General features: G+C 70.1%; 52 protein-coding genes and 3 pseudogenes (2 of these 55 cut by a window edge). 15 read left to right on the top strand and 40 right to left on the bottom strand.

Features of this window, described 5'->3' with window-relative positions; all coding sequences use genetic code 11:
• The 4 genes from ASG63_RS02295 to ASG63_RS02280 form a co-directional block, all read right to left on the bottom strand.
• A protein-coding gene (locus tag ASG63_RS02295) for a cysteine synthase A (RefSeq protein ID WP_056211659.1) crosses the window boundary here: on the bottom strand, nt 1-226 show its 5' portion. It extends 824 nt beyond the left edge of the window; the window shows 226 of its 1,050 coding nt (coding positions 1-226); the start codon lies at nt 224-226; the stop codon falls past the left edge of the window.
• Nucleotides 227-266: 40 nt separating this feature from the next.
• Complete coding sequence (locus ASG63_RS02290; RefSeq protein WP_055946868.1) at nt 267-632, bottom strand: response regulator; 366 nt, start codon at nt 630-632, stop codon at nt 267-269.
• Between the two features lie 157 nt (nt 633-789).
• Nucleotides 790-1,359 (bottom strand): hypoxanthine phosphoribosyltransferase, encoded by a 570-nt coding sequence (gene hpt, locus ASG63_RS02285; RefSeq protein ID WP_056211657.1) that lies wholly within the window; start codon nt 1,357-1,359, stop codon nt 790-792.
• 12 nt (nt 1,360-1,371) lie between these two features.
• Nucleotides 1,372-2,178, bottom strand: a complete 807-nt coding sequence (locus tag ASG63_RS02280) for a zinc-ribbon domain-containing protein (protein ID WP_056211655.1) — start codon at nt 2,176-2,178, stop codon at nt 1,372-1,374.
• A gap of 225 nt (nt 2,179-2,403) precedes the next feature.
• Here ASG63_RS02280 and ftsE point away from each other — a divergent pair, with 225 nt between their 5' ends.
• From ftsE to ASG63_RS02265, 3 genes are all read left to right on the top strand, one after another.
• Nucleotides 2,404-3,102: a cell division ATP-binding protein FtsE gene (gene ftsE / locus ASG63_RS02275; RefSeq protein WP_156394047.1), complete on the top strand. Its 699-nt coding sequence runs from the start codon at nt 2,404-2,406 to the stop codon at nt 3,100-3,102.
• Nucleotides 3,099-4,115, top strand: coding sequence for a cell division protein FtsX (locus ASG63_RS02270; RefSeq protein ID WP_407067283.1), 1,017 nt, complete (start codon nt 3,099-3,101; stop codon nt 4,113-4,115). The genes ftsE and ASG63_RS02270 overlap by 4 nt, the downstream gene beginning before the upstream one ends.
• A gap of 142 nt (nt 4,116-4,257) precedes the next feature.
• Nucleotides 4,258-5,067: a YdcF family protein gene (locus ASG63_RS02265; protein ID WP_056211650.1), complete on the top strand. Its 810-nt coding sequence runs from the start codon at nt 4,258-4,260 to the stop codon at nt 5,065-5,067.
• A 27-nt stretch (nt 5,068-5,094) separates the two neighbouring features.
• Here the strand turns inward: ASG63_RS02265 and ASG63_RS02260 are convergent, their stop codons facing one another.
• The 9 genes from ASG63_RS02260 to ASG63_RS02220 form a co-directional block, all read right to left on the bottom strand.
• Nucleotides 5,095-5,439 (bottom strand): hypothetical protein, encoded by a 345-nt coding sequence (locus ASG63_RS02260; RefSeq protein WP_443189765.1) that lies wholly within the window; start codon nt 5,437-5,439, stop codon nt 5,095-5,097.
• Entirely contained in the window at nt 5,436-5,903 is a 468-nt protein-coding gene (gene ptsN, locus ASG63_RS02255) for a PTS IIA-like nitrogen regulatory protein PtsN (RefSeq protein ID WP_055946855.1), read from the bottom strand. The genes ASG63_RS02260 and ptsN overlap by 4 nt, the downstream gene beginning before the upstream one ends.
• A gap of 118 nt (nt 5,904-6,021) precedes the next feature.
• Nucleotides 6,022-6,633, bottom strand: a complete 612-nt coding sequence (hpf, locus tag ASG63_RS02250) for a ribosome hibernation-promoting factor, HPF/YfiA family (protein ID WP_056211646.1) — start codon at nt 6,631-6,633, stop codon at nt 6,022-6,024.
• Between the two features lie 236 nt (nt 6,634-6,869).
• Nucleotides 6,870-8,432 carry an RNA polymerase factor sigma-54 gene (gene rpoN / locus ASG63_RS02245; protein ID WP_082559143.1) on the bottom strand — a complete coding sequence of 521 codons (1,563 nt, stop codon included), beginning with the start codon at nt 8,430-8,432 and terminating at the stop codon, nt 6,870-6,872.
• 368 nt (nt 8,433-8,800) lie between these two features.
• Nucleotides 8,801-9,589 (bottom strand): LPS export ABC transporter ATP-binding protein, encoded by a 789-nt coding sequence (lptB, locus tag ASG63_RS02240; protein ID WP_244479792.1) that lies wholly within the window; start codon nt 9,587-9,589, stop codon nt 8,801-8,803.
• An 83-nt stretch (nt 9,590-9,672) separates the two neighbouring features.
• A complete protein-coding gene (locus tag ASG63_RS02235; protein WP_443189768.1) occupies nt 9,673-10,404 on the bottom strand; it encodes an LptA/OstA family protein in 732 nt (243 codons plus the stop codon).
• 38 nt (nt 10,405-10,442) lie between these two features.
• The gene (locus ASG63_RS02230) at nt 10,443-11,240 is read right to left on the bottom strand and encodes a hypothetical protein (protein ID WP_056211642.1); all 798 of its coding nucleotides are present in this window, start codon (nt 11,238-11,240) and stop codon (nt 10,443-10,445) included.
• A gap of 242 nt (nt 11,241-11,482) precedes the next feature.
• On the bottom strand, nt 11,483-12,109 hold the full coding sequence (locus ASG63_RS02225; RefSeq protein ID WP_056211640.1) for a ribonuclease D: 627 nt from the start codon (nt 12,107-12,109) through the stop codon (nt 11,483-11,485).
• A 168-nt stretch (nt 12,110-12,277) separates the two neighbouring features.
• Complete coding sequence (locus tag ASG63_RS02220) at nt 12,278-12,640, bottom strand: helix-hairpin-helix domain-containing protein (protein WP_056211638.1); 363 nt, start codon at nt 12,638-12,640, stop codon at nt 12,278-12,280.
• A 389-nt stretch (nt 12,641-13,029) separates the two neighbouring features.
• Between ASG63_RS02220 and rpmF the strand changes: the two genes are divergently transcribed.
• Nucleotides 13,030-13,218: a 50S ribosomal protein L32 gene (gene rpmF / locus ASG63_RS02215; protein WP_055946842.1), complete on the top strand. Its 189-nt coding sequence runs from the start codon at nt 13,030-13,032 to the stop codon at nt 13,216-13,218.
• Between the two features lie 130 nt (nt 13,219-13,348).
• On the opposite strand, the gene ASG63_RS02210 is transcribed toward rpmF, so the two are convergent.
• Both ASG63_RS02210 and phaR read right to left on the bottom strand, forming a co-directional pair.
• Nucleotides 13,349-13,597, bottom strand: a complete 249-nt coding sequence (locus ASG63_RS02210; protein WP_056211636.1) for a hypothetical protein — start codon at nt 13,595-13,597, stop codon at nt 13,349-13,351.
• Nucleotides 13,598-13,754: 157 nt separating this feature from the next.
• Complete coding sequence (gene phaR / locus ASG63_RS02205) at nt 13,755-14,378, bottom strand: polyhydroxyalkanoate synthesis repressor PhaR (protein WP_056211634.1); 624 nt, start codon at nt 14,376-14,378, stop codon at nt 13,755-13,757.
• A 317-nt stretch (nt 14,379-14,695) separates the two neighbouring features.
• Between phaR and ASG63_RS02200 the strand changes: the two genes are divergently transcribed.
• Both ASG63_RS02200 and phbB read left to right on the top strand, forming a co-directional pair.
• The gene (locus ASG63_RS02200; protein ID WP_056211632.1) at nt 14,696-15,877 is read left to right on the top strand and encodes an acetyl-CoA C-acetyltransferase; all 1,182 of its coding nucleotides are present in this window, start codon (nt 14,696-14,698) and stop codon (nt 15,875-15,877) included.
• A gap of 134 nt (nt 15,878-16,011) precedes the next feature.
• On the top strand, nt 16,012-16,740 hold the full coding sequence (gene phbB, locus ASG63_RS02195) for an acetoacetyl-CoA reductase (protein WP_056211631.1): 729 nt from the start codon (nt 16,012-16,014) through the stop codon (nt 16,738-16,740).
• 91 nt (nt 16,741-16,831) lie between these two features.
• Here phbB and ASG63_RS02190 read toward each other — a convergent pair whose 3' ends face one another.
• Nucleotides 16,832-17,392 (bottom strand): c-type cytochrome, methanol metabolism-related, encoded by a 561-nt coding sequence (locus ASG63_RS02190; RefSeq protein ID WP_056211629.1) that lies wholly within the window; start codon nt 17,390-17,392, stop codon nt 16,832-16,834.
• Nucleotides 17,393-17,646: 254 nt separating this feature from the next.
• Here ASG63_RS02190 and yddG point away from each other — a divergent pair, with 254 nt between their 5' ends.
• The gene (gene yddG / locus ASG63_RS02185; RefSeq protein WP_056211627.1) at nt 17,647-18,537 is read left to right on the top strand and encodes an aromatic amino acid exporter YddG; all 891 of its coding nucleotides are present in this window, start codon (nt 17,647-17,649) and stop codon (nt 18,535-18,537) included.
• Between the two features lie 3 nt (nt 18,538-18,540).
• Here the strand turns inward: yddG and ASG63_RS02180 are convergent, their stop codons facing one another.
• The 3 genes from ASG63_RS02180 to ASG63_RS02170 are packed head-to-tail and all read right to left on the bottom strand — an operon-like array spanning nt 18,541 to nt 20,154.
• Nucleotides 18,541-18,990, bottom strand: a complete 450-nt coding sequence (locus ASG63_RS02180) for a cupin domain-containing protein (RefSeq protein ID WP_056211625.1) — start codon at nt 18,988-18,990, stop codon at nt 18,541-18,543.
• Nucleotides 18,991-19,012: 22 nt separating this feature from the next.
• Entirely contained in the window at nt 19,013-19,843 is an 831-nt protein-coding gene (locus tag ASG63_RS02175; RefSeq protein WP_156394043.1) for a hypothetical protein, read from the bottom strand.
• Entirely contained in the window at nt 19,843-20,154 is a 312-nt protein-coding gene (locus ASG63_RS02170) for a hypothetical protein (RefSeq protein WP_056211623.1), read from the bottom strand. The genes ASG63_RS02175 and ASG63_RS02170 overlap by 1 nt, the downstream gene beginning before the upstream one ends.
• Before the next feature lie 330 nt (nt 20,155-20,484).
• Between ASG63_RS02170 and ASG63_RS02165 the strand changes: the two genes are divergently transcribed.
• Complete coding sequence (locus tag ASG63_RS02165) at nt 20,485-23,400, top strand: phosphoenolpyruvate carboxylase (RefSeq protein ID WP_056211809.1); 2,916 nt, start codon at nt 20,485-20,487, stop codon at nt 23,398-23,400.
• Nucleotides 23,401-23,461: 61 nt separating this feature from the next.
• On the opposite strand, the gene ASG63_RS02160 is transcribed toward ASG63_RS02165, so the two are convergent.
• The 5 genes from ASG63_RS02160 to ASG63_RS02140 form a co-directional block, all read right to left on the bottom strand.
• On the bottom strand, nt 23,462-24,943 hold the full coding sequence (locus ASG63_RS02160; RefSeq protein ID WP_082559141.1) for a phosphomannomutase: 1,482 nt from the start codon (nt 24,941-24,943) through the stop codon (nt 23,462-23,464).
• A 135-nt stretch (nt 24,944-25,078) separates the two neighbouring features.
• Nucleotides 25,079-25,513 (bottom strand): NfeD family protein, encoded by a 435-nt coding sequence (locus tag ASG63_RS02155; protein WP_056211621.1) that lies wholly within the window; start codon nt 25,511-25,513, stop codon nt 25,079-25,081.
• Entirely contained in the window at nt 25,510-26,490 is a 981-nt protein-coding gene (locus tag ASG63_RS02150; RefSeq protein WP_056211619.1) for an SPFH domain-containing protein, read from the bottom strand. Before ASG63_RS02150 ends, ASG63_RS02155 begins: the two co-directional genes overlap by 4 nt.
• A gap of 103 nt (nt 26,491-26,593) precedes the next feature.
• Entirely contained in the window at nt 26,594-27,745 is a 1,152-nt protein-coding gene (locus ASG63_RS02145) for a hypothetical protein (RefSeq protein ID WP_056211617.1), read from the bottom strand.
• A 122-nt stretch (nt 27,746-27,867) separates the two neighbouring features.
• Nucleotides 27,868-28,782 (bottom strand): hypothetical protein, encoded by a 915-nt coding sequence (locus tag ASG63_RS02140; RefSeq protein WP_056211615.1) that lies wholly within the window; start codon nt 28,780-28,782, stop codon nt 27,868-27,870.
• 415 nt (nt 28,783-29,197) lie between these two features.
• Here ASG63_RS02140 and ASG63_RS02135 point away from each other — a divergent pair, with 415 nt between their 5' ends.
• Nucleotides 29,198-30,121 carry a lipid kinase gene (locus ASG63_RS02135; protein WP_056211613.1) on the top strand — a complete coding sequence of 308 codons (924 nt, stop codon included), beginning with the start codon at nt 29,198-29,200 and terminating at the stop codon, nt 30,119-30,121.
• 101 nt (nt 30,122-30,222) lie between these two features.
• Nucleotides 30,223-30,972 (top strand): TerC family protein, encoded by a 750-nt coding sequence (locus tag ASG63_RS02130; RefSeq protein WP_056211611.1) that lies wholly within the window; start codon nt 30,223-30,225, stop codon nt 30,970-30,972.
• Here the strand turns inward: ASG63_RS02130 and ASG63_RS26750 are convergent.
• The 6 genes and pseudogenes from ASG63_RS26750 to ASG63_RS02100 form a co-directional block, all read right to left on the bottom strand.
• The gene (locus ASG63_RS26750; RefSeq protein ID WP_274534708.1) at nt 30,876-31,304 is read right to left on the bottom strand and encodes a TonB-dependent receptor; all 429 of its coding nucleotides are present in this window, start codon (nt 31,302-31,304) and stop codon (nt 30,876-30,878) included. The two genes, ASG63_RS02130 and ASG63_RS26750, sit on opposite strands and share 97 nt — an antisense overlap.
• Before the next feature lie 112 nt (nt 31,305-31,416).
• Nucleotides 31,417-31,641, bottom strand: a pseudogene (locus ASG63_RS26745) (TonB-dependent siderophore receptor); the annotation flags it as partial.
• 405 nt (nt 31,642-32,046) lie between these two features.
• Entirely contained in the window at nt 32,047-32,907 is an 861-nt protein-coding gene (locus ASG63_RS02115; protein ID WP_056211605.1) for an acid phosphatase, read from the bottom strand.
• Between the two features lie 257 nt (nt 32,908-33,164).
• A complete protein-coding gene (locus tag ASG63_RS02110; protein WP_244472684.1) occupies nt 33,165-33,959 on the bottom strand; it encodes an anti-sigma factor family protein in 795 nt (264 codons plus the stop codon).
• 111 nt (nt 33,960-34,070) lie between these two features.
• Nucleotides 34,071-34,691, bottom strand: coding sequence for a sigma-70 family RNA polymerase sigma factor (locus ASG63_RS02105; RefSeq protein WP_056211603.1), 621 nt, complete (start codon nt 34,689-34,691; stop codon nt 34,071-34,073).
• A 57-nt stretch (nt 34,692-34,748) separates the two neighbouring features.
• The gene (locus ASG63_RS02100; RefSeq protein ID WP_056211601.1) at nt 34,749-35,861 is read right to left on the bottom strand and encodes a patatin-like phospholipase family protein; all 1,113 of its coding nucleotides are present in this window, start codon (nt 35,859-35,861) and stop codon (nt 34,749-34,751) included.
• 353 nt (nt 35,862-36,214) lie between these two features.
• Between ASG63_RS02100 and ispG the strand changes: the two genes are divergently transcribed.
• A complete protein-coding gene (gene ispG, locus ASG63_RS02095; RefSeq protein WP_056211599.1) occupies nt 36,215-37,522 on the top strand; it encodes a flavodoxin-dependent (E)-4-hydroxy-3-methylbut-2-enyl-diphosphate synthase in 1,308 nt (435 codons plus the stop codon).
• 215 nt (nt 37,523-37,737) lie between these two features.
• Nucleotides 37,738-39,687, top strand: coding sequence for a potassium transporter Kup (locus ASG63_RS02090; RefSeq protein ID WP_056211597.1), 1,950 nt, complete (start codon nt 37,738-37,740; stop codon nt 39,685-39,687).
• Nucleotides 39,688-40,256: 569 nt separating this feature from the next.
• On the opposite strand, the gene ASG63_RS02080 is transcribed toward ASG63_RS02090, so the two are convergent.
• The 3 genes from ASG63_RS02080 to secA all read right to left on the bottom strand — a co-directional run bounded on the left by ASG63_RS02080 (nt 40,257) and on the right by secA (nt 44,509).
• Nucleotides 40,257-41,111, bottom strand: a complete 855-nt coding sequence (locus ASG63_RS02080; protein WP_056211594.1) for a cell wall hydrolase — start codon at nt 41,109-41,111, stop codon at nt 40,257-40,259.
• A gap of 93 nt (nt 41,112-41,204) precedes the next feature.
• The gene (locus tag ASG63_RS02075; protein ID WP_056211805.1) at nt 41,205-41,609 is read right to left on the bottom strand and encodes a GNAT family N-acetyltransferase; all 405 of its coding nucleotides are present in this window, start codon (nt 41,607-41,609) and stop codon (nt 41,205-41,207) included.
• A gap of 5 nt (nt 41,610-41,614) precedes the next feature.
• Nucleotides 41,615-44,509, bottom strand: a complete 2,895-nt coding sequence (gene secA / locus ASG63_RS02070) for a preprotein translocase subunit SecA (RefSeq protein WP_056211592.1) — start codon at nt 44,507-44,509, stop codon at nt 41,615-41,617.
• A gap of 612 nt (nt 44,510-45,121) precedes the next feature.
• Here secA and ASG63_RS02065 point away from each other — a divergent pair.
• Complete coding sequence (locus tag ASG63_RS02065; protein ID WP_056211590.1) at nt 45,122-46,042, top strand: peptidylprolyl isomerase; 921 nt, start codon at nt 45,122-45,124, stop codon at nt 46,040-46,042.
• Between the two features lie 44 nt (nt 46,043-46,086).
• Here ASG63_RS02065 and ASG63_RS02060 read toward each other — a convergent pair whose 3' ends face one another.
• The 6 genes and pseudogenes from ASG63_RS02060 to ASG63_RS02035 all read right to left on the bottom strand — a co-directional run bounded on the left by ASG63_RS02060 (nt 46,087) and on the right by ASG63_RS02035 (nt 53,389).
• Nucleotides 46,087-47,262, bottom strand: coding sequence for a GGDEF domain-containing protein (locus ASG63_RS02060; protein WP_056211588.1), 1,176 nt, complete (start codon nt 47,260-47,262; stop codon nt 46,087-46,089).
• A gap of 152 nt (nt 47,263-47,414) precedes the next feature.
• A pseudogene (locus ASG63_RS02055) lies at nt 47,415-48,708 on the bottom strand (HlyC/CorC family transporter).
• Between the two features lie 64 nt (nt 48,709-48,772).
• A pseudogene (locus ASG63_RS26925) lies at nt 48,773-51,408 on the bottom strand (PAS domain S-box protein).
• 57 nt (nt 51,409-51,465) lie between these two features.
• Complete coding sequence (locus ASG63_RS24880; protein ID WP_156394042.1) at nt 51,466-51,624, bottom strand: hypothetical protein; 159 nt, start codon at nt 51,622-51,624, stop codon at nt 51,466-51,468.
• Entirely contained in the window at nt 51,621-52,739 is a 1,119-nt protein-coding gene (aroB, locus tag ASG63_RS02040; protein WP_056211584.1) for a 3-dehydroquinate synthase, read from the bottom strand. The genes ASG63_RS24880 and aroB overlap by 4 nt, the downstream gene beginning before the upstream one ends.
• Nucleotides 52,736-53,389 (bottom strand): shikimate kinase, encoded by a 654-nt coding sequence (locus tag ASG63_RS02035; protein WP_443189764.1) that lies wholly within the window; start codon nt 53,387-53,389, stop codon nt 52,736-52,738. Before ASG63_RS02035 ends, aroB begins: the two co-directional genes overlap by 4 nt.
• A 226-nt stretch (nt 53,390-53,615) precedes the next feature.
• Here ASG63_RS02035 and ASG63_RS02030 point away from each other — a divergent pair, with 226 nt between their 5' ends.
• Both ASG63_RS02030 and ASG63_RS02025 read left to right on the top strand, forming a co-directional pair.
• Complete coding sequence (locus tag ASG63_RS02030) at nt 53,616-53,768, top strand: hypothetical protein (protein ID WP_055946764.1); 153 nt, start codon at nt 53,616-53,618, stop codon at nt 53,766-53,768.
• Between the two features lie 83 nt (nt 53,769-53,851).
• Entirely contained in the window at nt 53,852-54,793 is a 942-nt protein-coding gene (locus ASG63_RS02025; protein ID WP_056211801.1) for a site-specific tyrosine recombinase XerD, read from the top strand.
• A 69-nt stretch (nt 54,794-54,862) separates the two neighbouring features.
• Here the strand turns inward: ASG63_RS02025 and ASG63_RS02020 are convergent, their stop codons facing one another.
• Nucleotides 54,863-55,552 carry the 3' portion of an AI-2E family transporter gene (locus ASG63_RS02020; protein ID WP_056211582.1) on the bottom strand. 567 nt of this gene lie beyond the right edge of the window, so the window shows 690 of its 1,257 coding nt (coding positions 568-1,257); the start codon falls outside the window, past its right edge — the gene reads right to left on this strand; the stop codon is at nt 54,863-54,865.

Raw genomic sequence — 55,552 nt, 5'->3', positions numbered from 1 at the left:
TGCCCTCCACTATCGTGCCGCCGGGCCGGATGGCGCCCCGGGCCTCGGCGTCGCGCACGATGGAGAGCGCCGCCCGGTCCTTTACCGAGAGGCCGGGATTCAGGAACTCCGCCTTGCCCAGGATGGTGCAGCCGGTCTCCTCCGAGGCGCGCGCCAGGCGAATCAGAGGCGTGGCGCCGATGGCCGAGAGGATGTCCGGCAGAGGACGATCAGAATGGAGGATCATGCGCGGGATTCCGGGGGCAAGGCGGCGGACCCGGCGCGTGTCAGGCGGCGAGGGCCCGATTCACCGTGGAACGCAGGTCGGCCAGCGAGAACGGCTTCGTCAGGACGTCGGTCACGATGGCATCGAGGCCCCGCGCGCGCTCGCGCTGGTCGGCGAAGCCGGTCATCAGCAGGATCGTGAGATTGGGAAAGTCGCGCTTGGCCGCGAGCGCCAGGGCGATCCCATCCATCAGCGGCATGCGGATGTCGGTGAGCATGAGGTCGAACGCGCCATCCGCCTCGGTCAGCCGGTCGAGCCCGTCGCTGCCGTCCGTGGCCGTGACCACGGCGTGGCCGTCGATCTCGAGGCCCCGCTTGAGGAAGCCCCGCACCGTCTCTTCGTCATCCACCAGGAGGATGCGGGCCATCGTTCGTCTGTGTCTCTCTCGGGTCCGGGCGCTCAGTCACGCAAGCGCTGAGGCGCCCTGTCAAGGGATCGTCGGACACAGCAAGCCCTTTAAGGGCCAAATCTTTCATATTCTCTGGCGCGCCAGAGAAATTCCGCGGATCGTGGGCGGTCGCGCCTCAGGTGCCGCCGAACAGGTCGGGCTCGCGGCTGTCGTAGTCGACGAGGCCGACGAAGGGCAGCTGGCGGTAGGCATGGGCGACATCCATGCCGTAGCCGACCACGAACACGTCCGGGCAGGTGAAGCCGACGAAATCCGCGTCGATGGTCACGGCCCGCTTGCCGGGCTTCTCCAGGAGCACGGCGGTGAGCACCCGCTTGGCGCCCCGCGCCATCAGCAGATCCTTGGCGAACACGATGGTGCGGCCGGATTCGAGGATGTCGTCCACCAGGAGGACGTCGCGTCCGCGCACCTCACTCTCCACGTCGCGCAGGATCTCGACCTGCCCCGAGGAGACCGTGGCGGTGCGGTAGCTCGACAGGTGGACGAACTCGGCCTGCGGCTCCAGCCCGACCCGGTGCAGGGCGCGCAGGAGGTCGGCGGCGAACATGAAGCTGCCCTTGAGCACAGCCACCACGAGCAGGTTCTCGGGGTTGGCGGCGGCGATGGCCGCTGCAAGTTCCTCGGTGCGCCGGGCGATGGCGGTTTCGTCGAAGAGGACGCGGACGCGTCGGGAAGCGCTGGTCATCCGCGTTCCTTATCACGGGGCCGGAGCGCTGGCACCGGCCTTCGGCATGGTCTCGCCCGCCTCGGCGGCGGCAAAATGCACGCGGACCGAGCGGCCCTGCGCCGGCGGCGCCGACAGGCTCGCGCGAAAGCGCGCGGTCTCGCTCTTCTCGAGCGCCGTGCGCGGGGGCGCGATGCGCCAGCGATAGAGCGGCTGGTCACGGCCGTCCCGGACCTCCACCTCGATCGGCGGCACCGTGGCCTCGGCGGCGACACCGACGAGATCGCCCTCCACCACGAGTTGGCCCTGCGCGCCCTCTCCCGGGCTCTGGAACGCCACGACGTCGCGGAATTCGACGCCGCGCAGGTTCACCGGGAAACCGACGCGGGCATAGAGCCCGGCGCTCTGGGGCATCGCCCGCACCACCGTGGCGCGTCCGAGAACGGCGAGGCCGAGTCCGCCCACCACGGCGAGCCCGAGGGCGGCCCCAGGCGACGCCAGGGGGAAGCCCGTGCGCTTCGGCTTCACGGGCTTGGCCCGCGCCCGCGGGCGCGGCGTCTCGGGCGGCGATGGAACGGGCTCGGGTTCGGCGGCCAGGGCCGATTCCCAGGCATCGAGATCGGCTTGGGCCGAGGCGCGGCTCTGCGCCGCGGCGGGGCCGAGCTCGGAGGCGGCCATCATGGCGGCGGTCATCTCGGCCTCAAGGGCGGCGGAGACGTCGTCGGGGGAGATGAACCAGGTCTCGCGGCAGGCCGCGCAGCGCACCGAGCGCCCATCCGCGCCGACGCGGTCCACGTCGATCTCGTACTCGCTGGCACAGGACGGGCAGACGATCAGCATGGCGTCCGTGGGCCTCGGATCTCGATGGACGGTTGCCGACGGGGGCAAAAAGACTCAAACGGTTCTCGGCCAACACGGTTAACCGTCCGTGAAGCGGACGGCCTATAACCCGGATGCGCGGGGCCGTCGCAAAAGGGCCGACTGTGTTGGGCAGGCTTGGTCAGGCAGGCTTGGTCAGGCAGGACCTCGGTTAGGCAGGACCTTGGGGGGATCGTGGCGGATCGGGTGAACACGCAGTCGCTCCTCTCAGGAGCCGAGGAGCCGGTGGTCCAGTTCGAGAGCGTCGGCATGCGCTACGGTCTCGGGCCGGAGGTGCTGAGCGATGTCAGCTTCCAGATCGCGCCGCGCTCGTTCCAGTTCCTCACGGGGCCGTCCGGTGCGGGCAAGACCACCCTGCTGCGCCTGATCCTCCTGTCGGTGCGCCCCACCCGCGGCCTCGTCTCGGTCTTCGGCGAGGAGGTCAGCGACATCTCCAGCGAGGCGCTGACCGGCCTGCGGCGGCGCATGGGCGTGGTCTTCCAGGATTTCCGCCTGCTCGACCACCTCACCACCTACGAGAACGTCGCGCTGCCCCTGCGTGTCCAGGGGCGCTCGGAAACGAGTTACCGGGCCGAGGTCGTGGAGCTCCTGCGCTGGGTCGGTCTCGGCGAGCGCATGCACGTGCTGCCGCCCCTGCTGTCGGGCGGAGAGAAGCAGCGGGCCGCCATCGCCCGGGCGCTCATCGCCCGGCCGGAACTGCTCCTGGCCGACGAGCCCACGGGCAACGTCGACCCCGGCCTCGGCCGCCGCCTTCTGCGATTGTTCATCGAGCTCAACCGGCTGGGCACCTCGGTGCTCATCGCCACCCACGACTTCGCCCTGATGGACCTCGTCGATGCCCGGCGCTTCGTCCTCGGCGAAGGGCGCCTGACGGTCGAGGCATGATGGACGAGACCGACACTCCGTCCCCCGCGCCGGCGCACCGTGCGCCGCCCCGCACCGACGACCGGCCACCGGTGAAGCCGCCGGCGCCGCCCGAATCGCGGACCGCCCCCCTGCCCCCGACCCTGCGCCGCAATGCTCCCCTGGTGCCGACCGACTCGGCGGCGAGCCGGGCCCTGGCCGCCGTCATCGCGATCCTGACCTTCCTCGCCGCGCTCTGCGCGGGAGCGGCCGAGATCGTGGCCTCCAGCGCCGTCCAATGGCAGGACACGGTGGCCCAGGAGGTGACGATCCAGGTGCGTCCGAGCCCCGGGCGCGACATCGATGCCGACGTCGCCCGCGCCGAGGGCCTCGCCAAGGCCACCCCCGGCATCGCCGCCGTGCGGGTGTTCTCGAAGGCCGATGCCGAGCGGCTGCTCGAGCCCTGGCTCGGCAGCGGCCTCGACCTCTCGGACCTGCCGGTGCCACGGCTCGTGACCCTGAAGCTTGCCGAGACGTCCCCGGACCTCAAGCCGCTGCGCAGTTCCCTCAGCGAGGCGCTGCCCGGGGTGGCGAGCCTCGACGACCACGCCCTCTGGCTGCGCCGGCTCTCCACGGCGGCCAACACCTTCGTGGGCGTCGGGATCGGCATCGTCCTGCTGGTGCTGGTGGCGACGGGCCTCGCCGTGGTCTTCGCGACCCGCGGCGCCATGGCGGGCAACCGGGAGGTGGTGGAGGTCCTGCACTTCGTCGGCGCCAACGACGACTTCATCGCCCGGGCCTTCCAGCGCCGGTTCTTCGGCCTCGGCCTGCGCGGCGGCATCATCGGCTCGGGGGCGGCCATCGCGGCCTTCGCGCTGGCCGGGCTGGTGGCGCGCAACTGGCGCTCCGGCCCGGCCGGCGAGGAGATCGAGGCCCTGTTCGGCACCTTCCATATCGGCTGGCGCGGCTACGCCGCCGTGCTCCTCATCGGCGTGATCGCATCGGTGGTGACCGGTATCGTCTCGCGTCTCACCGTGCGACGGTTCCTGGCCTGAGGGGCGTGGGCCGGCGACAGGCGCGCACGCCCTGTCACCGAAGCCGACGATCCCGTTAACCCTCCATGAACCTTTCTGGGCGGAGATACTTGCCTCGTGAACGCCCCAATCGGGGCTACTCTCTGGGGGAATGACGAGGCGGATGTCAGCCAGCGGCACCATGAGGCCCTCCGAGGCTTTCGGATGGGCCTGGACCGACGCCGCATCCCGCGCGCCCGCCCCGGCACGCCGGCAGCCGGATTCGGCCGCTCCTGGAACCAGGGCGCGAAGTGGGCTCGGCCCGACCGCCAAGGCCACCCTCGGTCTCGCGGCCACCGGCGCCGTCGCACTCTTCTGCGGCTTCCTGACCTTCGTGGCCTGCCTGGAGCGGGACGAGCGCGTGCCGCAGGGTCGGGCCGACGGCATCGTGGCGCTCACGGGCGGGGCGCAGCGCATCGGCGACGCCATCGACCTACTGGCCAACGGCTATGGCCGGCGCCTGCTGATCACCGGCGTCAACGAGCGCACCAGTCGCGACGAGATCGCCCGCCTCAACCCGACGCAGCGGCACTGGATCGACTGCTGCGTCGACCTCGACTATCGGGCGCGCAACACCATCGGCAACGCCATCGAGACCCGGCGCTGGATGCGCCAGCACCGCTTCAGCACGGTGACGGTGGTGACCTCGAACTACCACATGCCCCGCACGATGGTGGAACTCGACCACGCCCTCATGGGTGCCGACCGCGTCGTGCCCCATCCGGTGATCGCGGAGGGCTTCGATGCCGACCGCTGGTGGCATCACCCCTCCTCCGCCAAGCTGCTCGCCTCGGAATACCTGAAATTCCTCGTGGCCTGGGTCCGGACCCGCTTCGAGCACGATCCGGAGCGTTCACGGGCCGCCATCCTGATCGGACGCGGCAAGCCGATCAAGATGGTCGCCGAACCGCTGCTGCTGCGCGGGCAGGAATAGGTCGAGCCCCGCCTGGAGCCCGAGGCCTCACAACCCCTTGCACTGGCTCCGGATCATCCCGGCGAATTCCTTCTCGGATATCTGGACCTGGTTGAGACGATCCGTGCGCTCGGCCCCCGAGAGGCAGCGGCCATAGACGCTGGCCACTCGGCGCATGGTCTCCACGTGCCGGCGCCAGACGCGACACTGGTCGGCCGCCTCGCTGCCGGCCTGTTCGAGCTGGTCGATCGCCTGTCGCTGCATGGAATTCGCCACGAGGACATCGCGGGCGCAAGCGGTATCGGTGGCGCCACGCTGTTGTGCGCGGGCAGGCGCGGCGGCGAGCAGGAGCGCGACCACCACGGGCGCGCAGGGCAGGATTCGCATGATCATGCGGCCTGCGAGGCCGAGGTGTGGGTGAGCAGCGCGTAGAGGGCACTGGCGTCGCGGGCGGCGCGGATGCGCTCGAGGATGCCGGGCTCGCGCAGGAGGCGTGCGACCTGGGCCAGGGCCTTCAGGTGGTCGGCACCGGCGCCCTCGGGCGCCAGGAGCAGGAAGGCGATGTCGACGGGTTGGCCGTCGAGGGCATCGAAATCCACAGGCTTCTCCAGCCGGGCGACGAGGCCGAACAGCCGGTCGAGGCCGGGCAGCTTGCCATGCGGGATGGCGACGCCGTCGCCGATGCCGGTGGACCCCAGGCGCTCGCGCTGCAGCAGGGTCTCGAACACCTCGCGCTCGTCCAGGGCCGGAAGCTGACGCACCGCGTGCGCGCTGAGCTCCTGCAGCATCGATTTCTTGGCGCGGACACGCAGGGACGGCACCACGGAATCCGGAGAAAGGAATTCCAGCACTGGCATGAAGGACCGTCGCCCCGTCGGCGGCGGCCGATCCGGCCGCCACTCCATGAAAGGTCGGGCCACCCAGGCGGCCCTTGAACTCAATCGAGCGGGTTCAGGCTCTGTTCCCGACCCGCGCCTACGAGGCTGTCTCGGCCGGATCGACCCAGCCGATGGCCCCGTCCGTGCGGCGGTATACGACGTTGATGCGTCCGGTGCCAGCGTGAACGAACACGATGACCGGCGCGCCCGTGAGGTCGAGGGCGGTGACCGCCTCGCTGACCGAGTGGCGCTTCAGGGTCTTGGTACTCTCCGCCACCACCGGCGGGTGCGCCGCCTCCCCGTCGTCATCATCCTCGTCGAGGTCGATGGCGTCGGCCTCGCTCGGGGCGGCGAACACCGCGTAGGCCGCTTGCACCGTCGCGCCGTCATGGCCGGCCGCGCCATGGTCCTTCAGCCTGTGCTTGTAGCGCCGCAGGCGCTTTTCCAGGCGGTCCGCCGTCTGCTCGAAGCTCGCATGGGCGTCATGGGCGGCGCCGGAGGCCTCCAGGGTCAAGCCGGAGACGAGGTGGAGCACGCAATCGGTGCGGTAGGCGGTCCCGTCCCGCCGCAGGGTGACGTGGCCGGAGCAGGTCCCGCTCATGTGGCTGTCGAGATATTTCGAGAGCGTGGCAGCCATTCGCTCCTCGACCCGCCCCCGAAGGGCTTCGCCAAGGTCCAGGCCGTGGCCCGTCACGCGCAATGACCCCATGATCCCTCCGATTTTCGTTGTGGACACGCCCTGGGTAAGGCGCAACCTGAGTTAAGGAGCCTCTCTCGGAGAAGTCAACGCGAGGCCGGGCCGAGGCCTTGTCCCGGCCGCCGATCCGTCATTCGCAGCCCGGCCCCTGGCCTCGCGCGAGCCCCTGGGACTGCGGAAGGCGGGCCGCTGTGGATCTTGCTGGCCCGCACCGTTCGTCGCCGAAGGGGACGCCCCGCCGAGGGGTCTCACCGCCCCGCATAGGCGAAATGCTCGCGACGGCGCTCGATCGAGGAGGGAATGCGCAGGGATTCCCGGTACTTGGCGACGGTGCGGCGTGCGATGTCGATGCCCTCGTCACGCAGGCGCTGCACCAGGGCGTCGTCGGAGAGCACGTCGCTCGGCGCCTCGCCGTCGACGAGCTGCTTGATGCGGTGGCGGACGGCCTCGGACGAATGCGAGGCGGTGCCGGCGGCGCCCGGGATCGCGGCGGTGAAGAAGTACTTCATCTCCAGCGTGCCGCGGCTGGTGCCGATCGACTTGTTCGAGGTGACCCGCGAGACGGTGGATTCATGCATGCCGATCGCCTCGGCCACGGTCTTCAGGTTGAGCGGGCGCAGGTGAGCGACGCCGTGCAGGAAGAAGGCGTCCTGCTGGCGCACGATCTCGGAGGCGACCTTGAGGATGGTGCGGGCCCGCTGCTCCAGGCTGCGGGTGAGCCAGTTGGCGGTCTGCAGGCATTCCGACAGGAAGGCCTTGTCGCCCTCGGCCGCCGCGCCGCGGGAGACGCGGGCATAGTAGCTCTGATTGACCAGCACCCGCGGCAGGGCCTCGGCGTTGAGCTCCACCAGCCACGAGCCGTCGGGCGCCGCGCGCACGAACACGTCGGGGATCAGCACCTCGACGGCCCGGGTTCCGAAGGCGCGGCCGGGTTTCGGATCGAGCCGGCGCAGCTCGGCCAGCATGTCGACGAGATCCTCGTCGTCGACGCCGCAGAGCCGGCGCAGCGCCGCGAAATCGCGCTTGGCCACGAGGTCGAGGCGCGACACCAGCGCCTGCATGGCCGGATCGAACCGGTCTCGGTCGCGCAGCTGCAGGGCGAGGCACTCGGCGAGGTCGCGCGCGGCGATGCCGGCGGGCTCGAAGCTCTGGACAAGCTTCAGCACCCGGGCGACCCGGTCGAGGGAGGCGCCGAGGCGCTCAGCCACCGCGTCGATCGATTCGCGCAGGTAACCGGCATCGTCGACGGCATCGATGAGGAAGCCGCCGATCAGCCGGTCCAGGGGATCGCGGGTGGCGAGGTCGAGCTGGGCGCCGAGATGCTCGCGCAGGGAAACCTCGACGGTGAGGCTCGCCTCGAAGTCCGGGGCCTCGCCGTCGAAGCTGCCGCCGGTATTGCCGTAGGGCGCCGGCGTCAGCGAGAGCATGTCCCCGGAAGCCGCCTCGCGGGCATGGGTCGGGTTCTCGTCCGAGAACACGTTGTCGAGGCGCGTGTCGAGGGCGCTCTCCATGTCGGCGCCGCTCGCCGTCAGCGTGGTGGCGATCCAGGGCTCGTCGCTCCCGTCGTAGTCGCCCCCCTCGCCGTCCCCGTCGCGATCGACCGAGGATTCGGAAGGTGTCTCGGCCGGCGCGCGTTCGATCTCGCTCTCGCCGTCGGCGCGCTCCAGCAACGGATTGCGCTCGAGTTCGGCATCGACGTAGGCGGCGAGGTCGAGCTGGGAGAGCTGGAGGAGCTTGATCGCCTGGAGAAGCTGAGGCGTCATCACCAGGGCTTGGCCCTGGCGCATTTCCAGCCGTTGCAGCAGACTCATGGTTGTCGCCCCGGGTGAGTCGCACCTCGGACCAGCGGCCCACGTCGCCGTGAACCGAACCTCGGCACAAATCTTGCTTCCTGTCGTCTGCCCCCAGGTCTAACGCCAACCCGATCCCGCGTCAAAGCGTGGCGGACCGGGCTTGCACGCAAATTGAGCAGGCCATGAAAGCAGCACGGGGGCGGGCACTCCAGCGGAGACCCCTGCGTCGCATCTTGGACGCTAACAAAAGCTTGGAAAATCAGCCGAAATTCCCGCATTGCACCATTGGCGTGCGGTTCGGATCGTCCTGGACGCCGGCTGAAAAAATCCTTGGGCTGTGACCCGGATGCAGAGCTGACGCTGCAGGGTTCGGACGAGACCGGCCCCTAGAGGCGGAAATCCTCGCCGAGATAGAGGCGGCGGGCCTCCGGATTGGCCACGATCTCCTCGGGCGTTCCCTCGGTGAGGATGCGACCCGAATGGGCGATGTAGGCGCGATCGATGAGCCCAAGGGTCTCGCGCACGTTGTGGTCGGTGATGAGCACGCCGATCCCGCGCTGCTTCAGGTGCTTCACCAGGTCTTGGATGTCGCCGACCGCGATGGGGTCGATCCCCGCGAAGGGCTCGTCGAGAAGCATGAAGCTCGGCGAGGAAGCGAGCGCCCGGGCGATCTCGCAGCGACGGCGCTCGCCTCCGGAGAGGGCGATGGACGGCGACTTGCGCAGGCGCGCGATATCGAACTCCTCGAGCAGCGATTCGAGCTTGCGGGCGCGCTCCTTGCGGTCGGGCTCGGCCACCTCGAGCACCGCACGGATGTTGTCCTCCACGGTGAGGCCACGGAAGATCGAGGCCTCCTGCGGCAGGTAGCCGATGCCGAGGCGGGCCCGCTGGTACATCGGCAGTTGGGTGATCGGCAGGCCGTCGAGGGTGATGGTCCCGCGATCGGCCGTGACGAGGCCGGTGATCATGTAGAAGATGGTGGTCTTGCCGGCGCCGTTGGGGCCGAGGAGACCGACCGCCTCGCCGTTGCGCACAGTGAGGCCGGCCTCGTGCACAACGGTGCGGGCGCCGTAACTCTTGCGCAGGCCGCGCACGCAGAGGATGCCCGGCCCGCCGCCCTCCTCGACGATGGCGGCCGCCTCGGCCGCGTGACGACGGGCGCGCCCTCCGAACAACCGCCGGAGCAGGGAGGGCGCAGGCGGCGCGCCGGCACGATCGGAGGAGCGCTCCGCCAGGGCGGGCGCCGGCGCTGCGGCACTCAATTCGTCTGGGCCCGGGTCTTGCCGGCAGGCTTCTCGGCGGGGGCTTCGGTGGGCTTGTCCGCTGCGGGCTTGTCGGCCGGCGGCTTGGACGCGCGTCCGGCGATGGACGCCGGCGTGCAGCCCTTGCCCTTGGCCCCGTCCTCCTTCTGCGGCACGAGGAGGGCGGAGACGCGCCCGCCCGCCACCGGGTCCATGTTCGCCCGGCCGGTGTTCATGTCGTAGACGAGGCGGGAGCCGCGGGTGACGTTCTGGCACTGGCTCAGGATGACGTTGCCGGTGACCACGATGCGCTTGGCCTCCTGATCGAACACGGCGTTGTCGCCGGTGGCGATCTGGTCCTTCTGCACCACGGTCACCGGGCCGGCACATTCCACGCGCTGGATGCCGTTCTCGTTCAGGCCGGCGGCCCGCTCCGCCTGGCTGGCCGGCTCGCCGCCCGCCGCTGGCTCTTTCTTGTCCTTGCCGCGCTTGTAGCGCACCGTCATGCTGGAGCAGCGGATCGTGCTGTCGCCCTGCACGGCGACGACGTTGCCGGCGAAGACGGCCTTGTTCTCGCGGTCGAACACGTCGAGACGATCGGCGTCGATCTTGATCGGCTCCTTGCCGCCGCCGCCGAGGTTGCCCAGGGGCGAAGCGGCCTTCTCCTTGCGCGGGGCCGCGGGCGCGGTCTGTGCCGCGGCGGGCCCGGCCGCGATCACGCTCGCCAGCGCGAGCACGAGGGCCGTCAGGCACCGATGCGGGACGACGTCCTTCACCGTGGGCCGCGTCACCGGCGGCGCTCCCCGTCCTCGGGCTCGGCCGCCGTGGTCCGGATGCGCGTCGGCTTGTCGGTCAGCCCGGCGACCTGAGCCTTGTCGGCCCCGGCCTCGGACTTGTCCTGCGGATCCCCTCCCGACGGATCCCGACCGTGCAGGACCGTATGGACGTTGCCGACGAAGGAGATGACGTGGCCGCTGTCGATCACCTCCAAGGTGTCGGCCACGATGGTGCCGCTCGGCATGGAGACGGCGACGGTCTCGCTCGACCGGACGCTGCCGGCCTTGAAGTCGACGGCGGCCGTCTTCAGGCGGACCTCCTCCCCCTTGTCCGTCCAGAGCCGGATGTCGCGGTCGAGGTTCAGGGATTCGCGCGCGGAATCGAACACGCCGGAGGCGGCTTCGAGGTGGACGAGGCCGCCCTTGTCGTCGGTGTTGAGCTGGCCCTTCATGGCCTGCAATTCGATCACGCTCGGCTTGCGAACGTCCTGGAAAGCGGCGATGGCGGTGACCTCGTAGCCCCGGTCGCCCTTCCGAAAGCCGGACAGGCGGGGATTCTCCATCTTCACCCTGCTGCCCGACAGGCTGAGCTGGCCCACCGACACGTCGGGGAGGCCGGCTCCGAAGGGATTGAACAGGGTCACGACCGCGAGTGCGATGACGGCGGTTCCGGCGGCGAGGGGGATCAGCCGGCGCAGGGCGCGCACGTGGCTGCTGTGGTTGCGCGCCCGCGCATGGGCGCGGGTCCGGCGTGCATCGACGCGGCCGTCGCTCGTCTGCCCCGTCTCGATCGCCGCGCCCAGGTGCATGATCTTTCCAACATCGTGCCCCGGCGGCGTCGGCGCACGCGAGGAGCGCGCCACGGCTGGGTCGACCGCCGGATGGCCGGGGGCAGTGGCGAAGTTATGACGGGAAGCTTGAGAAAGCATCAAGCCTCCGGTTCACCCGAGGGCGGAATGGCGCAGGCGCGGGCGCGGGGATGTGCGACGGCGCACGGAGGCCGGGGACAGGAAGGCTGGCGTGACGGGGGCCCATGCGAGGGAGGCCGCCCCTAGGCATGCGCGAAGATGTCGGTGTCCGCCCAGCCGGCGAGGTCGAGCCGGGCGCGGGTCGGAAGGAAGTCGAAGCAGTTCCGCGCGAGATCCGTGCGGCCCTCCCGCTCCAGCATCGCGTCGAGCCGCGCGCGCGCGGCGTGCAGGTAGAGCACATCGGAGGCGGCGTAATCGACCTGGGCTTGGCTCAGGGTATCGGCGCCCCAATCCGAGGATTGCTGCTGCTTGGAAAGGTCGATGCCCACGAGTTCCCGGACCACGTCCTTCAGCCCGTGCCGGTCGGTGTAGGTGCGAGCCAGCTTCGAGGCCACCTTGGTGCAGTAGACCGGCGCCGGCATGACCCCAAGGCCCTGGAACAGCACCGCGAGGTCGAAGCGCGCGAAGTGGAAGATCTTCAGGGTGGCCGGATCGGCCAGCACGCGCATCAGCGTCTCGGGAGCCGGTCCGCCAGGGATGATCTGGAGCACGTCGGCAGCGCCGTCGCCACGCGAGATCTGCACGACGCAGAGGCGGTCGCGATGCGGGTTGAGCCCGAGGGTCTCGGTGTCGATGGCGATGGCCGGGCCGGCGACGTAATCGGCGGGCAGGTCGCCGCGATGCAGGCGGATGGCGGGGGGCGGCGGCATGGACGGGGAGTTTTCGCGCTGGGATCGACGACGGGCCACGAACGGCGTTTCTCGTGTGATCCCCGGCGCCTATCACCCGGCACGGACCCCCGCAAGGGTGGCAGACCGCGCGGCGCGCAGGGACACCCCGCGCGCCGCGCCAGACCTTACATGTCCATTTGGCCAGCCTCACTTCTGCTTGGCGATGACCTTGTCCTTGATGCCGTCATAGGCGTTCTGCGGGATGATTTTCTTGGACAGAAGCTCGTCCTTGCCTCGATAGGGGCGCCCCTTGATGATCGCGGCGGCGCGGGCGGCACCGATGCCCGGCAGGGCGTCGAGCTCGGCGGCGGTGGCGCTGTTGATGTCGACCAGGGCCGTCTTCGCGGCCGGCTCGACCGTCGGCGCCTTGGGCGCCGCGGGCGCGGTCGGCGCCACGGTCTTGGGAGCCGTCGAGGGCGTGGGGGCGGCCGGGCTTGGCGCCTGGGCCAGGGCGGGGCCGGCGGCGAGGCAGGTCAGAACGGCGAGGGTACGCAGCAGGGATGAGGACATGGATGTCTCCCGAAAGCATCGCCCTCCGCGTAATGCGGCGGCGAGCCTGTCCCCTAGGTAGAAGTTCCAACTTGAACCGCAGATTAAAGTCCTCGCGCGTCTCCGCGCCGGGATTGATGCCGTGCGGCGGGGAGCGAATCCTCCGCGGGTCCAGGGCGGGATCCTGGACGGCACGGCGAGGGCCGGGGATCCTTGCCGCGCCGAGGCCCGATCCGCGCCGGACCTGTCGGCCCCGCCTCTTCGAACCTCCTGCGCGGGACACTCTAGCCAGAACCTGCGGGTGGCGTTATAGAGCCGCCAGCGAATCTCCGTTTGACCGCGGTACCGAGGCGGCCTTCCCCTGGAAGTCGCGCCCACGGTGCCTTTTTTGCCGTAGCAGGACTCTTCCGATGGCCGTTCCGAAGCGAAAGACCTCCCCCTCGCGTCGCGGCATGCGCCGCTCCGCCGACGCTCTCAAGGCCCCGACCTACGTCACCGACAAGGATTCGGGCGAGCTGCGTCGTCCCCACCACATCGATCTCAAGACCGGCATGTACCGGGGCCGCCAGGTCCTCAAGGTGAAGTCGACCGAGGCCTGAGTCCTCGCGGGGGCGCCGTACGGCCGCCCCGGACGGCACCGCACGCCCGAGATTCCGAGCCGAGGCCCCGCAGGGGCCCGGCTTTTTTCGTTGGCCGATCGCCACCATCCGAGGGTGATGTCAGCGTCCGTCAGGCGCGGCGCGCAGCCTCGGCGTAGCGCGCCGCGGCCGAGCGCGTGCGCTCGATGCGGGACGGCCGCAGGGTTGGCTCGGTGCTGACGATGAGCTGGGCCAGGAAGCCGGACAGGGGACGGGCCGGAACCGGCCGAAACCCGGACGCCCCGCCGCCGGAAATGACCACGAGGTCATGGCGCGCGAGGGGAACCGCTTCAGGCGGTGCGCCTCCCGGGTCGTCCCGCTCCGTCTCGGCACGCTCCATGCCCCCGCTCCCCGCGCCCGGATGGCCCGTGGGAACAGAATTGGCCCGCGTTAACGGTTCGTCAACCTTTGATCCGGCGCCTCTCGCACAGCAAGGTTACCCGTTGAGGGTCTCGGGCGATTCCCGCACACGGGAGATTTCCACCGACGCCGCGGGCCTACTTCTTGGCCAGGTCCTCAAGGCGGGACTGCATCTCGGCCATCTGGCGCTTGAGGTCGTCGAGGTCGCTTCCGGCCGGGCCGTGCTGGACCGGGGCGGGAACGCCGGCGGACTTGCCCGCCGAGGAGGGATGCGCCCCCATGCCGGAGAGCGGGCCGGTGCCGAAGGTGGTGAACATCTTCATTGCGTCGCCGAAGAAGCTCATGTTCGCCCGGACCTGCTCCTCCATCGCACTCTGGAACGCGGTGGGCGCGAAGCTCTGCGTCATCTTCTCGCGCAGGCCCTCCTGGTCCCGGGCGAAGTTCGCCATCGAGAATTCCAGGAAGCTCGGAACCATGGTGCGCATGCTGTCACCGTAGAAGCGGATCAGCTGGCGCAGGAAAGCCACCGGCAGCAGGTTGTCCTCGCCGGCCTTGTTCTCCTGCTCGAAGATGATCTGCGTCAGCACCGACCGGGTGATGTCGTCGCCCGAGCGCGCGTCGTAGACGAGGAAGTCCTCGCCGTTCTGCACCATCGTCGCCAAGTCCTCGAGGGTGACGTAGGTCGACGTCCCGGTGTGATAGAGGCGCCGGTTGGCGTATTTCTTGATGACGGTGTGTGTGGACTTACCGTTATCCGCCATTTCTGGGGGCCTCTCCCGGCGCGTTCGTAGCCGCGCGATCTTCTTACCGCGGCGCCAAGGACCGCTGCTCGATCCCGCGCCGCACAAGTGCACCTTAAGACGTTCCCGTGCCGACGAAAACAGCAATTTATCGCCCATCCCGCGGAATACCACGCAAGGGAGAGCGTCCTGTCACGGGCGGGGCCGCAAACAACCTTCGGATGCCTTGACTTCGCAGGGTCGACGGCTTTCATCCGAGGGAACGGCACAAAGGCGCCCACGCTCGATTGCATTCAGAGCGTCAAGGGAGCGCCCGCCGGAATGAGGAGAACGTCACCATGGCAGCAGAAGATATCGTCATCGTCGGTGCGGCGCGCACCGCGGTGGGTTCGTTCGGCGGCGTATTCAACACCGTCCCCGCGCACGATCTCGGCGCCGTGGCGATCAAGGCCGCCCTCGAGCGCGCCGGCGTCCCGGCCGACGACGTGGACGAGGTGATCTTCGGCCAGGTCCTCACCGCCGGCGCCGGCCAGAACCCCGCCCGCCAAGCCGCCATCAAGGCTGGCATCCCCGAGAAGGCCACCGCCTGGGGCGTCAATCAGGTCTGCGGCTCGGGCCTGCGCACGGTCGCCATCGGCATGCAGCAGATTGCCAACGGCGACGCCACCGTGATCGTGGCCGGCGGCCAGGAATCGATGTCGCTCTCCCCCCACGCGCAGTACCTGCGCGGCGGCCAGAAGATGGGCGACGTCAAGCTCGTCGACACCATGATCAAGGACGGCCTCTGGGACGCCTTCAACGGCTACCACATGGGCCAGACGGCCGAGAACGTGGCGCAGGCCTTCCAGCTGACCCGCGAGCAGCAGGACCAGTTCGCCACCGCCTCGCAGAACAAGGCCGAGGCCGCCCGCAAGGAGGGCCGCTTCAAGGAGGAGATCGCCGCCGTCACCGTGCCGGGCCGCAAGGGCGACGTCGTGGTCGATACCGACGAGTACATCCGCGACGGTGCCACCGTCGAGGCCATGGCCAAGCTCAAGCCCGCCTTCGCCAAGGACGGCACCGTCACCGCCGCCAACGCCTCCGGCCTCAACGACGGCGCGGCCGCCATCGTGCTGATGTCGGCTTCCGAGGCCGAGCGCCGGGGCATCAAGCCCCTGGCCCGGATCGTCTCCTGGGCCACGGCCGGCGTCGACCCCAAGTTGATGGGCACCGGCCCGATCCCGGCCTCGCGCAAGGCCCTGGACAAGGCTGGCTGGAAGGCTTCCGACCTCGACCTGATCGAGGCCAACGAGGCCTTCGCCGCCCAGGCGCTCGCCGTGAACAAGGACATGGGCTGGGACACCGACAAGGTGAACGTCAATGGCGGCGCCATCGCCATCGGCCACCCGATCGGGGCCTCGGGCGCCCGCGTCCTCGTCACCCTCCTGCACGAGCTGAAGCGCCGTGACGCCAAGCGCGGCCTCGCCACCCTGTGCATCGGCGGCGGCATGGGCGTCGCCCTCTGCGTCGAGCGCGTCTGAGCCCGAGCCTTGAGGGGCGCCGCATGAATTCTTGACGGCGCCGCAAATTTAAATCGGTCGCGCCCGACGTGGACCCTCCGCTAAAGCGCGACCGGCCAAAGACAATCACAAGAAACCAGATCTCGGAGGAAACCATGGCTCAGGAACGCGTCGCCCTCGTCACCGGCGGCACCCGCGGCATCGGCGCCGCCATCGCGAAGGGCCTGAAGGCCAAGGGCTACAAGGTCGCGGCCAATTACGGTGGCAACGACGAGGCGGCCAATGCCTTCAAGGACGAGACCGGCATCCCGGTCTTCAAGTTCGACGTCGGGGACTACGCGGCCTGCGAGGCCGGCATCAAGGCGGTCGAGGCCGAGGTCGGCCCGGTCGACATCCTGGTCAACAATGCCGGCATCACCCGTGACGGCCTGTTCCACAAGATGACCTTCGAGAAGTGGCAGGCGGTCATCAAGACCAACCTCGACTCCGCCTTCACGGTCACCCGGCCGGTGATCGAGGGCATGCGCAACCGGGGCTTCGGCCGCATCATCCTGATCTCGTCGATCAACGGCCAGAAGGGCCAGGTCGGCCAGACCAACTACTCGGCCGCCAAGGCCGGCGTGATCGGCTTCGCCAAGGCCCTGGCCCAGGAGAGCGCCTCCAAGGGCATCACCGTCAACGTGATCGCGCCGGGCTACATCGCCACCGACATGGTCATGGCGGTGCCGGAGGAGGTGCGCAACAAGATCATCTCGACGATCCCGGTGGGTCGCCTCGGTGAGGCCGAGGAGATCGCCCGCGCGGTGGAGTATCTCGCCGCCGACGATTCCGGCTTCATCACCGGCTCGACTCTGACGATCAACGGCGCCCAGTACATCGCCTGATCTCTAGAACCAGCGAGGGCGGCGCGCGTCGCCCCCGCTGCGGCGGGATTGGGTCCCTCTCGGGGGATACCGCTCCATCCGAGGATGCGCTTCAGCCCATGCAGGCGTCCTCGCGCTTCTTGAACGACTCGGATTTCGGTTCGTGCTCGGCCGGCCGGCCGCGACCGATGACGCCGTCTGCCCGCGCCCGCAGGTAGACGTAGATGTCGTCGATGTAGCACATCACGTTCCGGTTGTCGCCGAAGGCCGGCATCACCAGCTGCTGCGCGGAATTGACGTCCTTCTTGCCGCCCGCGACGATCCCTACGAAGGTCGCGTAATCGTCGCGCTTCAGGGCCTCGACCAGCGATGGCGCATAGGTCGAACCGGCCCCGTCGGGGCCGTGGCAGACGATGCAGTTGGCATTGTAGCGCACGTAACCGGACATGGCCGGCCAATCGACCATCTTGCCGCCCTGGGTCACGTGGTAGGTCGGCGTGCCGTCCTTGTCGACGTAACTTCCGTCGTCGACCTTGGCCGGTTGGGTCGGCCCCTCGCTCTTCAGGGTCGGATCGGGCGCGGGCGGGGTCGTATCCGCCCGGCCGGGACTGGCACCGAGGACGAGCAGGGTCGAGGCGAACAGCGTAGCAGTGGACGAACGGGACCGACGCATCCTGAAGACTCCGGGTCTGGGGCGACGAGGGTAGAAACGCCCTGAAACAACCGTCCGCAAGGGAAAACATCCCCAAGTTGTGAGATCATGCGCGCCAGCGCCTCGCCATCGGGTGCGTCGCGCCGCGATACCGGTCCGTATCGCCCCTGGTCCGCGCGTCGGTGCGCCTCGTGTCGGATCCCGGATCGTCCCCGGTTGCCATCCGGCGGGTCTCCATGGGACAGGAGCCCCCTGCCATCCGCTTCGGTCCTCCCATGCCCACCCCGACCCTCCTCGGTTTCGGCGCGATCCTGCTGTGGTCGCAACTCGCGCTGCTGACCGCATTGTCCGGCGCGATACCCCCGTTCCAACTCGCCGCCATGACCTTCGCGGTGGGCGGCCTGGTGGGCTGCACGAGCTGGCCCCTGAGGCGCGAGGGGCTCCGAACCCTGCGCCAGCCCTGGCTGGTCTGGCTCCTCGGCGTCGGCGGCCTGTTCGGATACCACGCCCTGTACTTCGCCGCCTTGCGCCTCGCCCCACCGGCGGAGGCGGGCCTGCTCAATTATCTTTGGCCCCTCCTGATCGTGCTGCTGTCGGCCCGGCTTCCCGGGGCGGCGGGCCTGCACGCCGGCCATCTCGGCGGGGCCGCCCTCGGACTCGCCGGCGTCATGGTGCTGTTCGCCGGCCGCGGCGGGATCGACTTCGCCGCCGGAGCCCTGCCCGGCTATCTCGCGGCCCTGGCGGCCGCCTTCGTCTGGTCGGGCTATTCCGTGCTCTCGTCCCGGGTCGGGGCGGTGCCGACCGATGCGGTGGCGGGCTTCTGCCTCGCCACAGCGGCTCTTAGCCTCGCCTGCCATCGCGCCTTCGAGACGACGCTGTGGCCGGCGGGCACGGTGCAGTGGGGGGCGGTCGTCGCCCTCGGCCTGGGGCCGGTAGGCGCCGCGTTCTATCTCTGGGACATTGGAGTGAAGCGGGGCGACCTGCGCCTTCTCGGGGTCGCGGCCTACGCCGCCCCGATCCTGTCGACCCTGACCCTGGTGCTCGCCGGCTATGCCGAGCCGAGCCCGGCCCTGGCGTTCGCCTGCCTCCTCATCGTCCTCGGCGCCGGGGTGGCGGTGCGGGCCTCCCGGGCCGGGACGCGCGAGCGCCTCCGCAACAGGACCTGAACCTCACGACCTGGGCATCGGGCGCCAGTCCGGCGGCGCCATCTCGAAGCCGGCGAATTCGAAGGCCGGTGAGACCGTGCAGCCCACCAGCGTCCAGGCCCCGAGGCTGGTGGCGGTCTGCCAGTGGCCGGCCGGGACGACGATCTGCGGCTGCTGACCCCGCGCGAGGTCGGGGCCGAGATAGGCCGCGCTGGCATCGTGACCGTTGGGGCTCACCGTCAGGACGAGGGGGGCGCCCGCGTGCCAGTGCCAGATCTCGGCCGCATCCACCCGGTGCCATTCGGAGACCTCACCGAGATCGAGGAGGTAGTAGATCGCGCTGCCCACCGAGCGCCCCTCGACGGTGCGGGGATCCCGGAAGGTCTCGCGGTAATGCCCGCCCTCCGGGTGCGGTGCGAGGCCGAGGCGGGCGATCACCTCGGCGGCGGTCGGTCCCTGGGATCCGGCACTCATGGGCGAACTCCTGCAGATGGCGTCACTCGATGGCACCCTGCGGCAGGCTGAGGCCGGGGGGGGCCTTGGCGCCGGACGATCCGCTCCCCGACTCCCTGGCCACCTTCGGCCGGACCTTCTTGACCGGGGTCTTGCTCGGCTTGGCCGCCTCGTTCCCGGCGGCCACCGGCGCACGCGTCACGGCTGGAGCCTCCCCGCATTCCCGAAACCCGAGCTGCGCCAGACTCTTTCCGGTGTCGGAGACGATGTTGAGCGTGTCGGGCAGGGGCGCCGGCACGGCATCCCAGCGGACCGGGGCGCCGAGCAGCGCCCCGAGGGCTGCCGGGCTGCCGCCGCGCCGCAGGGCGAACAGGTCGGGGCCGTATGCCGTGGCGGCCTTGCCGGCGATAACGACCTCCAGGACCCGGGTCGTCTCCGGCGTGAGCGGGCGCAGCGGATTCTCGACGACGACGGCCCCCGTGCGGGTCACCCAGACCACAAAGTCCTTCTGTCCCTCGTAGACCGCCGCCCGGGCCTCGCACTGCACGGTCAGGCCGGGCAGGTTAGCGGCTGGCATCGGCGCGGGAGCGGCGACGGGCGCGGGAGTGGCGACGGGCTCGGGGTCGGTGGGGGTGGTCGCGGGGGCCTCGGCCGCCGGTTTCACCGCAGGTTTGGGCGCGGGCTTGGGTTTGGGCTTCGGGGCAAGCCGGCGCGGGGTCGGCGCCGCGGCCGGCCGCTCGGTTTCGGGAGCCGGCTCGGACACCTGAGCCTGGGCCGCTCCCGCCACGATCAGGGCAACCAGGGACAGGGAGGCCAGCGACAGGAAGGCCGCGGGCTGGAGGGTCGGCCACCGGCGCGTGCGGGAGCACACCATCAGCGAAGCTCTCGTTCTCGATGCGGGTCTGGACGGTGCGGCGACGGCAACTTACGGGCCGGGTCCTCGTCCGAAACCCCGAGCGGCCGCTCCGGCTCGATGTCCAGGACGGTCGCGCTGCGATCGATGGGACTGGGGCGCAGCGGCTCGAGGCTGCGGATCAGCAGATCCTCGCCATCGGCCTCATCCACGAGGTCTTCCTCGCGCGCCATGCGCAGTTCGGGCCGACGCCCCCTTCTGAGCTGAAGGGCCACGAGGAAGCCGGAGAACAGGAGGACGCCCAGGGCCCCCAGGATCAGGAGTGTTTCCATGCCGGGTCCAGCGTTAGCCCAGGACGCGCCGCGTTGCATCCTCTCCCGGCACGTTCGCGGACCGCCGCCCCACGCCGGAACGGTCCTTGCGTCGTCGGGCGACGATGTCAGAAGAAACGGCTCGACCCCGGCTCGATATCCCCGGTTCCGGGGCGGTCAGGCATGAGCCGTGCAGACAGGGACTGCGCAGGGATGGACCATGCGACCCCGGGGATGGCCCTCTTTCCGTGTCGATGGCCGGGGATTTCGCGCAGTTCCGACGCATCGGCGGCGTCCGCATGCCGTATGACGCCCTAGCCCGCTCCCGAACCTCAAGGTCGATCGATGCGCATGCATGACCTCAATCCGGCCGATGCCGCCCACGACCCCGGCCCTGATCCGCAGGGGGCGGAGAGCCTGGAGCGCGACCTCCTGCGGCTGATCGAGGAATCCCGCGAGCAGGCGGCGGAGGATCCGTTCCGCAATCCCGTGCTCGCGGTCACGCTCGCCATCACCCGGCGCTTCGACCGGGGCGAAATCGGCGAGGACGACCTGGACGACCTGTTTCCCCGGCTGCGATCCCAGTCCCTAGCGTCCCGCGCCGAGCGCCTGCGCGCCTATGTGGGGCTGGACCGGGACGCGGTGTCGGCGCCCGACAGCCGGATGGCCGCCCGTCTCGTGGCGGCGGTCCCCGCGCGCCAGGGCGATTTCGAGACCTTCCGGGACCTCGTGGGCCGCACGGGCTTCGCCGTGGTCTTCACCGCCCATCCGACCTTCGGGATGCCGCGCGCCGTCGCCGCCCTGATCGCCCAGGCGGCGAGCCAGGCCGAGGGCGCCGCCCGCGCGCCGCTGGTCGCGCGCGCGGCCGCCCTCTCGACCCGGCCCGACCCGAACATCAGCCTCGACGACGAGTTCGAGCAGGCCTGCATCGCGGCCAATCACGGCCGCACCGCCGTCGACGGCTTCAACGCCATGCTCCTCGATGCGGCCCGGGCGCGCTGGCCCGACCGCTGGACGGAGCTCGTCCCGAAACCCTTCGCGATCGCGAGCTGGGTCGGGTGCGACACCGACGGGCGCACCGATATCGGCTGGTGGGACACCCTGCGCTATCGCCTCGAATCCAAGCGGATGCAGCTCGATCGGGTCATGCGCCACCTCCCCCAGGTGCCCGCGACCCAGGTGGTGCGCGACCTCACGGGGAACGCCCTCGCCGCCGTGAACCGCCAGCTCGCCGTCGCGCCCCGGCTCGGAACCAAGCCGTCCCTGGAGGCGGTGCATCGCTTCGCCCTCGCCCTGATCATCGAGCGCGAACGGGCCCAGACCGATGCCAGCGCGATCCTGGCCGGACTCGCGGGCGCCCTCGGGGCGGCCGAATCCGAGGCCGACCAGCGCAGCATCGCCCTGCTGCGGTCCGGCATCGCCACCCACGGTCTCTCGAACGCCCTGCCGCATTTCCGGCTGAACGCCAGCCAGATCCACAACGCGGTGCGGCGCGTCACCGATCTCGAGGGTGAACCCACGGACGCCGCCCAGCGCCGTTCGCACCTCGCCACCATCCACGCGCTGCTCAACGACGTGCAGGCGGTGGACGTGGATTTCGGCGCGCTCGCCGCCGAGCGGGCCTCGGCCGCCCGGCTGATGATGACGATCACCCAGATCCTCAAGCACGTGGACGGCACCCACCCGGTCCGCTTCCTGATCGCCGAGACCGAGACCGGCTACACGCTGCTGGCCGCCCTCTGGCTGGCGCGGCACTACGGCATCGCCGACAGGGTCGAGATCACGCCGCTGTTCGAGACGGCCAGCGCCCTCGAACAGGGCATCCGGGTCCTCGACGATGCGCTCCGCAACCCGCATTGGCGGCAATATCTCAAGCGCATCGGCCGACTGACGGTACAGTTCGGCTATTCCGATTCCGGGCGCTATGTCGGCCAGCTCGCGGCGAGCTTCTGGATCGAGCGTCTGCGCCTGCGCATCACCGAGCTGATGGTGCAGAACGATCTCACGGGCGTGGAACTCGCGATCTTCGACACCCACGGCGAATCCATCGGCCGGGGCGCGCATCCCAGCTCCCTGCGCGACCGCCTCGCCTATCTCGCCCCGGAGGATTCGCGTCGGCGCAACCGGAATGCCGGGATCCGGGTACGCCTCGAATCGAGCTTCCAGGGCTCGGACGGCTACCTAATGTTCGGCACCCTGCCCCTGGCCGAGGCCACGGTGGAGCGCATCGCCGAGCACGTCTTCGCCTTCGACACCGCCGACGACGACAGCTTCGCCGACTATGTCCTCTCCGATCCCGCCAGCGGGGCCGACGAGACCGACGACCCGATCTACGCCGAGCCGGATTTCGCCGCCGAGTTCTTCACCGTGGTGCGCCAGGACATGGAGGCGCTGGTGGACGATCCCGGCTACGCCGCCCTGCTGGGGACCTTCGGTCCGAGCCTCCTCGACCGCACGGGCTCCCGGCCCGTCGCCCGCCAGACCGATGGCGGCGGCCCGACCATGATCACCCATCCGCGCCAGATGCGGGCGATTCCCAACAACGCGATCCTGCAGCAGCTCGGCTTCCTGGCCAATTCCCTGCACGGCGTCGGCCGGGCGGCCGGCCGGACCCCGGACCTGTTCCGTGACATGCGCCGGGATTCCGTGCGCTTCTCCCGGGCCTTCCGACTTGTGCAGCACGCGGCCAGCGTCTCCGACCTCGACGTGCTGCGCGCGTATATCGACACGCTCGACCCGGCGGTGTGGCTGGAGCGGGCCCGGCGCACCCAGCGCGACGGCCGGCGCGAGGAACTCGTGGTGATCGCCAACGCCCTCGACCGGCTGCGGCTCGCCCCCGACCTGCGCCACCTCTTCGGCCGCCTCACCTGCGACTGGCTCAACCTGCAGGTCGCCGCTCCCGACCTCGGCCGGATGTCGGCCCGCCTGACCCTGCTGCACGCGATCCGCCTCGCGCTGATCCACCGGATCTGGTTCCTGGCCGTGCACATTCCGGGTTTCCGACCGCAATCGGGCGTGAGCCGAGAAGCGCTGATCGAGCGCTTCCTGCGCCTCGACATCGACGGCTGCCTCACGCTGCTGGAGGACATCTTCCCGATCACCCCGGATCCGACCCTCGGCCTGAACTTCGGCGAACCGGCGGGCCCGCGCGACGTCGGTACCTACGAGGCCGAGCACAAGACGCTGTTCGAGCCGATCCGGCGCAGCTTCCAGCGGGTGCGCGAGATCTCGGGCATGATCCAGCACGAGGTGGGCGCGTTCGGATGAGGTCGAGCCTCACGGCCCCGGCGCGCCGAGGCCGCCGGGTTACGCCGGCAGCTCCTCAAGTTCAGGGGCCGAACGCCGATCCGTGCGGCGCGGAGCCCGAGCCCGAGCCCGAGCCCGAGCCCGGCGCGCCCATCGTCATCGCGGCCGCCGCGGCCGCCAATCCCCAGCGGACCAGGTCCTCCGCCTCTCCGGCCGTTCCCGCCTCGGCGTAGCAGCGCAGTTCGGGCGCGTTGCCGGAGGCGCGGAAGTGGATGGTGCGTCCGCCATCAAGCTCCATCCTCACGCCATCCTGCTCGTCGATGGCGCGCGGCTCACCGATCGGCCGAACGAAATCCCGCCGATACGTCTCCTCGCCGAGTTGCCCCAGGAAGGCGCCGCTCTTCTCGGCCGGCGTATTGGGCAGGCGGTCGCTGGCGGTCTCGCCCACGGAGAGGGATGCGACGAGGTCCGCGAGCGACAGTCCGGCTTTGCGCGCCGCGGCCAGGGTCGCCAGAATCGGCAGCATCGCATCGCGGGTCGGCAGCGCGGGCAGGGTTCGGCCATCGAGGGTGACGTCCGAACCGAGCAGGAAGCCACCATTCGCCTCAAAGCCGACAACGGCGTCGGCGCCCTCCGTCTCCGCCTGGGCCATGCCGGCGATGACGTAGGGCGAGCCGACCCTGGTGCGCAGCACCTGCCGGAACCCGCCCGCATGCTCGATGGCCGAGCCCGCCGTGACCGGCACGACGACGGTATCGACGCCGAGATACCGCGCCGTGATCAGCCCGAGAACATCCCCCCGCAGGATTCGTCCGGCGGCATCCGCGACCAGTGGCCGGTCCGCGTCGCCATCCGTCGTCACCAGGGCGTCGAAATCGCCCGACGCCGTGGCATCGCGGATGAAGGCGATGTCCTCAGGGCGATGGGCCTCCGTGTCGATGGGAACGAAGCGGTCCGCGCGCCCGATCGAGGTCACGTTCGCGCCCAACGCCGTCAGCAGTTCCACGAGCAGGTCGCGCGCCACGGAGCTCTGCTGGTAGACCGCGATCCTGAGGCCGGCCAGGATGTCGGACGGGAACGATCCGCAATAGCGCTGACGGTAACGGTCCGTCGCGCCGGGCTCCGGCGCAGCGGGATCGGCCGCCGCCATGGCGCCCTCCGTGGAGACGTCGCCGAGGGCCGCCAGGATCGCAGCCTCATCGGTCTTGGTGATCTCACCGTCGGGCCGGTAGAATTTCAGACCGTTCCGGTCCTCCGGAATGTGGCTGCCGGTGACCATCACGGCACAGACGCCGCGCCGAAGCGCTTCCAGAGCCAGGGCCGGCGTCGGCAGCGCGCCGCAATCGATGGCCGTGAAGCCGGCGCCCGTGGCGGCGGCCGCCACCGTGGCGGCGATGCCGGGGCTGCTGTCGCGCAGATCTCGCCCGATCACGACGGTGCGACCGGTGCCGGTCGTCTCGGCGACGGAGCGGAAGAAGGCCCTCGCATAGGCGTAGCTCGGCCAGCCCACCAGGTCGGTGACCAGCCCACGCAGACCGCTCGTCCCGAACTTCAAGCTGCTCATGAGAACTCCCATCACAGGGGCGCGACGCGGCGCCGGCAAGACGACAGCGCTGCTTCTAGGAGAAGTGGTTCCCCGTCTCAATCGCGTGCCGATTCGTGGAGGCCAGGGGCGCGATCCCCGAGGGGGTGCCGGTGCCTAAACCGGCACGACCGTGAGCAGCGTGCCTTCCACCCCCGTCACCCGCACCCGAGCGCCCATCGGCGCATCCGGGCCGGTGACGCGCCAGAGGGTGTCGTTGACGCGAATCCGACCCTCGCCGGCGACGATCGGTGCCACGAGGGAATAGTCCCGCCCGACGAGGCCCTGGGCGCCCTGGTTCAGGGCGCTCGGACCGTCCTTGTTCCGGCGGCTTGCGACCACCGCGAAGGCCACCGACAGGACGGCGAACAGCAGCAGCTGTCCCTGCCAGGGCATCGGCACGAGGAGACTTTGCAGCCCCGTGACCACGGCTGCGAGACCGAGCCAGAGCAGGAACACTCCCGAGGCAACGAGTTCGGTTCCCATCAGCACGAGGCCGACGAGGATCCAGGTCCAGGCCGGGCCGATCGCGTCGACGAACGACGCGATCATCGCGCCGACCCGCCGACATTCGGAGGCAGGCCCGCACTCTTCCGGGCAGGAGCCCCCTCGCCAAAGACGCTTCGGGTGATCTCGGCGATGCCGCCCAGGGTGCCCGCGAGGGCCGCCGCCTCGATCGGGACCACCACCACGCGCTGGTTCGGCGCGGTGGCGATGGCCTTGACCGCCTCGACATACTTCTCGGCCACGAGGAAATTCGCTGCCGCGAGGTCGCCCTTGGCGATGGCCTCGCTGACGAGCTGGGTCGCCCGCGCCTCGGCCTCCGCTCCGCGCTCCCGCGCCTCCGCATCGCGAAAGGCCGCCTCCTTGCGCCCTTCCGCCTCCAGGATCGCCGATTGCTTGCGCCCCTCCGCACGCAGGATCTCGGCTTGCCGGTGCCCCTCCGCCTCCAGCACAGAGGCGCGCTTCTCGCGCTCGGCCTTCATCTGCCGCGCCATCGCGCCGGCGAGGTCGGCGGGCGGCACGATGTCCTTGATCTCGATGCGGGTCATCTTCACGCCCCAGGGTGAGGCGGCGGCATCCATCACCCGCAGCAGGCGCTCGTTGATCTCGTCGCGGTGGGACAGTAGCTGGTCGAGATCCATGGAGCCGACCACCGTGCGGATGTTGGTCATCGTCAGAGTCATCATCGCGACCTCGAGGTTGGAGACCTCGTAGGAGGCTCGGGCTGCATCGAGCACCTGGTAGAACACCACGGCATCGATCCGCACCCCGGCATTGTCGCGGGTGAAGGCCTCTTGGCTCGGCACGTCGATGACCTGCTCCATCACGTTCACCCGCCGGCCGATTCGCTCGACGTAGGGGGCGATGAGGCCGAGGCCGGATTCCAGGCTGCGGTGGTACTTGCCGAACCGCTCCACGGTGTAGACGTGCCCCTGCGGGACGATGTTGATGCCGATCCCGAGGGTCACGACGACGAGCGCCACGAGCACCACCGCCGCGACGCTCACGCCCACAGAGAAATCCATGCCCCATTCCCCCGACGATCCTGCCGGCATTGAGACCGGCCGGATCGTGCGACGCAAGGGTGTCCGGTGCGTCCTGGGCGCGGAGGCGACCAAGGTCAGGGTGTCAGCGTCCCCAAACTCCGAGGCGCTCGGCGCGGGCATGGTCCTCGGCGGCCACGAGGTCGGGCGTCGCCTCGGGTGAGGCGCGGCCGCCGCCGTTGAACAGCACCACCTCGGAGAGGTCGCGCCCGTCCACCGCGCACAGGCGGGCCTCGCTGCCGGCCACCGGCTGGCAGGTCACGGTACGGCCGGCCAGGTAGCGGGTGAGTTCGTCAGCCTGTCCGCCGCGCACCCACTCCACCCCGAAAAGGCGCACGAGCTTGCCGCCGACCCGCAGGGTCGCGGTATCGATGACCTCCACCGGACCACGGATCTCGTTGGCCGAGGCCGGTTTCGGAGGCGTTTCCTCCGGCAGAGCGGGACTCATGTCGGGCGCGCTCGGCGGCGCCGCTGTGGATGAGGCCTGCGGCGGGGATTGAGCCGCCCCCCCCGTATCGGGCGAAGCGGTCTCCTGCGGCGTCCGCCCTCCGAAGACGGCGAGGAGGGCCACGAGCGCAGCGGCGCCGAGTCCGATCGGGAGGGCGCGCCGGGACAGGGCATCGCGCATCACATTGCGGTCGCGGGCGACTTCGCCGAGACGCGAGGCGCTGTCGGCGAGGCGACCGCGGGCATAGCCGCCGACGCGCTGCGCCCCCTCTCGGACGCGGCCGGCGACGAGGCCGGCCCGGCTCGGCCCCGCGGGGTCGGCCGCGGGTCCCGGTGCGACCGCCTCAGCCGGCGATGACGCGACCCGGCTGCGCCGGAGCGTCGCGAAGCGACTGGACAGGGAGGTGGCGAGGGCACGGCTTCGGGTGGCCGAGCGCGTGACCAGAGACCGTGCGAGAACCGACTGCGCCTCGACGAACCGCGCCGTCGCCATTCGGAAATCCTCCGTCGGAACGGGCTCCGGCGCGGACTCGGGTTCCGGCGCGGGAATCGGCCGGAACAGGGCGGGGTGCCGGTCTCGGAGTTCCGCGAGGAGGGCCGGCAAATCCATCGGAACCAGGGCCCCGTCCGCCTCGGTGACGTGACGCGGTGCGCCCGTCCGATCGATCACGCGGTAGCCGGGCGGCTCCAGGCTCGGCGCGAGGGCCGCTTCCGCCAGGAGCGCGAGCGTGCGCTCTGCCACCGGATAGGCGCCTGCCTGCGTGACGGCTCGGGCGATACGCAGGCGCAAGGCCTCACGCTCCGAGGCCGCCCCGTCCCGTCGCGCCTCACCCAGTCCCGGCGAGGGTGGATTTCGATCATCCAAGATGCGCAGAACTCCGGGTATGACGCACCGATCGCGACGGGCCGGCCTCAGGCACCGCGCTGCGCATTCGCTATAGCGCTCTGCGGCCCCGCACCATAGCGGCGCAGCACGCGGCTCGACTCGGCGACGATCAGCGGGCGCTCCCCGGCGAAGCTGATGGTCAGTGTGAGTTCGGATACGCCCTGCGAACGCACGCCGCGCCCCGGGTTGTCGGCGCGGAAATTGAAGGTGGTGTGGACGATGCAGGTCGCGCTCGCCGCGTTGCAGGCCGTTCGGGTCGCTCCGCCCTGTGCCTCGTAGTGACGCTCGGGCCAGCGCCGGACGAAGCGGCGCTTCTCGGCGATGAGGGCCGCCAGTGACAGGGTGCGGCCGTGGAAACGGACCCGCTCGGCGTAGAATCGCGGCGCGTTCACCACCATCGCGTCCCCGGAGGCCGAGACGTTGTCCAGGTACCGGTCGGTCAGGCGCGTCGCGGCGGCGGCCCATTCGGGGAAGCGTGCGTCCGAGGCCGCCGCCGGTGATGCCATCGGGGTGGGCGTGTCGGCCAGGCGCGGGCGGATATGCAGGCGCTCCGGCGCGGCGCGTCCCTCGCGGGTCGCCGCACGGCGGCCGTCGGCGGATCCTGCCACGCGCCGCCGGTGCGCGGCCATCGGCGTCCGCTCGGCGCTCGCCGCGTCCTGGGCCGACGGGCCATCCGCCTGCGCCTTGGCCGTCGCAGGCGTCTCAGCCACGGGCTTCTCGGTCACGGGCTTCTCGGAGGCGGATTTCTCGAGTGACAGCTTCTCACCGACGGCCTTGTCCGCGCCGGGTTGCACCGCCTGTCGAGCCGGCGGGTCGACCCAACCCGGGCGCGTCTGGGCCTGCGCCGTTCCTACGGACAGAGCCGCGCTCATCAGCGCGACGGACGAGGCGAAGCCAAGTCGGACGAGACCGGTTCCGTTGAAGCTTGGACCGTGGCGCATGGCATCATCACCGGGGTCGCGGCCGGGGTTTCGGAAAAGCGCGTGCGGGACCGATCGACCGGAATGAAACGTCGGGTGCGGCCGCTAAGTTTCCCTGAATGCGCACGCAACGGTTCGGCCCAGGTTCGGAAGTGTGGACGGGTGCGAGGATTGCGGGGATGCGTCGCGCACGGACCCAGGCGCCGCGGCACCGACTCTTGTGCCGGGGGGCTCTTGTCATTGCCAAGCCTGAACCCACCTTGTGGATCGGGTCCGGGCCCCTCTGGCGGTCGAGGCGTTGACCGTGATGTCGGACCCTTCCATGCTTTTGCGCTGACGCGGCGCGAACGCACCGGAGGGTGTCGAGCCTCATGGTCCCTCGTTGTTTCCCGTTCCCACATCGTCAGCCTGATCCGTGCCAGACCGGAGCCTCCCGATGAGCGCGCCCTCCCGCAAGGCGCTTCTCCTCGTCAATCCGAAGGCCCGCAACGGCAGCTTTTCCCTCGACGAGGTCCGCGACGTCCTCCGCGCCGGAGGGATCGAACCCTTCGAGCCGCCGGGTAACGCCGACTGCACTGCGGTCATCAAGCGTCACGCGCAGGGTTGCGATCTCGTCATCCTCGGTGGCGGTGACGGCACCCTCAACGCGGCCGCGCCCGCTCTGGTCGAGACGGGATTGCCCCTGGGCATCCTGCCCCTCGGCACGGCCAACGATCTCGCCCGCTCCCTCGGCCTGCCCGTCGACCCGGTGGAGGCCGCTCGCCTCATCACCAGCGCGGAGGCACGCCCGGCCGATCTCGGCTGCGTCAACGGGCACTACTACTTCAACGTCGCCAGCATCGGCTTCTCGGCGGACCTCGCGGGCGACCTCACGGCGGAATCGAAGAAGACCTGGGGCACCCTCGGCTACGGCATCGCGGCGGTCCGCGTGCTTCGGCGGATGCGACCCTTCACCGTCTACATCGAGCATGACGGCCAGACCGAGACGGTGCGCACCATCCAGGTCTCGGTGGGCAACGGACGTCACTACGGCGGCGGCATGACCGTCGAGGAGACGGCCACCGTCGACGACGGCAAGCTCGACTTCTACAGCCTGGAGGTCGCCCATTGGTGGCGGCTGCTGATGCTCCTGCCGGCTCTGCGCAAGGGCACCCAGGGCAAGGCGGCCGACGTGCGGGCCTTCAGCACCACCGAGATCGTGGTGAAGACCAAGAAGCCGCGCCCCGTGAACACCGATGGCGAATTGTCGACCTACACCCCGGCCCATTTCAAGGTGGTGCCGAAGGCGGTGCGGATCTTCAGCCCGGCCCCGGCCGAACGGCCAGGCGTGGCCGCGAGCAGCCCCGGCCCGACGGCCTGACCGAGCCGAACGGGGCCGGGACCGGCCCCGCCCCTCTCCATCCCCGCTCCCGGCGCGACGCCGTCCGGGGGAGCGGCCCTGACTGACTCGACGAGGCCACCGTGGACAGCCTGCTTCAACTCGCCAGCGACCCCACCGCCTGGGCGGCCCTCGCCACCCTGGTGGTGATGGAGGTCGTGCTCGGCATCGACAACCTCATCTTCATCTCGATCCTGACCAACAAGCTTCCGCCCGAGCACCAGCAGAAGGCACGGCGCATCGGTATCGGCCTGGCGCTGATCCTGCGCCTCGGCCTCCTCGCCACCATCGCGTACATCGTCGCCCTGACGCAGCCCGTCTTCGAGGTGTTCGGCAAGGGCTTTTCCTGGCGCGATCTGATCCTCATCGCCGGCGGCCTGTTCCTGCTGTGGAAGGCCACGAAGGAGATCCATCACACCGTCGATCCGGAGCCGGAGACGCTCGGGAGCAGCGCTGTGCGGCTCGGCTTCACCGCGGCCATCGGCCAGATCCTCGTCCTCGATCTCGTGTTTTCCATCGACAGCATCATCACGGCGGTGGGCATGACGGAGCACGTGCCCATCATGGTGATCGCCGTCGTCACCGCCGTGACCGTGATGCTGCTGGCTGCCGACCCGTTGTCGCGCTTCATCGCCGCCAACCCGACGGTGGTGATGTTGGCGCTGGGCTTCCTGATCATGATCGGCATGACGCTGATCGCCGAAGGCTTCGGTGCTCACGTGTCGAAGGGGTACATCTACACTGCCATGGCTTTCTCGGCGGGCGTGGAGGGGCTGAACATGCTGGCCCGACGCCGCAGGCGTGCCCAGACCGGAACGATCACCAAATCCTGAGGAAACGTCGTTAACGTTTCACGGGAAAATCCTCGAGGAGGCTCGGCCGGGCTGATCGGCCGGGCCTCTTTCCGTTGGGCAGCGCGTTCCCAGAGATCGATCAGGCTCGCGATGAACCGGCGCGGCTGACCGCGATAGCAGTAGCCCGCCTGGCAGCAGGTCTGATAGTTGTGGTCGAACAGGTTGTGGACGGTGGCCTGCAGCTTCATGCCCTGCAGCTTCGGATCGATCCATGCGAACTCGTAGCCGAGTACGGCATCGAACAGAGGCACGGTGGCGTTGCGGAAGCTGCTGGGCACGTCGTTGGCCGGGCTGCTGCCAGCGTCGCGCACGCCGCCGCCGACCCCGAGACCCGAGAGGTCGAGACCCGGGGGTTAGCGCGGAGGTCGCGCGCATCTTGAAGGGGTTGTCGGGAATGCCCGAAAGGGCGAGCCCGACCTTCTCCGGGCTGCCCGGGCTCCGGGTCGTTCGGATGTCCACGTGGCTGTAGGCAGCCATGATGTTGAAGCCGGGTCCGAGATTGGCGACAGCCTCCGGTTCCGCGCCGCGCGCCTGCGCCTCTCCGACGGCGGCCTGAAAGACCAACGGATTGACGGGGTCGGGCCGCAGCACGTTGGTCTGGGTGATGTCGAAGATGGCGGTGTTCAGGACGACGTTGGTGCCCGGCACATTGAACTTGACGCCGCCATCTGCTGGACTTCCGTCGACTGGAACTGTGTTCCGTCGCGATCGAGCCCAAGTTGTGGGGCGAAGGAGGGCGCGAAGCTTACAGAGGGCATGAGTTCGTCGGTGAGCAGGGTGTGCTGCACGGGACCGGTGGCAACGTGCGCCTTGATCTGGTTGTCGACCGCGAACGCGTCGAGGACGTTGGTGATCCGGCCCGTGAAGCGCAGGGCCCGGGTGAGATCGTCGCTCAGGGCGTCGATCTGGGTCTAGCTTAGGTCCGCGTCGACCTGCTGGTTGCGGAAGTTTCTGCAGGAAGATCGGGTCGGGGCCGCAGCGATGCTCGAAGGCGTAACCGATTCGGTACTGCTCAGTGATGAAGTTCTGGAACGCTGGGTCGCCGGTCAAACACTACAGGATCGGCTCACGCGCGGCGGCCTCCTCGCGGGCACAGACGGCTTGGTCGGGAGCCGGACCGCCGACGGCCCTGAGCTTGCCGAGTTCGACGCGAGCCTTCTCCAGATCGGCCCGAAAGCCGGCGTCGCCCTGAAGGGCGGCGAAGACGGCGCTGGCAGCCGTGCGCCCGGCTTCGATATCGCTCGCCCAGTGCAGACCGCAGACGACACGGCTCTCGCCGTAGGAGCGGGCACGGACGAAGAACTGCGTCGCCTTCTCGGGCATCAGGGCCGCCATGATCGCTGCGTAGGTCCAGGCCTGGGTCGCATGGCTCGACGGGAAGCTGAAGGCATTGCCGAGGTCGGAGGTCCGCATCACGCAGATCTCCGCGTCGTTGCCGACGAAGGGGCGCAGGCGGCGGTAATGCAGCTTCGGACCACGAGTGGCCTGGGCGATGTCGAGGCGCGCGCGTTCCAGAAGGGTCATCAGGGCAGGCGCCCGGGACTGCTCGATACGCTGGCCGATGACGCAGGCGAAGTCGTCAAGGATCGCCGAGGCGCCATCGGCCACATCGGTGGTGGCCAGGGTCCAGCGCGGCGTTCCCTTGAGGGCCCGAGTTGCGACGAACGCGGCCTTGTCCGCCGACTCGGCCGCCGACTGGCCCCGCGGCGGGGCTCCGAGGATCGCGACGGTGTCGGGCGCCTGTGCCTCGGAGAGGTAGGGTGCCCGGGCTGCCTTGCCGGGTGTCAGAGGCGTGACACCGACGGCGGGGGCCGAGGCCGGTTTCGGCACAGTCTCCTCCGCCCAAACCGCCGTAGGGGCAATCCCCACCGGCAGGACGGCCAGGAACATCAGGGTCGGGAGCAGGCGGGCCATCGGCGTCTCGGCGTCAGAGGTCGGCACAGAGCAGGTGCCATCGGAGTATAGGGCTTCTATACAACAGGCCTATGGCACGGCTCGTCTGAACGCTGACGAAATCGCTTTCGATGTTTCTTTCGGGCTCCCGGAAAACGTCGGAAGAGGCGAATGACCGGACTTGGCCGTCCTGCATCGACACAGGCGATCGACGCGCCGGGAGGGCGCCGCGTCGCGGAAACCGGGCAATGCAGGCGCCGGACCGACGCGACGACCGATCAGAGCTTCGTTGCGGTCCGGCCGGCGAGGTTGCGTGCTGCGGATTCGAGACCGACGTGGTCGTGACCTCCGCTGAGGGCGTAGGCCGAGTGACCGGCGGTCCAGTAGGCGGTCTCGCCGTCGCCGGGGCTCGTGACCTCGCTCGGAGCGACGTGGCCGTCGAGGCTGCGGGTGGCAAACAGGGAGACTTCGCCGAGCTTGCCGGCGTCAATCACCACCTCGATGCCGGTGCCGTTGCGGGCCGGCACGATCTGCACGTCGCGCACCGTCCAGTCCGCCGGCAGGTCGGGCAACGCGATGCCGGTAGCTGCGGCAATGCCGGCGCGATCATAAGCCTGGGCCTGATCGCCCCGCTGCGCGGCAATGCGGGCGCGGACCTGCGCCGCCTCGCGGGCGTGGCGGGCATCGGCGACCAGGGCCGGATCCACGGGGGAGGCGAACGTGTCCGGCACGCCGAGGAAAGGCCCGTCGGAATGGGCCAGCCAGCCGGTGCCAACGAGGAGCGCGATCACCGCGGCGCGACGCAGGCGGTCACCGAACCGGCGCCAGGCCAGAGTCCGGTCGAGGCGCCGTGCGGCGGCCCGGTTACGCTCCGGTCCGGGGCCGGGAAGAATGGCGAAGGCCTGCCGGAGCGCGTCCCGGTCGTGCAGCTCGGCCATGATCTGCGCGGCGGTCTCGGGATTGCGCGCCAGGTGCGCCTCCACGTCGAGGCGGCGCAGGCCATCGAGCTGCCCATCCACGAAGGCGGTGAGGTCATTCTCGGTGATCGGATCGATCATCGCGGTCTGGTCCATGGCGTCGGCTCCGGTCGGATACAGGGGGCGCGTCCCCGGACGAGGAGTCCCGGCCGCGCTGAGAACGGATCGGCCTGCCTATGGCGCTCCGTCCCGGTCTTCGAAAACGTCTCAGGTGTCGCCGACGGCGCGGCCCGTTCGGTGCGATGCGTCGTCCTCGTCCTGGGCGACGAGGCGCAGGCGCGGCCGCTCGGCCGCGAGGCGCTGGCGCCGCTCGGCGAGACCGCTCCCCTGGCGCTCACCTTCCTCGAAGGCCCGCAGGGCGGCGCGGCCCCGCCCGAGACGCGACATCAGTGTGCCGATGGGGATGCCGAGGACGGCCGCCGCATCGGCATAGGCCATACCTTCCAGGGTAACGAGGTGAAGGGCGGCGCGCTGCTCTTCCGGCAGCGTGAGGAAGGCGCGCCGGATCTGCGCGAGGCGGACCTGCGCCTCCTGGGCCGGGGGCGCCATCTCCTCGCTCATCTGCACGAGGGTATCGGCGTGGCGGGCCTCGACCCGCTTCCGGCGCTGCTCGTCGATGAAGACGTTGTGCAGCACCGTCATCATCCAGGTGCGCAGGTTGGTGTTCGGCCGCGCCGCCTGGCCCGATTCCAGGGCCCGCACCAGCGCATCGTGCACCAGGTCATCGGCCCGCAGCGTGTCGCGCGTCAGGGCCCGCGCGTAGCGCCGGAGCGGCACGAGCAGGTCGACGATGGCAGTGGGGCCGGGCCGGTTCGGTTCGGTCGTCATAAGAGGATCAACGCACGAACCGCTGCTCTTAATCCAGCCGCGGCGTGTGGACGCGCATCAACGGTAGGTCGCCTTGAGATCGAGGGTGCAGGTTCGGCCGATCTGCTCGTAATTCTCGGCGATCCAGGCCTGAGCCGCACCACGGCCCTTGTCTCGCAGGCGCTCGAACACCCGCCAGCGGGCATCGAGGCGCGAGGAGGCCTGGTACTCGTCGAGGGCGCCCGTGCCGTCGATGCGGTGGACGTACTGCGACTGGTACTCGCCCCGGCCGAGCACACCCTCGGCGATGAGGTGGTCGACGAAGTCGATCGCGCGCAGTTCGCGCATGAGGTTGGCGTTGAAGGTGATCTCGTTGAGCCGGTCCTGGATCTCCTGCGGCGTGCGCGGGGTCTCGCGGCGCTCCACCGGGTTGATCTGCACCAGGACGATGTCGCGGGTCTCGGCCCCGCGATAGAGGGGATAGAGCGGCGGGTTGCCGAGATAGCCGCCATCCCAGTAGGGCACGCCGTCGATCTCCACCGCCTGGAACACGGTCGGCAGGCAGGCGGAGGCCATGAGGTGATCGACGTTCAGCGCCTCGCGCTCGAACACCGCGAGCTTGCCCGTCCAGACATTGGTGGCGGAGACGAACACCGCAGCGGTCTCAGCGGCGCGCAGGCGCTCGAAATCCACCTGGGCGGCGAGCACCTTGCGGAGCGGATTGTAGTTCAGCGGGTTCGAGGTGTAGGGGCTGGTCTTCAGGGCCCGGCTCCAGAACTCCGCGATCGGATTGTTCGACCAGAACTCGAACAGACCGCTGAAGGCGCGGCGCTGAGCCGGCCAGAAGTCGCCATCGAGGCTGACCTCGCGCCAGAACCGCTCCAGGGCCCGGCGAGCGCCCCCGGGCCCGTCCTCGAGCCAGCCATCGACCATCACGACTGCATTCATCGCCCCGGCGCTCGCCCCGGTGATCGCCTCGAAACCGAGGCGCCCGTCCTCGATCAGCGCATCGAGCACGCCCCAGGTGAACGCGCCGTGCGCGCCGCCGCCCTGAAGGGCGAGGGCGACGGTCTTCTCCGCATGCGGACCCGCCATCACACGGGTCTTGGCGGCGGGCTGCATCCGCAGGTCCCGTTCGACCGGGACGTCGATGAGCGAATCGACCGTCGGCTGCTGATGCGGATCAAGCATGCGGATCTCCCAACGTTTATGCTGCAGCGCAATATATGATGCCGCAAGGCCACAAACAGGCGGGAAGATGCAGCGGTTCCCTGTCCGTGACGCAGCCCTGCCACCCGGACTGGTCCGGAAACTCGACATCGCCGCCCGGATGGGACATGGGAGAAGCCGAATACGATCAGCGTGTTCGCTGTGCCATCCGGAATGCCCGGTGACGCAGCGGACTTGACGCCCGCCCGCCGTCATCTCAGCTAAACGATCGAGGGCGTAGAGTTTGCGGCATCGGAACGCCGCCCCCGGTCCGGACCGGCCCGATCGGAGGCTCCCGGTCGGCGGCGGACGTTCCTCGGAGCGCACAGTCAACGATGGACATCATGGACGCGACCCCCATCAACCCGATCAGCGGCACCGGCCCCGAGATCGCAGGCCCGAGCCCACGCCACCGCACGGTCGGCGTCACCATCGGATCCGGTGAGGGCGCGGTCACGGTGGGCGGCGGTGCACCGATCGTCGTCCAGTCGATGACCAACACCGACACCGCCGACATCGACGGCACCGTGGCCCAGGTGGCCCAGCTCGCCCGGGCCGGCTCGGAGCTCGTGCGCATCACCGTCGACCGGGACGAGGCGGCTGCCGCCGTGCCGAAGATCCGCGAGCGCCTGGACCGCATCGGCGTGCACGTGCCGCTGGTGGGCGACTTCCACTACATCGGCCACAAGCTCCTGTCCGACCATCCGGCCTGCGCCGAGGCGCTGGCCAAGTACCGGATCAACCCGGGCAATGTCGGCTTCAAGGAGAAGAAGGACACGCAGTTCTCGACCATCATCGAGCAGGCGATCCGCTACGATAAGACCGTCCGCATCGGCGCGAACTGGGGCTCCCTCGACGAGGCGCTGCTCACGCACCTGATGGACGAGAACGCCCGCTCGGCCCGGCCGATCGACGCACGCGCGGTGATGCGCGAGGCCATGGTGCAATCGGCCCTCAGCTCGGCCGAGCGCGCGGTGGAACTCGGCCTGTCCCAGGACAAGATCATCCTGTCGGCCAAGGTCTCGGCGGTGCAGGACCTCATCGCGGTCTATCGCGAGGTGGCGCGCCGCTCCGACTTCGCCATCCATCTGGGTCTCACCGAGGCCGGCATGGGCTCGAAGGGCCTGGTGGCCGCCTCCGCCGCCATCGGCGTGCTGCTGCAGGAAGGCATCGGCGACACCATCCGCTACTCGCTGACCCCCGAGCCGGGCGGCGACCGCACCGTGGAGGTGAAGGCCGCGCAGGAACTCCTGCAGACCATGGGCTTCCGCACCTTCGTGCCCCTCGTCGCCGCCTGCCCGGGCTGCGGCCGCACCACCTCGACCACGTTCCAGGAACTCGCCCGCGACATCCAGAGCTGGATCGTCACCTCGATGCCGGAATGGAAGAAGGCCTATCCGGGCGTCGAGGGGCTCAACGTCGCGGTGATGGGCTGCATCGTGAACGGCCCCGGCGAATCGAAGCACGCCGACATCGGCATCTCCCTGCCGGGCACCGGCGAAACCCCCACGGCGCCGGTCTTCATCGACGGCAAGAAGGCCATGACCCTGCGCGGACCGACCCTCGCCAAGGATTTCGAGACCGTGGTGACCGACTACATCGAGCGGCGCTTCGGCACGGGTACCCGCACCGCCGCCGAGTAGCCTCCTGACGCGCAGCTGCCGGACGCGATCCGGACTCGAACCCCGATGAGCGGCAACCGCGCCCAGGTTGCCGTTCTCGCGTGCTGCGCCGCATGATAGCGTGAACGCGACCGTCCCCCGCCGCCCGACCCCGTCGGGACGGCCCCGGCGTTCTCGCGCGCGACCAAACCCGCGCCGCGAGACGTTGGGCTCGCCACGAGCCTCGATCGAGCCGAATGACGCAGACCGCCCCTTCGAGCGCGCCCGCCGCCAAACCCGACGGCGCCGGTGCACCTCCGGCCGCCGAGGCCTCGCCCGAGACCGCCCGGGCCCACGGCCCGGCGGGCCTGTGGACGCTGGTCCTCGGTTCCGTCGGGGTTGTCTACGGCGACATCGGGACGAGCCCGCTCTACGCCTTCCGCGAGGCCCTGGTCTCGGCGCGGGCCGACGGCATCCTGCTGCGCGAGGAGGTGCTGGGCGTCGCCTCGCTGATCCTGTGGGCCCTCGTCCTCATCGTCACCATCAAGTACGTCGTCATCCTGCTGCGGATGGACAACAACGGCGAGGGCGGCATCCTCTCGCTGATGGCACTGGCCCGCACGGCGCTCGGCGGCTCCCGCGTGGTGTTCATGTTCGGTCTGCTCGGCGCCTCGCTGTTCTACGGCGACGCCATCATCACGCCGGCGATCTCGGTGCTCTCGGCGGTGGAGGGCCTGAAGCTCGTCACCCCGGCCTTCGATTCGTACGTGCTGCCGATCACCATCGCGATCATCGTACCGCTGTTCCTCATCCAGGTGCGCGGCACCAGCAAGGTGGCCTCCTTCTTCGGCCCCGTGATGGTGGTGTGGTTCGCCGCGATGGCGCTCGCCGCGCTGCCCCACATCGCTGCCAACACCGACGTGTTCTGGGCCCTCAACCCGTACTACGCCGTGCATTACCTCCTCGGGCACGGCACCGGCGCCCTGGTGGCGCTCGGCGCGGTGTTCCTGGCGGTGACGGGGGCCGAGGCCCTGTTCGCCGATCTCGGCCATTTCGGGCGCCGGCCGATCCAGATCGCCTGGCTCGGCCTCGTCGGCCCCTGCCTCGTCCTGAACTATTTCGGCCAGGCGGCCCTGGTGCTGTCGAAGCCCGACACCACCGATCCGTTCTTCCAGCTCGTGCCCGAATGGGGCCTGCTGCCGATGGTGCTGCTCGCCACCGCCGCCACCGTCACGGCGAGCCAGGCCGTCATCACCGGCGCCTTCTCCCTGTCGCGCCAGGCGATCCAGCTCGGCCTGCTGCCGCGCCTGGAGATCCGCCACACCTCCGAATCGCATTCGGGCCAGATCTACCTGCCGCAGATCAACGCGCTGCTGATGGTCGGCGTGGTGATCCTGGCAGTTCTGTTCCGCTCCTCGGCGGCCCTGGCCTCGGCCTACGGCATCGCCGTGACGGGCACGATGCTGATCACCGCCAGCCTCGCCTTCCTGGTGCTGTGGAAGACCTGGAAATGGTCGCCCTGGGCCGCCGGCCTCGCGATCCTGCCCTTCGCGGCGGTGGAGTTCCTGTTCCTCCTGTCGAACATGCTGAAGGTGTTCGAGGGCGGCTACGTACCCCTGCTGTTCGCCGGTGCCCTGATCGTCATGATGTGGACCTGGGTGCGCGGCGTCGGGATCCTGATCAACAAGACGCGCAAGACCGACGTACCGCTCACCGAGCTCGTCAGCATGCTGGAGAAGAGCCCGCCGCATCACGTCCGCGGCACCGCGGTGTTCCTGACCAGCGACCCCTACATCGCCCCGGCCGCCCTGCTGCACAACCTGAAGCACAACAAGGTGCTGCACGAGAAGAACGTGGTGCTCACCGTGGAGACCGTGGACACGCCCCGCGCCGCCGAGGTCGACCGTATTCACATCGAGCCGATCGGCCCGCACTTCCACAAGGTGGTGATGAAGTTCGGCTACATGGAGACGCCGAACATCCCCCGGACCCTGACGCTGCTGCGCAAGCAGGGCTTCAAGTTCGACATCATGGCGACGTCGTTCTTCCTGTCCCGCCGCTCGATCCGCCCGGCCGCCCATTCGGGCATGCCCCTGTGGCAGGACCGAATCTTCATCACCCTGGCCAAGAACGCCAACGACGCCACGGACTTCTTCCAGATCCCCACCGGCCGCGTGGTCGAGGTCGGGACCCAAGTGACCGTGTAGGAACCGTGCCGAAGGCGGCCTCCCGGTCCGAAGGGCCGCGACGGGCGGGTTTTCCGACATTCGGGCGAAGCGCCACCGCAGTAAGCGGATCAGGTGGCTTCGGAGGGCGGCACCTGGCTTATGCCATGGCGGATGGCTGCGGCGCCGTCGTCTCCGCCGGTCGGCTCGGCGCGGTCTCGCGGATTCCACCACGAAGCGCCAGATCGATGGGCCCGTCGAGGACGGACAACGGCGCGGCGAGCCGAGGCGCGGGACGCGCATAATAGGCCCTGAGCAGCGGTGTCCGATCGCGCAGGTGCGCTTCGACGCGATCGTTCAGGCGTCCGACCGGACCCGTCAGCGCATCGAAGCCCCCAGTGAGGGCACGGACGATCGCACGCGTGCACGCCTTTGCGAGGTGGGCGACCGGCCGAACCATGTTCATCGCGACCTGCGGTAAGGAGAAGGTGCGATTTCAGATAGGGTGGCGGCCCCGTTAATCTCCGCGACCGAAAGCGGCATGCAAGGCGCCGGAACCGAGGCCCGTCGGGAATCGGCCCACGGCTCGCGGCGGTTCCTCGGGGGCCGGCTCACGGCCTTGGCAGGTTGAGGACGGGCGGCGGGATCAGCGGCTCAGGAGCCAGGGCGGCCGGCGTCAGGGCGACGCGGCTGTGGGCGGCCTTCGGTGCCCTGGCCGCGGGTGCGGGCTTCTCGTCGACGGTGGCCCGCACCGTACGGATCGGGGCCGCACGATGGTCCGGCACCGAGGCGGTCGGGGTCGCGCGGGCAGCCGCGGTCTCGACCGGGGCGGGGATGGGGGCGGCCGCGGGGGAAACCGAAGCCGCGACCACGGGCATCGTCGGCGCCGCGGGGGCCTCGGCCGAGGCGAAGGCGAGCGCGGTGGCGGGCGCGGGCGGCGTGGCCTGCTCCACGGCGCCGGGCTTGCGCTTCTCGTAGAAGGCGTTGCCGCCGGCCACCGCCACGTAGTGCATGTTGTTGTAGGGGAAGCGCAGGCCGGCCGTGTGGAAGTACATCGCTCGCCCGACCTTCGGGTGGCGCTGGCCATCGAGGACGGCATCGGTCACCTCGGCGACCTTCTGCAGGCTCTTGTCGTCCATTTTCTTCGTCAAGACACCGGGGGCGAATTGCCGGGGCTGGCCGACCACCGAGCAGATCCCGCCATTCGGAAAGGCGGCGGCCTCGAGCCGGTTCATGACCACCGTGCCGACGGCGAGCAGGCCTTCGGCGTCGCTGCGATTCGACTCGAAGTACATCGCCCGACCGAGACAGTCGCGCTCTTCATCGGTGACGGACACCGGCTTGGCTGCGAGCGTCGAACCCGTCACCGTGGGTGCACCCGCATAGGTATTGCAGCCACCGAGACCAGGAACCGCCAGGAGGAGACCAAGTAGAGGCAGCGTCGTCGCCGATCGGGTTTCCTGCATGCCGTCTCGCTCCACTCCCTCAAGCGTATCCATATGGCTTGACCACCAAATGGGTTCGTTTCTGGGCAGGGGCGGCGATTTCGAGGCGGCGGGTCAGGCCTCGCGGTCGTAGCGGAAGGCATCCGCCACCCGCGGCATCCCGATCCGATCGTAGAAGCTGACGGCCCCGGGGGCGGCCGTCAGCAGGAGCGAGGCCTGCGGCCCGACTGCCGCTCGGGTGGCGGCGAGGAGGCCGCGGCCGATCCCGAGCCCCTGCGCGGAGCGGCTCACCGCGAGGTCCGAGAGATAGGCGCAGAACACGAAATCCGTGAGCGTGCGCGCGACGCCGACGAGGTCGTCGTCCCGCCGGGCGGTGACGACGAGATCGGCCTGCGCCAGCATCCGGGCCAGGCGCGGTAGGTCGTCGGTCGGGCGGCGCACGGCGAGTCCGGACTCGATCAGGACGCGGCGGAACTCCGCCGCGTCGAGGTCCGGCTCGATGCCGTAGGCGACCGCCAGCACGCTCAGGCCGTCAGCGTCCCGTGGCAGTGCTTGTACTTCTTGCCCGAGCCGCAGGGACACGGTTCGTTGCGCCCGACGCGGCCCCAGGTGGAGGAATCGTCCGGGTTGCGCTCGAGAACGGCGGTGTCCGTGGCCATCTCGCGTGCGGCGTAGCCGTAGGCGGGACCCGCGCCGCCGTCGCTACCCGTACCGGTGCCCGCCATCTCGTTCTCACCGGTGACGGGATCGAGGTGTTGGGCGAACATCGGCGGCAGGCCGGGTGGGGCGAAGGGATTGTCGGCGCCCTCCACGGGCGGCTCCTCGTACATGATCTCGATGCGCGAGAGCTGCTGCGTCACCTGCTCGCGCAGGGCGGCGACCAGGCTGTTGAACAGCTCGAACGCCTCGGACTTGTACTCGTTGAGGGGATCGCGCTGGGCGACGCCGCGCCAGCCCACCACCTGACGCAGGTGGTCGAGGGTGACGAGGTGCTCGCGCCAGAGGTGGTCGAGAGTCTGCAGGAGCACCTGCTTCTCGACATAGGTCATCACCTCGGGCGTATTCTTCTCGGTGCGCCCAGCATAGGCCTCGTCAGCGGCCTGGCGCAGGCGGTCGCGCATCTCCTCGTCGGCGATGCCCTCCTCCTTGGCCCAGTCCTCCACCGGAACGTCGAGGTTGAGCACCGTCTGGACCCGCTCGCGCAGGCCCTCGATGTCCCACTGCTCGGCGTAGGCGTTCTCGGGCACGTGCACCGCCACGAGGTCGTCGACGACGCCGTGGCGCATCTCGTCCACGGTCTCGCGCACGCTGTCCTGGCCCATGAAGTCGCGGCGCTGCTCGAACACGACCTTGCGCTGGTCGTTCATGACGTTGTCGTACTTGAGCACGTTCTTGCGCATGTCGAAGTTGCGCGCCTCGACCTTCTGCTGCGCCTTCTCGATGGCCTTGTTGATCCAGGGATGGATGATCGCCTCACCCTGCTCCAGGCCGAGGCGGGTCAGCATGCCGTCCATGCGGTCGGACCCGAAGATCCGCATCAGGTCGTCCTGGAGCGACAGGTAGAACTTCGAGCGGCCGGGATCGCCCTGGCGACCGGAGCGGCCACGCAGCTGGTTGTCGATTCGGCGGGATTCGTGGCGCTCGGTGCCAATGATGTAGAGGCCGCCCGGCAGGGCGACCTTGCGGCCCGCAGCCGGGTCGGCCGCCTCGCCCGAGGCCAGCACCTTGTCGCGGTTCTCCGCGATCTCGGCCTTGATCGCCTCGATCTTCGCGTTGCGCTCCGGCCCCTCGGGCACGCTGGCAAGCTCCTTCTCCACGCGCATCTCGACGTTGCCGCCGAGCTTGATGTCGGTGCCGCGCCCGGCCATGTTGGTGGCGATGGTGATGGCGCCGGGCACGCCGGCCTCGGCGACGATGTAGGCCTCCTGCTCGTGGAAGCGGGCGTTGAGCACGGCGAAGCGCTTCGTCACCCGGCCTTCGCGGGCAGCGGCGTAGACGTCCGTGAGGGCGTTGGGGTCCGAGTAGTCGAGCTGGCGGAAGCCTGCCTTGACCAGCATCTCGGCCAGGTGCTGCGACTTCTCGATCGAGCCGGTGCCGACCAGGATCGGCTGGTGGCGCGCATGCGCCTTCTCGATCTCGGCGATGATGCCGTCGTACTTCTCGGCCACCGTCCGGTAGACCTCGTCGTCCTCGTCGACGCGCTCGACCTCTTTGTTGGTCGGGATGTCGACGACCTCGAGCTTGTAGATCTCGGCGAACTCGTCGGCCTCGGTGGAGGCCGTACCGGTCATGCCGGCGAGCTTGGAATAGAGGCGGAAGTAGTTCTGGAAGGTGATCGAGGCCAGCGTCTGGTTCTCGGGCTGGATCGTCACCCGCTCCTTGGCCTCGAGCGCCTGGTGCAGGCCTTCCGAGTAGCGCCGGCCCTGCATCATGCGGCCGGTGAACTCGTCGATGATCACCACCTCGTCGTTCTTGACGATGTAGTCCTTGTCCAGGGTGAACAGGGTGTGGGCGCGCAGGGCCAGGTTCACGTGGTGGACGAGGCTGACGTTGTGCGCGTCGTAGAGGTCGCCCTCCTTGAGGAGATCAGCCCCGCGCAGGAGGTCCTCGACGAACTCGTTGCCGCTCTCGGTCAGCGAGACCGTGCGCTGCTTCTCGTCGAGATCGTAATGCTCCCGCTCGAGATGCGGCATCAGCGCGTCGACCGAGACGTAGAGCTCGGAGCGGTCGTCGACCGGGCCGGAGATGATCAGCGGGGTCCGGGCCTCGTCGATCAGGATCGAATCGACCTCGTCGACGATCGCGAAGTTGTGCCCGCGCTGGGACAGCTGGCTGAGCTCGTACTTCATGTTGTCGCGCAGGTAGTCGAACCCGAACTCGTTGTTCGTGCCGTAGGTGATGTCGGCGGCGTAGGCCTCCTTCCGCTGGTCGTCGTCGAGCCCGTGCACGATGGTGCCGACGGTGAGGCCGAGGAAGCGGTAGACCCGGCCCATCCACTCCGCGTCGCGGGCGGCCAGGTAGTCGTTCACCGTGACCACGTGGACGCCCAGCCCCGAGAGGGCATTGAGGTAGACCGGCAGGGTCGCCACCAGGGTCTTGCCCTCGCCGGTGCGCATCTCGGCGATTCCGCTCTCGTGGAGCACCATGCCGCCGATGAGCTGCACGTCGAAGTGGCGCTGGCCGAGCACGCGCTTGGCCGCCTCGCGCACGGTGGCGAAGGCGGGCACGAGGATGTCATCGAGCGTCTTGCCGGCGGCGAGCTCGGCCTTCAGCATGTCGGTGCGGGCGCGGAGCTGGTCGTCCGAGAGCGCAGCGACCTGCGGCTCCAGGGCGTTGATCTCGGCCACACGGGGACGATAGCCCTTCACGCGCCGGTCGTTGGACGAGCCGAAAATCTTCTTGGCGAGGGCACCGAGCATCGTGAACCTACGGTCGATCGAAAAGTCTGAAGGCGAATGTTGGCCGGGCTTATAGAGGTAAACACGGGCCGGCGCATCCGAAAGAGCCGGCCCGCGTCCACACCGGGGTATCGGGTGGGGCCGGGTCGGCGCGGGGCAAGCGGAGGACGCCGAGTGGCCGCATGCCCGGAGGGGCGCTGAGCCGGCTTTGACCCGGCCAACTCGGACGCGCCGCGTTTCGATCCGGGGCGTGATTCGCCCGCGCGAACCCCGTGGGCCGGATTCGGCGCCGGGGTGCCGTGGCCCCGGTTCTCATGGTCTCAGTCCTCATACGAAGGATCCGGGCGCGCGTGTCCGGGCCGCTCGCGGGATCTCCCCGCATCGTGATCGCCCGACGCACCCGTCGCCGCGACGGGAGAGGGAACGGCGTGAGGGTGCGTCGCGTGCGCGGCGAACGGGCGCCTGGATTCGGCCGCTCGACGCTGCGGCCGTGCTTGCCATCGGGGGGTGCACGCGCCACCTGATGACGCGGCCAATCCGCGGCCCCCGGCCGCACCTCGCTCGACCGCCCCCTGCGACGACCTCTGACCGGCCCCGTGCCGGGACGTGGGCGGCGCTCCCAAGGACGACTCCATGACGATGATCAAGTCCCTTTCGCGCTCCGGACTCCTGCGCACGGGCCTCCTGCGCACGGGCGCCGTCGCCCTGGCGCTCGGCCTGCCGCTGGCCTCGGCCCGGGCACAGGCGCCGGCCGCCCCGGCACCGGCCGCAGCACCCGTCGCTCCCGAGACCGTGGTGGCGAAGGTGAACGGGGCACCGATCACCGCGGGAGACCTCGCCATCGCGGCCGAAGATCCCGCCCTCTCTCTGCCCGGCGTCGACGACGCCCAGAAGAAAGCTCTCCTCGTCGACTACATGATCGACCTCAAGGTCGGGGCCCAGGCGGCCGAAGCCGCCAAGATCGGTGATTCGCCGGATTTCCAGCGCAAGCTCGCCTACTTCAAGGACAAGCTCCTCCTCGACGAGTACCTGGAGCGCGAGGCCAAGAAGGCGGCGACGCCGGAGGCGGCCAAGGCCCTCTACGACCAGACCGTCAAGGCGATGAAGCCCGAGGAGGAGGCCCACGCCCGCCACATCCTCGTGGAGAGCGAGGACGAGGCCAAGAAGATCGCGGCGCGGATCAAGGGCGGCGAGGACTTCGCCCGGGTCGCGGCCGAGGTGTCGAAGGATCCCGGTTCGAAGACCGAGGGCGGCGACCTCGGCTGGTTTACCAAGGAGCGCATGGTCGCTCCCTTCGCCGAGGCTGCCTTCAAGATGAGCCCGGGGCAGGTGTCCGATCCGGTCAAGACCCAGTTCGGCTGGCACGTGATCAAGCTCGAGGAGAAGCGCACCAAGCCGGTCCCGACCTTCGATGAGATGAAGGAGCAGGTGGACCAGTACCTGACCCGCAAGGCGCAGCAGGACCTGATCCTGAAACTGCGCGAGGGGGCCAAGATCGAGCGCACGGCGGCCGCTCCGGCCGTGGCGCCCCCCCCGGCTCAGAAGGCGCCGTAACCCGCCTCACGCGACTCGCCCTGCCTCAGGCGACTCGCCCTGCCTCAGGCGACTCGGAGCAGCGGGTGCGGTGCGGGCTCGGTCCGCCCGCGCCCGTTGCGCTTGGCTTGGTAGAGCGCGGCATCCGCCCGGCTGAGCAGGGCATCGAGCCGGCGTCCCGACGCCACGGCGGCGGAGCCCTCCTCCGGCACCGCCAGACCGATGCTGACGCCGATCGCAAGGTGCGGCAGTTCCGGCACGGCGATCCGGGCCACGGCGCGACGCAGGAACTCGGCCTTGGTCAAGGCCTCCTCCGGGGTGAGTCCGCGCAGGAGGCAGGCGAATTCCTCGCCGCCCATCCGACCGAAGATCGCGGAGCCCGGCAGCAGCGCCGACACGGTGTGGCAAAATCCGACGAGGACGCCATCGCCCACCGCGTGGCCGTGCCGGTCGTTGATGCGCTTGAAGTGGTCGAGGTCGAACAGGAGCAGGGTGAAGGTACCGCCCTCCCCCAGCGCAGTCTCGGCCCGGGCCACGAAGGCGCGCCGGCTGAGGATGCCGGTGAGCGCGTCGGTGTCGGCAGCGAGGCGCTGCAGGCGCTCCGCGCGCTCCTTCGTCAGCGACATGAACACGAAGGCGATCGCCAGGGTGAAGAGCATGCCGGCGAGGCACAGGATGGTCAGCCAGGGCGTCTGCAGCGGATTCGGTTTGGTCTGCGGCGGCGCGACGAGCGCGAGGGGCACGCGGATCCAGTAGGCGAAGGTGTAGATCAGCAGCAGGGCAACGCCGGGATAGCGCGACACCAGAGGTTCGGCCCGGGCCCGCCAGATCTCGCGAGCGGCCAGCAGGCAGAAACCTCCCGCGAGGCTCGAGGCCAGCATCACCCGGGCGGGAACCGAGGCGAAGAACGCCGGGACCAGGCAACTCGTCCCCCAGAGCGCGATCGCCACTGCGATCGGTACGAAGCGGGCGCGCCGTCCCTCGAACGCGCGGGTCCCGGTCCAGATCAGGCCATAGGCCCCGATCATCACGCCGTTGGCGACCCCGATCGAGACCCAGTCCGGAATCATCCCGCGCAGGGACAGCAGGGCCGAGGCCATCGCGCCGGTGATGTGGGCGACGCCCCAGATCGCCAGGGCGTGGACGTGGCGGGCCTGGCTCCAGGACAGCAGAAACAGGCTGCCGACCATGAAGGTCAGGATCACGGTCACGAGCAGAAGGGTCGAGGCATCGAGCAGCATCGATCGGTTCCGCCCCCTCGCTCGTTCGATGATCCAGAAGCCGCTCGCCCCTTCGGGACGGCGGACCAGCGTCCGAAGCTATTCTATACGATCATGGTTACCCAGATCTGGACGTCCGAGGCCCGTCGACGACCTCCGCGGATGGCGGGTCGTCACGGCTCCACCTTGCGCAGACCGGGACCGAGCGGCGTGATCCGAAGGGCGGTGATCCGGTTGCGGGCCTTGCGCAGGACCTGGAAGCGGAAGCCGTGGAAGTTGAAAGCTGTCCCGGTGTCGGGAATCGCCCGGGCCTCGTGAATGACGAGCCCCGCGATGGTGGTGGCCTCGTCGTCGGGCAGGTCCCAGTCCATGGCCCGGTTGAGGTCGCGGATCGGCACGCTGCCGTCGGCATGCACCGAGCCGTCGCCCTGGGCCCGCACCCCGGAGACGGTGACGTCGTGCTCGTCGGCGATGTCGCCCACGATCTCTTCGAGGATATCTTCCAGGGTTACGAGGCCCATCACCTCGCCGTACTCGTCGACCACCAGGGCGAAGTGGGTCTTCTTGGCGAGGAAGGCCTTGAGCTGGTTGCGCAGGGAGGTGGTGTCCGGCACGAACCAGGTCTCCAACGCCAGGGCCTCGACCTTGAGACCGGCGGCGTCGCCGCCAGCGGCGTCCAGCGCCCGGAGGAGATCCTTGGCGTGCAGCACGCCCACGATGTTCTCCGTCGTGCCGCGCCAGAGGGGCATGCGCGTGTAGGGCGAGGCCAGCACTGCGCGCACGATCTCCTCCGAGGGCAGGTCGACATCGATGGTGCGCATCTTGGTGCGGTGGACCATCACCTCCGAGACGGTGAGGTCCGACAGGTCGAGGAGACCGCCGAGCATGTCGCGCTCGGCCTTGGCCACGCCACCCTCGCGATGAAGCAGGGCGACCTGGCCGCGGATCTCGTCGGTGGCCGACAGGATGGTCTGGCGCTCGCCGATCCGGACGCCGAAGGGACGGAGCATGCCGCGCACCAGGGCCTCGATGGCGAGCGCCGCCGGCCCGAGCAGGGCCACCGCGAAGGCCACCGGCCGGGCCATGACCAGGGCGGCGCTGTCCGGCTTGTTGATCGCGAGGGTCTTGGGCAGCACCTCGGCGAAGATGATGACTAGGACCGACATCACCCCGGTGGCGTAGAGGATGCCGCTCTTGCCGAAGAGGGTGGTGAGCACGCCGGTGGTGAAGGCCGAGGCGCCGATCGCCACGATGTTGTAGCCGATGAGCATGGCGCCGATGAAGCGCTCGCGGCTCGCCATAATGGCGTTGACGAGGCGCGCGCGCGTCGCCGGCATTCTCCAGGGCCAGCATGCGGGCCCGGGACGCCGCCGTGAAGGCGGTCTCGGCGCCGGCGAAGAAGGCCGAGAGCAGGAGCGAGATGACCACGATGCTCGCGGCCAGCCAGAGATCGGTATGGGGTTCCATGCGTGCGATGCCGGAGGATGTCGTCAGGTCGAGCCGGTGCTTACCACGGCGCGGGCCGGGCCGTTCACGCCCCGTCGGTCCCGGCGATGAGTTCCTTGATGCGTCCGGCGAGCGACTCCATCACGAAGGGCTTGGTCAGCACCTGCATGCCGGGCGCGAGGTATCCGTTGCCCAGCACGGCGTTCTCGGCGTAGCCGGTGATGAACAGCACCTTCAGGCCAGGGCGTACGACCCGGCCTGCATCGGCCATCTGGCGGCCGTTCATGCCGCCGGGCAGGCCGACATCCGTCACCAGGAGGTCGAGCCGCACGTCCGATTCGAGCACCTTGAGGCCCGCCGCCCCGTCCGCCGCCTCGATGGCGGTGTAGCCGAGATCCTCCAGCACCTCGGTCACGAGCATCCGCACGGTGGGCTCGTCGTCGACGATGAGAACGGTCTGGCCCTGCTCGGCCCGGGGTGCGTTGCCGAGGTCGGCCTCCCCGTAGTGGCGGGGCAGGTAGAGGCATACCGTCGTGCCCTGGCCGACCTCCGAATAGATCCGCACCTGGCCGCCCGACTGACGGGCGAAGCCGTAGATCATCGACAGGCCGAGGCCGGTCCCCTCGCCCAGGGGCTTCGTCGTGAAGAACGGATCGAAGGCGCGGGCGATCACCTCCGGCGTCATGCCGGTGCCGGTATCGGTGACGCACAGGGAGAGGAATTGCCCCGGCTCCAGGTCCCGCTCGCGGGCCGCGCGGAGATCAAGCCACTTGTTGGCCGTCTCGATGGTGATGCGGCCGCCCTCCGGCATGTCATCGCGGGCGTTGATGCAGAGGTTGAGGAGGGCGTTCTCGAGCTGGTTCGGATCGACCAGGGCGGTCCAGAGACCGGCTGCGCCGACCACCTCGATGGTCACCGCCGGCCCGACCGTGCGGCGCACCAGCTCCTCCATGCCGGCGATGAGGCCGTTCACGCTGGTGGGCCTGGGGTCGAGGGTCTGCCGGCGCGAGAAGGCGAGGAGGCGGTGCGTCAGGGCGGCGGCACGCTTGGCCGCGCCCTGCGCCGCGTTGATGTAGCGATCGAGGTCTGTGTGATCCGTCCCTGCGCCATGTCGACCTGAAGCAGTTCGAGGCTGCCGGAGATCCCCGTGAGCAGGTTGTTGAAGTCGTAGGCCAGTCCGCCGGTGAGCTGGCCCACCGCCTCCATCTTCTGCGCCTGGCGCAGGGCCTCCTCGGTCCGGCGCTGGTCGGTGATGTCCCGTCCGATGACGGTGAAGGTCTCTCCGTCGGGAGCCGCCGTCCACATCACCGTGCGCCGGTCACCCGCCTTCGTGAAGACGCGGTCGACGAAGCCGGTCACGGTCTCGCCCCGCGCGAGACGGCGGACAACCTCGGCCGTCTCGGCATGGTCGGCCGGATCGATCAACGCCGCGAAGGGCCGGCCGAGCAGGGCGTCCTCGTCCCAGCCGAGGGTGCGGCCCCAGGCCGGGTTGATGGTCTTCAGGTAGCCGTCGAGCCCGGCGGTCCCCATCAGGTCGGTGGTGGTCTCTCAGATGCGGTCGCGCTCGCGGGTGCGGCTCTCGACCTGGCGCTCCAGGCTGCTGTTCAGGCGCGCCAGTTCGGCGCTCGTGACCTTCTGGTCGTCGATGTCGGTGCTGGTGCCGACCCAGCGCAGGATGGTGCCGTCGGCCGCCCGGATCGGCTCGGCCCGCACCAGGAACCAGCGATAGGCGTCGTCGTCGCGGCGGATGCGGAACTCGTCGGCGTAGGGCCGGCCGTCTTCGAGGCAGGCCTCCCAGGCCTCCACCGCCGCGCGGTCCGCGGGGTGGACGAGGGCGGCCCAGGCCGCGCCGCGGACCCCGTCGAGGGCGGGGCCGCAATAGGCGGCGCAGGCGGCGTTGAACCAATCAAGGGCACCGGTGGCGGAGACCGCCCAGACGTGGATCGGGACCGCCTGTGCGAAGGCGTGGAACTGCGCGTCGCTCGCCCGTCGCGCGGAGGTCGCGCGGCTGCGCTCGGTGGCCGCCCGCACGCGCTCGGCGACGTTGCGCATGAAGGCAAGCTCTTCGGGCGACCAGGACCGGGCGGTGGCATGGTTCAGATAGAGAAGCGCGACGAAGCCGCCGTGCTCAGTCAGCGGCATGTTGACGAAAGAGTGCGCGCTGATCGCCTTCAAGGCCTCGGCGCCGGAGGCGGTGCGCGAGTCGGCGTCGGCATCGCTGCAGATCACGGTCTCGCCGCGCTTCAGATCTTCGATGTAGGAGCCGTAATCGCGAAAGTGCAGGGTCCCGGCGAGGCTCCGGATGCCGGGGGCGTTCCAGTCGCGCTCGATCAGGATGGTCTCCGCCACGGCGTCGATGGTGCCGTAGCCGGCCCGGCTGACGCCGAGGGTGGTTCCGAGGATTTCCGCGGCCACGTACGCGATGGCGGCGGTGTCGTCGAGGTCGCGCAGGCGGTCTCCGAGTTCGGCCACCGCGATCCGCCGGGCCTCGGCGGCGCGGCGCTCCTCGACGTCGATGGCGAGGACGAAGAAGCCCTCCACCGCGCCGGCCTCGGTCCGGCGCGGGATGTACTGGATGGCGCAGGCTCGGAGGCGAGCGTGGCCGTCCGGCAGGACGCCGTCGCGGGCGATGGTCTCGCCGGCCAGCGCCCGGTCCATGTCGGAGCGGTGCTGCGCGAAGATCTCGGGGCCGAGCACCTCGCGGGCGGGGCGACCGACCAGGGTGTCGACGCCGCGCCCGAACCAGGTCTTGTAGGCGCGGTTGTTGAACCGGTGGGTTTAGTCGCGGTCGAGATAGGCCACGAGCACCGGCAGCGCGTCGGTGATGAGGCGCAGCTCCGCCTCGCGCTGTGCCGCCGGCGCGCCGCGCAGGCGGGCGAGCTCGGCCTCCAGCGCGGCGATGCGGCGATGCAGGTCCTCGGTCCCGGGATCGCTCAAGCGGCGCTCAGTTCGGCACTCAGGAAGGCGCGGACCTCGGCGCCGTCGATGCCGGGCGCAATGAAGCTCTGGCCGATGCCGCGCGCCAGGATGAAGGTCAGCGCGCCGTCGCGGACCTTCTTGTCCTGCGCCATCGCCGCCACGAGGGCGTCGGCGTCGCCGCAGCCGCCGGGCACCGCCTGGAGCTGGGTCGGCAGGCCGGCGAGCGCGAGGTGGTTGGCGACGCGGCCCGCGTCCTGGCCCGGGCACAGGCCGAGGCGGGCGGAGAAGCGGAAGGCCAGCGCCAGCCCGATCGCCACAGCCTCGCCGTGGACGAGGCGGGCGGACTCGTAGCCGGTCAGGCGCTCCAGGGCGTGCGCGAAGGTGTGGCCGAGGTTGAGCAGGGCCCGCTCGCCGTCCTCGCGCTCGTCGCGCACCACCACGCCGGCCTTGGAGCGGCAGCAGATCGCCACCGCCTCGTCGCGCTCCGGCCCGCCCGCGAAGATGCCGGCCCAGTGCGCCTCGCACCAGTCGAAGAAGGCGGCGTCGTTGATGAGGCCGTACTTGGCCACCTCGGCGTAGCCCGCCCGCATCTCCCGCTCCGACAGGGTGTCGAGGGTGGCGGTGTCGGCGAGCACCAGGCGGGGCTGGTGGAAGGCGCCGATGAGATTCTTGCCGTGGGGCGAGTTGATCCCGGTCTTGCCACCGACCGAGGAATCGACCTGGGCAAGGAGGCTCGTGGGCGCCTGCACGAAGCGCACGCCGCGGCGCAGGGTGGCGGCCGCGAAGCCCGCGAGGTCGCCGACGACGCCGCCGCCGAGGGCCACCACGAGGTCGTTGCGCTCGACCTTGTGGGCGAGGAGCCCGTCGCAGACCGCCGCATAGGTGGCATAGGATTTCGAGGCCTCGCCCGGGGCGACGGTCACGAGGCCCGAGCGCAGGCCCGCCGCCGCGAGGCCGTCCTGCAGGCGCGCGCCGTAGAGGGCGGCCACGTTGGTGTCGGAGACGATCACCGCCGCCTTCGCCCCGAGGGCGGCCACGTGCCGGCCGGCCTCGTCGAGGAGGCCGCGTCCGATCAGGATGTCGTAGGCGCGCCCCTGGTCGAGGGGAACGGCCACGGTGAGGCGGTCGGTCACTGGGCTGCGATCCCGGTCTGCGAGGGGCGGTTCAGGTAGGCGTCGAGTGCTTCCATAACGTCCTGCACGACCCGGTCGTGGGCGACGTCGCGGGAGATCACCTCCACGTCGGCCGTGGCGTAGACCGGATGGCGCTGGGCCATGAGCTGGCGCAGGGTCTCCTCCGGGTCCTCGGTCTGGAGCAGCGGGCGCCCGCCGCGCTTGCGCACCCGGCGCATCAGCACGTCGAGCTCGGCCTTGAGCCAGATCGAGACGCCGCCCTCGGCGATGCGGGCGCGGGTGGTTTCGCGCATGAAGGCGCCGCCGCCGGTGGCGAGCACCAGGGGCCCCTCGCGCATCAGGCGGGCGATGACCCGCTCCTCGCCATCGCGAAAGCTCGGCTCGCCGTAGATCGCGAAGATGTCCGGGATCGTCAGTTTGGCCGCCGTCTCGATCTCGTTGTCGGCGTCCTTGAACATCAGGCCGAGGCGCGTGGCCAGGCGCCGGCCGACGGTGCTCTTGCCGGCGCCCATGAGGCCGACGAGCACGATCGACCGGTGACCGAGGGCCCGGCGCAGGCGCAGTTCGATCGGCTCGCCGGCGGCGGCGGCCGGCGGTTCACCCGGGGGCGGGACGCCGCCCTGAGGAGGGACTTCGGTCATCAGGGACATCTACACATCGTTGGGCGGGTCTTAGCGCGTTTTCCGGTGGGGGCGAAGCACCCGGGACGGCGCGCGCACCGGAATGCCGCGCCGCCTGTGGCCGCGAAGTCATTGCCTTCGGCGTCGGCCCGTGATGCAACCCCAAGCTTGTCGTCAGCCACATCCGGCACCTGAAGCCGTCTGGCCCCCGAGGCGCGCTCACGTTCCCAGCGCCGCACGATCGAGGTTCGTCCGAGTGCCGACCCTGTTCCGTTTCCTCGCCACCCTCGCCATCCTGGCCGGGCTCGCCTTCGCGGGGATGTTCGCGCTGGCGACCTTCGTGGTGCCGACGCCGCGCGAGATGAGCGTGACCATCCCCGCCTCGAAGCTCCAGCCGCCGAACCGGTGACGCGGGCACCGACCCCTCCTCCGAACCGGGCCGCCAAGATTCCTGCGGCCGAGATGCCTGCGGGCGAGATCCCCGCGGGCGAAATGTCCGCGGGCGACGTCCTGATCCGCGACTACCTCGATATGCTCGCCGCCGAGCGGGGCGCGGCCGCCAACACCCTCGCGGCCTACCGGCGCGACCTCGCCGACTACCTCTCCGCCCTGGCGCGGGGCGGGCACGACCCCGTCGCGATGGAGGCGGCTCCCGTGCGGGCCTACCTCGCCGACCTCGAGACGCGCGGCCTCTCGGCCGCCTCGGCGGCCCGACGCCTGTCCTGCATCCGGGGCTTCCACCGCTTCCTCTACGCCGAGGGCCTGGCCGAGGACGATCCCAGCGCCCCGATCGGCGGCCCGCGCCGGGTCCGGGCCCTGCCCAAGGTGCTCACGGTGGCGGAGGTCGACCGGCTGCTGGCGGTGGCGCGCCAAGGGGCGACCGGCCGAGGGACGACAGAAGATGGCGCGGCCGGTGATGGGGCGGCGGCGCGTGCGCGGGGCACGCGCCTGCTCTGCCTGATCGAGCTCCTCTACGCGACGGGCCTGCGCGTCTCGGAACTCGTCGCCCTGCCCCGGGCGGCGGCCTCCACGAAGGAGCGCTACCTGGTGGTCAAGGGCAAGGGCGGACGCGAGCGGCTGGTGCCCCTCACGGAGATCGCCCGGAGCGCCATGCGCGACCACCTCGCCCACCTGCGCGCCGACGGCCCCTGGCTGTTCCCCGCCGACAGCGAGAGCGGGCACCTGACCCGGCAGTCGTTCGCCCGTGATCTGAAGACGGTGGCGGCGGCGGCCGGCCTCCGGGCGGACCGGGTCAGCCCGCACGTGCTGCGCCACGCCTTCGCGAGCCACCTCCTGCAGAACGGCGCGGACCTGCGCATCGTCCAGGAGCTTCTCGGCCACGCCGACATCTCGACGACGCAGATCTACACCCACGTCCTCGACGAGCGCCTGAAGAGCATGGTCCGCGACCTGCATCCGCTGATGGACGCGTGAGACCCGGCGGCGGCACGGGGCCGTCGCCGGACATCCCCCCAGGCCTGGCTGACGACCCGGAAGGGCGCCTCAGCCCTCCGCCTCCTCATGCAGGGTGTCCTCGATATAAAGCTGCGCCAGCAGCACCTTGGCCACCGCCATCAGCGGCAGAGCCAGGGCGATGCCCCAGAGGCCGAAGATCACGCCGAGCACGAGCTGCCCGGCGAAGATCGTGGCCGGGGGGATGTCGAGGGCCTGCTTCTGGATGAAGGGCGTCAGCACGTAGCTCTCCAGGGTCTGCACCGCCAGGTAGACGCCGAGGGCCCCGAGGAGCGCGGTGGTTCCCGAGGCCAGGGAGGCCAGCAGGATCACGACGCCGGCGATGAGCGGTCCGATGGTCGGGATGAAGGCGAGCAGCCCGGCCTGGAGGCCGAGGATGAGGGCGCCGCCGATGCCCAGGAAGGCGAGGCCCGCCCAGGTACAGACGAAGATCACCGCCATGGTGATGAGCTGGCCGAACAGCCAGTGGCGCAAGGTCTCGCCCATGCCGTCGAGGAGGGCGGTGGCGCGGTCCCGGTGCGCCGGCGGCACGAAGCGCACGAGTCCGTCCCGGTAGGCGCCCGGATCCGCCGCCACCGAGAGGCCGAGGAAGATGATGACGAGGGCGTTGCCCAGCGCGCTGAACAGGCCGATCACCACGGTGGCCGCCGGCCCGAGCACGCTGCCGGCATCCGACAGCAGCGAGCCGGGGCTCTTCATCGCCCCCGAGGCGAGGCCCGC

It is taken from the genome of Methylobacterium sp. Leaf94 (assembly GCF_001426045.1).
GTDB lineage: Bacteria > Pseudomonadota > Alphaproteobacteria > Rhizobiales > Beijerinckiaceae > Methylobacterium.
This window is presented reverse-complemented; position numbering and strand designations above follow the sequence as displayed.

Excerpts from the sequence above, each read along its gene's own strand:
- ASG63_RS02210 (WP_056211636.1), bottom strand. The coding sequence starts at position 13,597 with ATGGAGCGTGCCGAGACGGAGCGGGACGACCCGGGAGGCGCACCGCCT.
- rpmF (WP_055946842.1), top strand. The coding sequence starts at position 13,030 with ATGGCCGTTCCGAAGCGAAAGACCTCCCCCTCGCGTCGCGGCATGCGC.
- ASG63_RS02175 (WP_156394043.1), bottom strand. The coding sequence starts at position 19,843 with ATGGTGTGCTCCCGCACGCGCCGGTGGCCGACCCTCCAGCCCGCGGCC.
- phbB (WP_056211631.1), top strand. The coding sequence starts at position 16,012 with ATGGCTCAGGAACGCGTCGCCCTCGTCACCGGCGGCACCCGCGGCATC.
- secA (WP_056211592.1), bottom strand. The coding sequence starts at position 44,509 with ATGCTCGGTGCCCTCGCCAAGAAGATTTTCGGCTCGTCCAACGACCGG.
- ispG (WP_056211599.1), top strand. The coding sequence starts at position 36,215 with ATGGACATCATGGACGCGACCCCCATCAACCCGATCAGCGGCACCGGC.
- rpoN (WP_082559143.1), bottom strand. The coding sequence starts at position 8,432 with ATGAGTCTGCTGCAACGGCTGGAAATGCGCCAGGGCCAAGCCCTGGTG.
- ASG63_RS02265 (WP_056211650.1), top strand. The coding sequence starts at position 4,258 with ATGTCAGCCAGCGGCACCATGAGGCCCTCCGAGGCTTTCGGATGGGCC.
- hpt (WP_056211657.1), bottom strand. The coding sequence starts at position 1,359 with ATGACCAGCGCTTCCCGACGCGTCCGCGTCCTCTTCGACGAAACCGCC.
- ASG63_RS02190 (WP_056211629.1), bottom strand. The coding sequence starts at position 17,392 with ATGCGTCGGTCCCGTTCGTCCACTGCTACGCTGTTCGCCTCGACCCTG.
- ASG63_RS02060 (WP_056211588.1), bottom strand. The coding sequence starts at position 47,262 with ATGCTGCTCGATGCCTCGACCCTTCTGCTCGTGACCGTGATCCTGACC.
- ASG63_RS02150 (WP_056211619.1), bottom strand. The coding sequence starts at position 26,490 with ATGGATTTCTCTGTGGGCGTGAGCGTCGCGGCGGTGGTGCTCGTGGCG.
- ASG63_RS02135 (WP_056211613.1), top strand. The coding sequence starts at position 29,198 with ATGAGCGCGCCCTCCCGCAAGGCGCTTCTCCTCGTCAATCCGAAGGCC.
- ASG63_RS02115 (WP_056211605.1), bottom strand. The coding sequence starts at position 32,907 with ATGGCCCGCCTGCTCCCGACCCTGATGTTCCTGGCCGTCCTGCCGGTG.
- ASG63_RS02090 (WP_056211597.1), top strand. The coding sequence starts at position 37,738 with ATGACGCAGACCGCCCCTTCGAGCGCGCCCGCCGCCAAACCCGACGGC.
- ASG63_RS02270 (WP_407067283.1), top strand. The coding sequence starts at position 3,099 with ATGATGGACGAGACCGACACTCCGTCCCCCGCGCCGGCGCACCGTGCG.
- ASG63_RS02100 (WP_056211601.1), bottom strand. The coding sequence starts at position 35,861 with ATGCTTGATCCGCATCAGCAGCCGACGGTCGATTCGCTCATCGACGTC.
- ASG63_RS02105 (WP_056211603.1), bottom strand. The coding sequence starts at position 34,691 with ATGACGACCGAACCGAACCGGCCCGGCCCCACTGCCATCGTCGACCTG.
- hpf (WP_056211646.1), bottom strand. The coding sequence starts at position 6,633 with ATGGGGTCATTGCGCGTGACGGGCCACGGCCTGGACCTTGGCGAAGCC.
- ptsN (WP_055946855.1), bottom strand. The coding sequence starts at position 5,903 with ATGCCAGTGCTGGAATTCCTTTCTCCGGATTCCGTGGTGCCGTCCCTG.
- ASG63_RS02180 (WP_056211625.1), bottom strand. The coding sequence starts at position 18,990 with ATGAGTGCCGGATCCCAGGGACCGACCGCCGCCGAGGTGATCGCCCGC.
- ASG63_RS02280 (WP_056211655.1), bottom strand. The coding sequence starts at position 2,178 with ATGCTGATCGTCTGCCCGTCCTGTGCCAGCGAGTACGAGATCGACGTG.
- ASG63_RS02155 (WP_056211621.1), bottom strand. The coding sequence starts at position 25,513 with ATGATCGCGTCGTTCGTCGACGCGATCGGCCCGGCCTGGACCTGGATC.
- ASG63_RS02080 (WP_056211594.1), bottom strand. The coding sequence starts at position 41,111 with ATGCAGGAAACCCGATCGGCGACGACGCTGCCTCTACTTGGTCTCCTC.
- ASG63_RS02260 (WP_443189765.1), bottom strand. The coding sequence starts at position 5,439 with ATGATCATGCGAATCCTGCCCTGCGCGCCCGTGGTGGTCGCGCTCCTG.
- ASG63_RS02170 (WP_056211623.1), bottom strand. The coding sequence starts at position 20,154 with ATGGAAACACTCCTGATCCTGGGGGCCCTGGGCGTCCTCCTGTTCTCC.
- phaR (WP_056211634.1), bottom strand. The coding sequence starts at position 14,378 with ATGGCGGATAACGGTAAGTCCACACACACCGTCATCAAGAAATACGCC.
- ASG63_RS02290 (WP_055946868.1), bottom strand. The coding sequence starts at position 632 with ATGGCCCGCATCCTCCTGGTGGATGACGAAGAGACGGTGCGGGGCTTC.
- ASG63_RS02065 (WP_056211590.1), top strand. The coding sequence starts at position 45,122 with ATGACGATGATCAAGTCCCTTTCGCGCTCCGGACTCCTGCGCACGGGC.
- ASG63_RS02200 (WP_056211632.1), top strand. The coding sequence starts at position 14,696 with ATGGCAGCAGAAGATATCGTCATCGTCGGTGCGGCGCGCACCGCGGTG.
- ASG63_RS02160 (WP_082559141.1), bottom strand. The coding sequence starts at position 24,943 with ATGAGCAGCTTGAAGTTCGGGACGAGCGGTCTGCGTGGGCTGGTCACC.
- yddG (WP_056211627.1), top strand. The coding sequence starts at position 17,647 with ATGCCCACCCCGACCCTCCTCGGTTTCGGCGCGATCCTGCTGTGGTCG.
- ASG63_RS02025 (WP_056211801.1), top strand. The coding sequence starts at position 53,852 with ATGTCCGCGGGCGACGTCCTGATCCGCGACTACCTCGATATGCTCGCC.
- ASG63_RS02165 (WP_056211809.1), top strand. The coding sequence starts at position 20,485 with ATGCATGACCTCAATCCGGCCGATGCCGCCCACGACCCCGGCCCTGAT.
- ASG63_RS02230 (WP_056211642.1), bottom strand. The coding sequence starts at position 11,240 with ATGCACCTGGGCGCGGCGATCGAGACGGGGCAGACGAGCGACGGCCGC.
- ASG63_RS02110 (WP_244472684.1), bottom strand. The coding sequence starts at position 33,959 with ATGGACCAGACCGCGATGATCGATCCGATCACCGAGAATGACCTCACC.
- ASG63_RS02140 (WP_056211615.1), bottom strand. The coding sequence starts at position 28,782 with ATGCGCCACGGTCCAAGCTTCAACGGAACCGGTCTCGTCCGACTTGGC.
- ASG63_RS02035 (WP_443189764.1), bottom strand. The coding sequence starts at position 53,389 with ATGTCCCTGATGACCGAAGTCCCTCCTCAGGGCGGCGTCCCGCCCCCG.
- ASG63_RS02225 (WP_056211640.1), bottom strand. The coding sequence starts at position 12,109 with ATGCCGCCGCCCCCCGCCATCCGCCTGCATCGCGGCGACCTGCCCGCC.
- ASG63_RS02220 (WP_056211638.1), bottom strand. The coding sequence starts at position 12,640 with ATGTCCTCATCCCTGCTGCGTACCCTCGCCGTTCTGACCTGCCTCGCC.